We start from the raw sequence: 45,664 nt of genomic DNA on the forward strand, positions 1-45,664 counted from the left end.
CCCGCATTGAATCACAAACCCCTCACCAAAGGCGAGGGGTTTGTCAGCGGTCTGGCGTCGGGTTCCACCCGACGTTCCAGATTTTCAGCCCGCCGATCACCCTGGAACCAGTGTCATGTTCCTGCGTTCCCCGGGCATGCCCGTTGCGCGCCGTGCCGGGCAGGTCGCCCAGGCCACAACGGGAGTATGCACCTCATGCCTCGTAAAGTTTTGATCTTCATTGGTATTACCCTGGTCGCCGTCATTGGGCTGGGCGTCGCGGCATGGTTGGTCTGGCGGTCCGACATCCCCCGCACACTCCTGGCCGAAGCCGCTTCCGAGCGTCTCGGCCGGTCGGTTACGATAGGCGGTCTTGACGGTTCGATCGGGTGGGATCCGTATTTTACCCTGACGGATATCGCTATCGCCGGTATCGATAGCGATGAAGGACGGGAATTCCTGACGATTGAATCGCTGGAATTGCAACTCGACGGATCGGAGTTGTTGAAGCTGCAGGTCGCCTTTCATGTCATTCGGGTCATTAAGGCGGATCTCAACCTGCGCAGGCTGGAAGACGGTACGACGAACTGGGATTTTGCCGGAGCAGACGACAGCGAGGAGACGACGGAGCGGGATGAATTTCCGGTTATTCACGCCCTGATCATCGCAGACAGCCATATCCGCGTGGTTGACGACGCAAACGACGCCAGCTTTGACTTTCAGGTTGATGTGGCGAGCGGACAGGCGGAAACCGGCGCCCGGGGCATCAAGCTGACGGGAGAAGGCAGCATCAAGGATCGTTCCCTGACCGTTCAGTTTACAGGCGATTCCGTGCCGACCCTGCAGGACGAGGATGTGCCGTATCATTTGACGGCGTCTGTCGCAGCGGGTGACACAAGCCTTGAAGCCGATGTGACGCTGACGGCAGGCTTCAAGAGCTGGGATACGATAGCCGGTATTCATCTGAAAGGGCCGGATCTGGCTCAACTGTTCCCGATAACGGGCATTTCACTTCCCAATACGCCACCCTATGAACTGAAGGGCCGTCTCGCCCTGACCGACAAGCTGCTGCGTTTTACGGCGCTGCAAGGCCAGGTCGGGGACAGCGATGTTGCGGGTGACGTTGACATTAATCTTCGCGGCGAGCGTCCCGTGGTTGTGGCGGACCTCGCGTCGGACCGTCTTGATGTCGTTGACCTGCGGGCTATTATCGGGGCCGGTCCGGAGACGGCAGAGGGCGAGACTACGTCAGGAACGCAAGCGCAGGCCGCCAACGGCCGCGCCGCATCGGAGAGGGTTATCCCGGATGTTCCCATCGATCTGAGCCGGATGCGGGCGATAGACGCGATGCTTCAATACCGCGCCGGGCGCGTGCAGACCGAGAGTTTACCCATAGACGACCTGTCGGTTGCATTGTCGTTGCGGGAGGGCGTTCTCGAACTTCAGCCGCTCAAATTCGGTATGGGAAGCGGGACGCTGGAAGCCGACATTACCGTGGATGCCTCCGATGAGCCGGTTGCGACCAAGGTATCCATGGAAGTGACCCGGCTTCCGCTGGCGAAAGTACTGCAGACATTCGCGGACGACCTGGGCGATGCCGAAGACGCTGTTGGGGTCATGGGCGGCATTCTATCGCTGCAGGCTACAGGCAATTCCATGCATCGCGCGCTGGCCGGCGCCGACGGCGAGTTGCGCGTGGCCATGTCGGAAGGGCGGATTGGCGCTCTTCTGGTCGAAATCGCCGGCCTCGATATTGTCGAGGCCCTGGCAGTTGCCGTTACCGGTGAGGAAACGGCTGAAACCGTCCCCGTCCGCTGCGTCATCATGGATTTCGATATTGTGGATGGCGTGATGAAGGCCCGGACCCTGGCGGTAGATACCGAGGACACCCTCATCCTCGGTAAAGGGGAGATCGATCTGGAGACAGAGACTCTTGCATTGTCCCTGGAGCCACATCCGCGTGACGCAAGCGCCGCTACCGTGCGCTCTACATGGCTGGTTGAAGGGACATTCCGCAATCCGACCGTGCAGCCGGACAAGTCCGATATTGCCGCCCAGGTGGGCATTGCCGCGGCGCTTGGGGTATTGTTGACGCCCGTGGCGGCGTTATTGCCCTTCCTCGATCCGGGCGACGACCAGCCCAGTCCGTGCCGGCATCTGGGGGAAGACTCAGGCGCCGGCGCGCGATAACCGGCCACGATGCTTCCCGTAATGGCGCCCGATATACCGTAACGCTCTGGGCTACCTTTGGCCCCTGACGGCTCCCGCCGGAAAGAAGGTCAGTCCTTCGCGTCCTCGACGGCGCGCTTGGTGTCCTGAACGCCTTCGTCAATTGCCTCGCCGGCTTGTTCCGCCGGCCCTTGCTCCTCGCATCCGCCCAACATCATTGCGGGCGCGGCGATGACGCCGAATGCGAGCATGCCCGCTCTGAGTCTTTGAGAAAAAGAAATGGTCATGTTCGGTTCCTTTCGAGTTCCCGTGTCTTGTAATTGCGTTAACTGTCAGGGCCAAAAAAGGTTTCACAGCAAGGCCGTCGAAAGAAGGCGCGCCGTATTCCGAATCCGCCGCCGGATCGCGAAATTCTCGGGAACCTTCGCATGCGCTCGCCGTTGATTTGAAAACGCAGCCGATTTGACGTCAGGAGGATTGACGCGACGGTTGAGCGGCAATGTACGGCTTGCAACGGTCGGAAAAACACTAAAACCAAAGGAGTCTCGACATGAAATCCTTCAAGACGAGTTTAATTACCGCGGTAAGCGCCATGGCCATCATGGCCGCGCCGGCTTTCGCCGACAATGAAACGCGTGCGACAGGAAAGACCCCCAGCGCCGCAAGCGACACGAATGCTACCAATGCTACTGACGCTAACAGAGGGGCCGGCGCGTCTGACGCTACCAGGGGTGCTAACGCTACTGACGCCACCAGAGGCAGCAACGCTACCGGCGCCGCCCAGATGCGCGTAAAGGCCGACGATCTGGTCGGCAGGAATGTCACGAACGCGGGCGGCGAATCCATCGGCGATATTGAATCTGTGATTATCGACCAATCCGGCGAGGTTGCCGCGGTCATCGTCGGCGTCGGCGGATTCCTCGGTATAGGCGAACGCGAAGTCGCCCTCGACTGGAATGAACTGACGCTCAGCGGCGATGGCGGCGCTATTCGGACCCGCATGAACAAGGAACAAATGACGGCCCTGCCGGAGTACAGGTATGAACGTCCCGACCAGCGCCGCACTGCGTTTGTCGACCCTGCCTATCTCGACAGGCGCATGGAAACCGCGTCCAATACCGAATGGGTTGATGCGCGCGGGATGAAAGCGAGCAACCTGATCGGTTCAGAAGTGATAAATGCGCAGAATGAGACGATTGGCGAGGTCGAGGATCTTGTTGTCCTCGACGGTCGGACGATGCTGATCCTGTCTGTCGGTGAATTCCTGGGTATGGGCGGTCATTCCGTCTCCATGGACCTGGACAAGGCGAGAATCCACCAGCAGCGGGGCAGTACAGACGACCTGCGCGTATCCGTCAACATGAACAAGGAGCAGCTCAAGGCGCTTCCGAAGTACGACGAGACGACGTGGAACCAGCGTTGACATTGGCGCAGCCGGTGATCGCAACGCGATCGATGCCGGTTGGCAGCGGGAACGGCGGGGCACGATGTCCCGCCGTTTTTTTGTGTAGCGAGACGGCGGCGCAATCCTGCTTGTGAACGGGATCGGGGGCGATTCCGATGGCAGCGAGTACAGGCGCCGGTCCGTACAGGAACCGGATCCCCGCGATATCGCCCGGTTGCGGCAGGCGATAGTTCTCGCGGTACCGGAAGCTCATGACCGTATTATCCCGGGCGCCCGTATGGTCGAGACCGAGGATATGTCCGATTTCATGCATCGCAACATAGCGGAGATCGAACGATCCGCTGGCGCCGTCAAAGTCCGTTTTCCATGCGAGTTCAGGATTGAAGCAGATTGCCGCATGTCGAATCGGCGCAGGGGCCGGCGCCGCATGTCGGCTGGAGGCCCGCACCACATCCGCATAGGCGATACCCGACGGTTTTGCCTGAACGCCAATCAGGAAATCCACCGTATCGGGATCGGTTGCCTCCACGAACTGGATCGCCGCGGCAGTGCTCCAGGCGGAAAGAGCGGTGCGTATTTCGGAAGACGCATTCGCGAACGAAACATTGCCGCTGCCGAAATGCGCCGGAAAGGGCCGCATCTCCCGGCAATTGCGGCCGCCTGTCCGGGAAGTGCGGGTCTGCACAAAGGCATATCGCACCGTTGCCGGGAACCCGAACCGGTCCTCGCCCCATTTTACATGGCGACCGTCCAGCGACAGAAGCGCATAACCGTCGTTTTGAGCGGCGTCCCCGGCCAGGGCGGAGGAGGCCATTGAGGCGACGAACGCCAGCCCCAATATCCCCAATGCCGCCATTTTAAGAAAATAACGCCTAACAGGCATGCCCCCACCCCGCCGCAAACAATCCGCTTGATCAGACTTTCAGTCTCCTCCTCGTGTATAGGTGATTCGTTGAAAAACAATAAACGCCGATACTGTGTGTAATCCGGTCGGCATGAAAAAACCGTCCCGGGGATTGCCCGGGACGGTTTCCAAAAATGTCGCAGCCGTAATACGGCGGCGTGTTACGGAGTGCTACAGTTTGCGCTCCCAGGTACTGACCTGTTTCTCGGCCTCTTCTTTCGCGACGCCGTAACGTTCCTGAACCTTGCCAACCAGCTGATCGCGTTGACCTCCGATCTGGTCGACCTCGTCATCCGTCAGCTTGCCCCAGTTTTCGCGGGCCTTGCCGGAAAACTGCTTCCAATTCCCCTTGATCTGTTCCCAATTCATAGCCTTCTCCTGGTTGTGTGCGAGCACGTATCGGCTCATTTGACCAACGAAAATACCCGGGAGCGGGTTCCCGGTTTACGCCGACCTAACAGACTGATTTTTATCGAGTATATCGGCCAGCCTTTTGAATCTCTGTTCGATATCGTCCCTGTCGTTCGGTTCGTCGATTTCGGTCCTGAAGCTCCGATCGATCATTTGCGCCTGTCTGAAAATGGCGTTTTGCTGCTCTGCTTCCGTCGCAAACGGCGCAATCCGGATCAGCGCCTCCAGCAGGCGGATAACGACGGAAACATTACCCGGCGCGGTCTGGCGGATCTCGTTGAATGCAGAGGCCAGGAGGCCCCCGAATGTCAGCGGGTTCACGATGACGCGCACCGAGCCAGCATCGTCCAGCAGGGCAGGGGGCGGTGGTCGCCGCTTCAGGACCTCTGCCAATGCCGAACTGATGTTGTCGATACAGGCTATGGCCGTATAGGTATCGTTGATCCCCGGAGACAGGGCGCGCAATGCGATTTCGACAAGGGCATTCACCGCAAATTCCAGGTCCTGCACCATGGTGTGCGTCTGCCCCACAACCAGCGTATCGGCTACCGCACCGACAACATCCGCATTCGCGCGTGAGGCCGGGTGTACCAGAGCAATGGGTTCACCGGGCACGATGAAATGCCCCGCGCGGCATTCCAGCCACACTGTCACATTGTGCTCGACTCCCAGGACCATGAGCCGTTCATGGTCGATGGCCTGGATATACCCGTCCTGATTGCTGCGGACGGTGGCGGAATCGGCTGCCAGGTTTTCCCGCTCGGGGAGGGTGATGCTGTCCCGCTGCGCGTCGCCATCGTCACCGATTGCTTCGAATTGTGACTCGATCGCCTGGTCCAGCTCCCGGGCGACCTTCGCGATGATCGAATCCGCCTGAATGGAGCTGGCGATGTGATGGATGAAGTAAATCAGGATGCCGAAGCTGCCGATTGCCATGACCATCGCGGTGCCGATCGACAGATGCGGTACGATTTCTTCTTCATTCGCCTTGTGTATCGACCCGAGGGTGATCAGGGAAAAGACGAACGTTGCCAGGAATGTGCCCAGAACGATCTGGGTCACGCGGTCCTGCATGAAACTGGTCAACAACCGCGGACCGAATTGCGACGACGTCATGGTGAGCGCGATGAGCGTCAGCGAAAATACCAGACTCGTGACGGTAATCATGGAACCGGCTATCGTCGACATCAGCAGACGCGCCGCTTCCGGGCCGATCAGGAACAGGCCGCCCAGCTTTTCGAACAGCGCGGCGGGAAAATGCCGGTCGGCCATCAGGATGAGCTGCGAAAGTACGATTGCGCCAATCGTAATCACGGTGGGGACGAACCAGAAACCGGTCCGGATTTTGTAAATCAGGTAGCTGACTTTAGTTTTCATCGCGGTTCCGGTCTGGCGACAGGGCAAAGGCCTGTTATCGCCGGCGCCGCCGTGGCCCAGAGGCTGGTCCGGATCGTATTTTTATATTCGGGTCGAAACATACCGGCAGCGGGGGCCGCTGCCGGTATGGCCGGGAGACGTTATTATCCGACCAGCGACAGCCGGGTTTCCGACATACCGGGCTCGCTCAGTCGCTTCTGAACCGCTTCCCTGGCACGGAAGCAACGGGATTTGACGGTACCGACCGGAATGCCGAATTCCCGGGATACCTCCTCATAGGACTTCCCCTCGACGCCCACGCAATACAGGATTACGCGCTGCAGGTCCGGCAGGGCCATCATGGCCCTGCTGACGGCCCGGAGCATGACCGTGGCGGGCTGGGACGCCGATACGGACAGGTTGTCCAAGGCGGCGTCGGGGTCGGCGGGCTGTTTCCATTTGCCGTTTCGTCGCAGGTCGCTGACGTGAAGGTTATGCATGATCGTGAACAGCCAGGCCCGCAGGTTGGTGCCGGACTGGTACAGATGGGCTTTGGTCAGGCCCCGAACGACGCACTCCTGAACCAGGTCATCCGCAGCGGCGGCATTTCGGCAAAGCGCCAGCGCGTAACGTTGCAGGGAGGGAACATGTTCTTCGATCCGTTGTGCGACTTCGTTCATTTTTCGCTCCAATCAGTTTCGTGTTGGCCTCAAGGGGCGCATCGACGTCTTGATGGTGCGAATCTAGGCGGCGGATTTGACTGGCGAATGTCGCCAGCGAAACAATCGGGTAAATTTTGTAACAGCCGTCACCGGATTGTGGCGCATTAAAGGCGGACGCGGTTACAATGTGGCAGCGTAACGTCTGTTGCCTCTATTGCGCCCCTTTTCCGGCAGAAAATTGTTTCACTCGCTCGCGACGCGATCAAATTGAGCGTTTGCCGGTTTGTTGCAGGTGATTGATCGCCCATTGTACGCGATACCGCAGGGCGGCTGCATCGCTTGTGGCGTCCCTGCGCCCGGTAGCCTGGCGGGTCCGGCTCTGCCATCGTCGCAGGATTTCCAGCTTCGACGACCGGTCGAGCCGCGGATCCGAAACAACGTTTTCCGGCGAACCGAAAACACGCTTCGGATCGGTCAGGGCCTCATCGATACTGAACGGTCGCCAATTCATCAGGCTCTGTTTTCGTCACGTCTGGGGGGCGCCATAGCAACATAACGACATCGCCGCGGTGCCGGCGGCATGCATCGGGACAGATGCCGGGGATCCTGCTATAATCGAAAAATTAACGCCCACGCAGGGGGGCAGTTCCGCAAAAGTACGTCACCAGCTTGATTTAGCTGCGCAGGCGATAAAGGAGTCGTTGTTCGTTGTCGTTATCTCCGCCAGTTGTGATCAAACCGTTGCAATCAAACCACCACGATGTCGTACCATTTTGTCTTGGCGTCGTTCTGATTGCCGGTGTTTCCGTGTGCGATTACTGGCTTTCCGGCATGGTGGCGGTGGGAATAGGTCATGCGGCAGTTCCCTTGCTTGGCCTCGCTGCGCACAGGGCCACCGCCGCACTGGTCCTGGCGACGATGGCGACCATTGGCATCGCCGTCGTCGGCGCATTCGATGTCATGGAACGAGCGGGCGCCGGGGCACATATCAATCATGCCCTGGAAATTGTCCTGGTATGGGTCGTCGCCACACTGGTGTTTCGGTCCCATGGTGCCCGGGAAACCGAAAAGCGGGTGCATGAATTCCTCAATACGAAGGAGGTCTGGCAGGCTGTTTTCGACCAGACATTTCAGTTCATTGCCGCGCTGGATCTGAACGGAAAAATCGTTGAGGCAAACCAGACCCTCCGCGCCTATGCGGGTTTGTCAGAAAATGAAATACAGTCAATGTCCATCTGGCTGCTACCCATTTTTGAAAATGATTCCGCCGTACAGGAACGTCTGCAGACCGCCGTATTGAGGGCATCGGAAGGTAACTTCGTGCGGGAAGAATTTGTGGTGCACGGCGTCGGCGGCCAGCAAACCACAATCGATTTTTCGTTGAAATCGATCCGCGAGGAAGGCGGCCCGATCCGCCAGATTATCATGGAGGCCCGAGACGTTACCGAAGCGCGCATGCAGGATGAGATGCTGGTGCATGCGCAGAAAATGGAAGCCGTCGGCGCGTTGACCGCGGGGGTCGCGCATGATTTCAACAATCTGCTGACCGTGATTGTCGGCAATCTGGAGTTACTGGAAAGGCGGATTCAGGGCAATGAAAGCGCACAGAAGCGTCTAGACCGGGCCATCAGCGCCGCCTTCAGCGGCCAGGCGCTGACCCAGCAACTACTGGCATTCTCCCGCCGGCAACCGCTGAATCCGGTGGTTATCGACATTAATACCCTGCTGAACGGCATGAACCAGCTCTATGAGACGCTGGGCGACGATATCGACATTACCTTCGATCTGGCAGACGACCTGCCACCCACCGAACTGGATCCTATTCTGCTGGAAACGGCTTTGCTCAATATCGCTATCAATGCGCGTGACGCGATGCCGGAAGGCGGCAAATTGCACTTCCAGACGGCGCTCTCCGAATTCGAGGACGCGCGTCAGGGCGGGATAACGGAGATTCCGCCCGGTGAATATATATGTCTGAGCATCAGCGATACCGGGGAAGGGATTTCGCCCGACATTCTCTCCCAGGTATTCGATCCGTTCTTTACGACGAAACCGGAAGGCCATGGAACCGGCCTGGGACTCAGCATGGTATATGGGTTCGTCAAGCAATCCGGTGGCGACGTCAATATTTACTCCGAAACCGGTAAGGGGACCACGATTCGCATATTTCTGCCGACGACCGACAAGCCCCTGCCGGCGCGTGGGGAAACATGGCAAATTCCGGAACGCAGGGATAGCGAGGAAGACAAACTGGTTCTGCTCGTCGATGATAATGACGAGGTCAGGGAAGTTGTCCTGTCCGCCCTGCTGGACCTTGGCTGCCGGGTGGAAACGGCGGCCAGTGGCGATGCCGCCATAGAGTTGATCCGGGCGGGTAACGAATATGACCTGATTTTCACGGATATGGTCATGTCGGGCAATTCCGGCGGCACGGATGTCGCCCGCGCGGCCCGCGCGGCGCGGCCGAACGTGCCGATTATTTTCTGTTCCGGCTTTCCCCGCAAGATGCTGCAGGGCGAGGAGGCGGCGGTCGAGGGCGCATTTTTCCTGGCCAAGCCGTTTCACCAGGCGGTGCTGGTCGGCACCGTGCACCGGGCCCTCGCCAGGTCCGCCCGGCAGTCCGCAAAGGAATATCACGCACAGGTTTAGATATCTTTGGGTGATTGTGGGAGCCGGGGGAAAAAGGTAGAAGAAGAGACAGACTTTTGCAGTATGAGCTTATGTTAACCGTATTCATTCTCAATTGCAGGTTGTAGCACTGAAAATGACATCGAACAGTCCTTATATTATTGTCGTTGATGACGATGCCGATATCCGGGATATCGTTCAGGAGTATTTTTCTGAAGAAGGCTTTTCCGTCGCGGAGGCGAGCGATGGCGATGCCATGCGCAGTCTCATTGCCGATCGGATTCCGGATGTTATCCTGCTGGATTTGAAGTTGCCGGGCGAAGACGGCTTGACACTGGCGCGGGAACTTCGCCGGAATTATCCGGCCATCGGCCTCGTAATGATCAGCGGCAAGGAAGATGTCGTCGATCGCGTGGCCGGGCTGGAAGTGGGCGCCGACGACTACATTGTCAAACCGTTTCATCTTCGTGAATTGCTGGCGCGTGTTCGTAGCGTGTTACGGCGAAGTGAGACAACCCAGAATGGAAAACCCGCTTCGCCCTCGAAGGACGCCAATGGAAATTCAGGGACTGTGTCCGCGCCCCGGCGTGTGTACCGGTTTTCCGACTGGACCCTCGATGGCGACAGGCGGGTCCTGCTATCGGGCGATGGCGGGCCGGTTGAACTGACCAGCGGTGAATTCGATCTGCTGGCGGCGTTCATGGAACACCCCAACCGGGTCCTGAGCCGGGATCAACTGCTTGAATTCGCGCGAAAACGGGAATCGGAAGCATTCGACCGCAGCATCGATGTCCAGATCGGCAGGCTGCGCCGGAAGATAGAACGCGACCCGAAACGTCCGGCGCTGATCAAGACGATCCGGAATGTCGGCTATATGTTGAGCGCCGATGTCAAGGTCATGACCACCTGACAGGCCGGCCCGATGATCCGCAGCATTTGTTGTCCCCTCGAATAAAACGTCCTCTCGACCCAAAGGTTTCAGCAATCGGCAATGCGTTCGAGACGATGCCGGTCCAGGACCACGATCCTGCGCCCGTCAATCGCCAGCAGGGACTGCTTCTGGAAGCGGTCCAGCGAGGCGGTAACCCACTGGCGGGTGGCGCCGACCATGTTGGCGAGTTCCTCATGGGTGAGGGAACGGTCGATAAGGGTGCCTTTCGGTATCCGCGCGCCATCCAGTTCGCACAGGGTCAGCAACAGCTGCGCCAGCCGTTGCAGGACAGAGCGTGTTCCCAGCATCTGCACCAGGGCTGAATAACACTTGCCCTTGAACACCAGCCCTTCGACGAGCCCAGCGGCAAGGCCGGGCAATTCCGCCATCAACCGCCGTAATGACGCGCCCCGCAGATGGAGCAGCCGGCTGTCCGTCATGGCCGTGGCCGACCACATGTGATATCCGCCGCCGAAGATTTCCGGCCCGCCAACGAAATGCCCCGGCGTCCAGTAGGCCAGCGTCAATTCCCGCCCCGAAGGGCCATGATAGAAGGTTCGCACGCTCCCGCTTTCGATCACATAGATGCCGTCATGGGCGTCGCCCTGGGCGAAAACCTGTTGATGGGCGGATACGGCAATATCGTAGCCGACATCGCGGACACGTCGATACTCGTCGCCCGAAAGGCGCGCCAGAAAATTCGGACGCTCCGTAATGTCGACCAGTGTTTCGGTCAGATAGAGCGCCGATGCGGGATCGTCGGAGCTTTTGGGAAGCCCTGCGGGAGTATCTTTCATGGTTGTCTCCGCTGTTGGCGTGGCCGGCTGGCGGCGTAGGTGGCGACAGCCTCGATTTCGTGCTCGGAAAGTTTCGCGGCGACCGACCGCATTACACCTTCGGGGTCGTTTGTCCGGCTGGCGGTCTGGAAATCGCGCAGCTGTTTTGCGATATAATCCGGATGCTGGGCCGTGATGTGCGGATAGCGCCCCGGATCCGCGCCATCGACGTGGCAGCCTGCGCAGGCGGGCAGGTCCCGGGCGGGATCGCCGTGATGAAAGATCTTCGCGCCCGAGGGAAAATGCGTATCGGCGGCAGGGACGATGGGTTCCGGCGCCGCCTGACTGCTGAAATGCCGGGCGACGACAGCAATTTCCGACGCCGCCAGAAGCCCCGCATTGTCAGCCATGACGCTGTCGTCATTCTGGCGGCGCTTGGCGCGAAAGTCCTCGAGTTGCTTGACGAGATAGCGCTCCGGCTGGCCCGCCAGGCGGGGAAACTTCGGCATGCGGCTGATTCCGTCAAGACCATGGCACATGGCGCAGGTTTCCCATGGCTGCATGCCGCTGGTATCGATCATATCGGCCAGGATCACAGCCGGCCATGACGCCGCAACGACGATCGCGAGGAACAGGGGCTGCATCATCCTTCAGTTCATCTTGTGGCCGGAATGGCCGCCATGCGACATGCCGCTGGACTTCCTGACCATGGCTTTGAACGACAGCGTTCCGCCCTTGGCCATATGCAGGTTGATATCGACGGCATCGCCTTCCTTTAAAGCCGCATTCGGATGCATGAGCATCAGATGAAATCCGCCTGGCGCCATTTCGAGCATGCCGCCGGAAGGCAGGGTGATTTGATCCTGCCGGGTCATCGTCGCGACGCCGTCGACGATCCGGGAGTGGTGGATTTCCACATTCATGTATTGGGGACTGTCCGCGCCAACGACACTGGCCTCCGCAGCGGTGCTGTTGTGCAGCGTCAGATAGACGGCATGCATCTTCGCGCCGTTCGGGGCCAGGGGGACCCATGCATCGGACACCATCGGCATTTCCCCGGCGAATGCCGACAGGGAGGCAAATGCATACAGGCCGACAGCCATGGACAGATAACGCTTCGGACGGGACGATGGCATCTTGGTATCTCCTGTTTTCCTATGTTTCCGACTGCTCGAAAAACCGCAGCGCCTTTTCAAACTTCGTCGTTGTGTCGTCCGGGTCGAGCGGGGGCTGGAACTTTCCAAACAGGCGGCCCTTCGGGTCGATCAGGAAGATTTCCGCGCTGTGATCGACCCCGTAATCGCCGTCGCTGTCTTTGGGGCCGAGCCGGTAGAAAGCGCTGAGTTGTTTCGTGATCCGGTCAATCTCGCTTTTCGGGCCGGTCAGCCCCACGAAATCATCGCTGAAAAACGCGACATATTCCGCCAGCAGTGCCGGGGTGTCCCGGGCGGGGTCGACGGAAAGAAACACGAATTGCGGTTGTTGCGCCGGACCCAGCCTTTCCCGCATCCGGTTTTCGACCTCTGCCAGGTTGCCCAGCATGAAGGGGCAGACATCGGGACAATGCGTGAAACCGAGCGCCAGCAGCGTCCATTTTTCCCGGGCGGTCGCGGGGACGACGACGGATCCGTTTGCATCGGCCAGCGACACGGCATCAATCGGGACAGGCGCTGCAAGGGCGATATCGGCCAGTTCGTCCGGAATGCCGCCATCGCGCTGCAGGACGACACTTCCCGCAATGGCGACGCCGCCAATCAGAATCAGCGCAGCGACGAGCAGGAGGGTTTTCCCGGCGGCAGGCATCGTGGCCCCTAGTTCCTATTCTGCTGTTCGAACGCTTTCAGCGTTTCGGCCCGAATGGCATCGATGCAGCGCTTTTTGATCGCGATGAATTCTTCCTCGGTGGCGATTTCAACGTCTCTCGGCCGTTCCAGGGACACAGTGATATCGGCGATGATCCGCCCCGGGCTGGCGCTCATCACCAGGACCCGGTCCGCCAGAAAGATCGCCTCATCCACATCATGGGTAATGAACAGGACCGTGTTGCGGAACTGGGACCATATCTTGAGCAGGTTTTCCTGCATCATGACCCGTGTCTGGGCATCGAGGGCGCCGAACGGTTCGTCCATCAGCAGGACACTCGGATAATTGGCAAGCGCACGGGCGATGCCGACACGCTGTTTCATGCCGCCCGACAATTCCTCGGGATAACGGTTGGCAAAGGCGCTCAGGCCGACCATGGCAAGAAACGAATTGGCGGTGCGGACCGCTTCGGTATCGCTGTGTTTCGCAAGTCGCGGCCCGAAGGCGACGTTCTCCAGGACCGTCTTCCAGGGAAACAGGGAGTATTGCTGAAAGACCATCCCGCGGTCCGGCCCCGGTTCCCTGACCTCGTCATCGTCGATCAGGACACGCCCCGTCGTCGGTTCGATGAACCCCGCCACGGTATTCAGGAGGGTCGATTTACCGCAACCCGACGGGCCGAGGATGCAGACGAATTCGCCCGGCTCGATGGTCAGATGGGTTTTCTCGACCGCGCGGTTTTCGGATTTTCCCTTGCCGAAAACGATGCTGACATCGTCGATGACGATACGGCCCTTGGATATATCGCTGACGGGCTTTGCGGCGATGATCGTCTCAATGTTCGAAACGGGTTCCAGCATGACGTTTCCTGTTTCTATGCGGTCTGGGTTGAAAATGTTGCGGAGCCATCGCCGGCGGGAACGGTACGGCGCCGGGCCAGCAGGCAAACGGGGATGACAAGAAGGAGAAAACCGCCGACTGTCATGACGTCGCCAAGCGGCTCCAGCCATAGCGCGAGGGAGGTGCTCATCCCCATCATGGCAAGGCTGACGACCCATGTCGGGGTCGCGCAGCACACCACCCAGCTCAGTGTGGCGCTGCTCAGCCCGACAAGGGCTGCGCCGCCCGATACGGAGGCAGCGACCGCATTCGTCCTGGGACCCGCAGCGCAGGCGGATTTCTTCGGCCGCATCAAAAGGACAACGAAGCTGGCGACCAGCGCGGCGACGATCAGGATGATGAACAGCTTCGGCGGTATGACATTCATGGCCCATTCGGAGATGCCGTTGCCATAGTCGTAATTCATGTAGCCGATCTCCAGCAGCCATTCCTCGCTGACGATCCCGACCGCGTCCGACAGCGACGGCGTGCTGGTGAGGATGTGCCAGACATTCCGGGGCCAGTTGTAAACCGTCACATAGTTCGGAATGTTGCCGAACCGGACCAGCATCGTGGCGAGGAGCCCGAGATAGTAGACAACGACAAAGCCTGTCAGGGTGCCGCCCCATACCCAGGGGCGTTCCCGGACGGCCTGTTTCAGTCCGCTCGCAATTGCGTTCATCAGTGTTTCTCCAGTGCCTGCCACCGCAGGAACGGTTTTGTCGCCAGGCGCACCAGATAGGTTGAAAGCGTGCCAAGGCCGCCGATTACCAGCATGCCGACGACGATGTTGTCGTATTCGATCAGCGAATAGGCTGCCCAGGTGAAGTACCCGATGCCGTATTGCCCGCTGATGATTTCCCCGGCCAGCAGCGAAAACCAGGAGACGCCCATGCCGATGGAAAGGCCCGCCGCGATGCTCGGTAGCGACGATGGAATGACCACATGCCAGAAAATTTCCATGTTGCTGGCGCCCAGCGAGCGCGCCGCCCTGACCAGCACGGCGGGTGTCTGTTCCGCGCCAAGCGCGGTGTTCAGGACGATGGGGAAAAGTGCGCCGAGGAACGTAATGAAGATGATGCTGGATTCTTCCGTCGGCCACATGAGGATCGCCATCGGAATCCAGGCAACGGCGGGGATGGGCCGCAGGACCTCGATATAGGAAATGAAGAAATCTTCGGCCAGCTTCGAGCGGCCCATCAGCAGCCCGATGACGATGCCGATAACGACCGCGAAGCCATAGCCAATGAGGATACGTTTAATACTGACAACGATATGAATATAGAATTCCGACGTCTGGATATGTTCAAGGAAGGCAATGAAAACAGCCGCGGGATCGGGCACGTTTGCAAAATTCATGATGTAGTTGAAATTGTATTCGGTGAGGAGATGCCAGAAGGCGACGGCGATCACCAGCGCCCCGATGCGTATCGACCAGCGTTTGGCGGCCCGCGGGACCTGAAACGGTTCAGAAGCGGTGGCTTTGACGGCAACCGGATCGGCAGCTGCGCCTGTCGATAACACCGCCTGATCAGGTGTCGTTGCGTCAGGATGGACCTGGCTGATACGCGATGCGCTTTGTTGTGCAGACATTCGGTTCCCTTTTTCCTCTACCGCGAAGCGGCGGGAGATAGCCGTATCTCCCGCCGTAACAAGACTGGCAGCGACGTTTATCCGGTTGTCATGCCGACGGCTTCTTCAAACCCGATGACCTTGCCGCCGATCGTGCCGGCATAGGCATCGGCGTCCTGCTTACGCAGGAAGGCTGTCATGGCGCCGTCCTTGCCCTGAACATAGAACGCCATCTTGCCGAACAGCTTCAGCCCGGTCGCCTTGTCGTAGACGTAGGTCGCATTCAGTTTCTGCGCGACCGTTCGGAATTCCGCGACGGCTTTCAGGAATTCGCCAATGGTTGCATAGGTCTTGATGCCATCCTTGGCGTGCCAGATTTCCAGTGGAAGATCGGCATTCTCGACCTCCGGGTCATATATGTCCGCGAGGTCCTTTTCGTAGTCGAGCGACTTTTCCTTGTAGGCCGCCCGGATATAGGTATCGGTAATCCATTCGTTGAAATCGAGTGGCGGGACCTGCTGTTCGCGGGCGAGCACGCCGTGATTGAATTTCAACGCGTCGACCCATTTCTCCTTGATTGTCGGTTCGAGGGTCAGGTGGCCACCCTTGCTGAAATAAAGGTACTGGACCTCCTTTTCGACACCGGTCCATTTTTCCAGGTTTTCCGCGGCCCGCATCGGGTCTTCGCGAACCCAGTCGCCGGCATCAATCACCGCCTTGAGGAAGGCAATGACGACCTCGGGATATTCCCTGGCCAGTTCCTGGCGCACGACGACGCCGTGGAGGTAGGGAATAGTTGTTTCGCTGCCGTCATAGATTTTGCGGCCCGTACCCCGGAACTCCATCAATTCGGACCAGGGACAGAAATCGGCATGGGCGTCGATCTTGCTCGTGGCGATATTGGCGGCGCCGACAGCCGGGCTCTGGTTCTTTATGGTGATTTCCGAACTCGGAATTCCGGCATCCTGAAGCGCCTTCAGGGTCATGCCCCAGGCGGCGCTGCCGACGGGAACGGAAATTTCCTTGCCGCGCAGTTCCTCGAATTTGTAAATCGACGACGAAACCGGAACGACGACCGCGTTGCCCGACCCTTTCAGGTTATAGCCCGTACCGGCGACATAGAGCGTCCGGAGGCTTTCGGTTTCCTGGAACTTGGCGCCGTTCACGATGAGCGGATAATCGCCCATGACGCCGATGTTCAGTTTGTTCGCCAGCATCTGGTTGGTGATCGGTCCGCCCGAACTGTAATCCGCCCAACGGACATTGAACGTGGCATCCTTGTATTTTTCGGTCTTCGCCAGTTCGGCCAGCTGCTGGTCGAGCAGGCCAAGTTCCTTGACGATAATGCCTGCCGTATATGTGTCGGTACACATGCTCTGGTGCCCGACGCCTATGTTTATTTCCTCGGCGATAACTGCCACCGGCGCGAATTGCGCAAGCCCGACGGCACCCACCGCAGCGATCAAGATGCGTGATTTGTACATATCGCTACGCCTCCTTACCCGTGTCGGGTGATACGCCTTGTATTACCCTTGCCAATAAGGTCTGCGAGCGGCGTGCCAACCGATTGAAGCAACCCGAAAATCAAAGGCAAGCACATGGAATCTTTAAATAATAGGAACTGAGCAATGACATTGAGAATCTTGCGCGTGTACCGAACCTGCTCAAATTCTCGGCACATTTGCGAATGGGGTGTTAATTCTTGGTCAGACCCGGTGCGCCATATAAAGACAAGTGTCCCGGCGAGGGGGCCGGAAACGGGCATGATTGTACCGCCGCTCCGCCGTGTCCGATGGCCGAATGCGTTCCTGTTTGCCAAAATTCCAGCGTATGGAAACCCGGGTCAGCGCAGCTTTCTGATCGTATCCAGAATGGCCGGGGAGTCCCATTTCCGATCGCCGATGGCGCCGTAATGGATGCGTCCATCGGGTCCCACGACATAGGTCGTCGGCAGGCTCTGAATCTGCCAGGGGTCGAAGGTATCCGACTCGATATCCACCAGGACTGGAAATGTCACGGGCCGATGTTTCAGGAATCGCTGGATCTTCTCCGGCGTATCGCCAAGATTCACCGCGACAAGCACGATGCCTTCCTGACGCAGGGTCGACCAGGCCTTCTCGAATACCGGCATTTCCTTAAGGCAGGGCGCGCACCATGTCGCCCAGAAATTTACGACGACGACGCGGCCGCGATACGATCCGATATCGAATGTGTCTCCGTTCAGGAGCGACAGGCTGAGTGGCGGCGCCTGCGGCTTTTCCGGGAATTCGACGAGCGGAAGGCCTTCCGCCAGTGGCCGGTCCGCGATGGAAAATACGGTCAGCAGGACGACGATCGCCGATGCGGCTATCCTGAACCGGTTTACCAACGGGGCACCAGAACCTTGAAACGATAGGCGTTCGGTATGCCGTACAGGTATTCGAAATCCACCGGCTTGCCGGATTTCATATAGGCCACCCTCGTGACGTGAATGACCGGCCGGCCTGGCGCCAGGCCAAGCGCGCCGGCGATTTCGTCGTTGGCTTCCGCGACATCGATCAGGAAATCCGCATGGCCAAGGTCGTCATCCAGCAGGTCGCCCAGCAGTGCATAGACGTCGTTCGCCGACAGGTCGCATTCGGACAGTTTCCGGCCGAGCGGCAGGGGAAAATAGCTGATGTCGAAGGATAACGGGTTTTGATTCAGGTACCGGATTCGCTTCAGTTCGAAAACGACCGTACCGATATCGAGGTCGAGTGCATCGGCCACGGAGGCGTCAGCGGCGACCTCGCGCGCCGAGACGACTGCCGAGCGTACGATATGGCTGGACTGTTCGACGGCTTCGGCGAGGCCCTGCAGCCGCCCGAGGTCCTGCACGACGGCGGGTCGTGTGACAAAGTATCCTTCACCCCGACGGCTCACGATCAGGCCGTCGTCCTGCAAGCCGGTGAGAGCGCGGCGAACGGTGACCCTGCTGGCGCCGAACAGGTCCATCAGATCATGTTCCGACGGTAGTTTTTCCGAGACTCCATAAGCGCCGCCAATAATACGGTCGCGCAGGCTGTTTCGGATCTGAAGATACAGCGGCTGCTTCTTCGGTTCGGTGGCCGGTTCGACCTGCGTGCGCAGGGCTCCGGATACAGGAGTCATCGGTATCCCTCCAACCGCAAGCGACGCCCCGAAATGTTATGGGGGCACTACGCCGCTGCGATCCTTCCAATTGCCCAGCGAACATTCTTGCGAACATCCGGATCCGGGTCTTCCAGGGCTTTCTCCAGATACGGCAGTGCAACGGAATCGGCGATTTCGCCAAGCGCCGCGGCGGCATCCTTGCGCAGGTTGCTGATCGAATGTTCCAGGGCAGGAGCGATGAGCGGAACCGCACGCGCGACGCCAAGCTTGCCGAGGCTCCGGATGGCCTGGACCCTGACCTGCCAGTACGCATCGTCCAGAACACCGATCAGGCCGTCGATTCCTTCGGTACAGCCGATCTTGCCGATGGTTTCGGCCGCGATCTCCCGGACCCGCCATTCGCTATCCGCGAGCCCCTTCACAAGCGCTTCCGCAATGATGGGAAGGCGCGAATAAGCCAGTGCGCCAAGCGCGGCGCGCCGCACCTCCGTGTCCTGGTCGCGCGACGCCACGATAAGTGCGTGCAGCGATTCTTCCAGTTGCAGATATCCGAGAACGCCAACCGCCTGAATGCGCACTCCCGCCACGGGGTCGGTCAGGGCATTCAGGGCGGGCATCAGCGAATCCGGATGCCGCAATTCCTTCATCGCCAGCAGTGCTTTCTCCCGAACGAAGGCCTTTTCGTGAACGGTGAGGGGCAGCAGGGGGACGGCTGCCTCAACGTCTTTCAGCTCCGCAAGGCTGTACGCGGCCGCCTCCGCGACTTCCCGGGAGGGGTCCTGCAAGGCGCCCGCCAGACCGGCCGACACGACGGCGCCGTCGAAATTTTCCAGTACGCGCGCGGCCTGCAGACGTACTTCATCGCTGGGGTCGGACAGGGCGGCGACGATATGCGGGACGACATCGGTGTCCGCCGTCTCCGCCATATCCATTACCGCAACCTGGCGGATCTTGGGGTCGGAATCGCCCAGTTTGTCGAGGATGTCGTCGATATCTTCAGATGAATCGAAAGGTTCGAATACGCTCATATGCCTTTACCTCAGAAGATAGGGGATGCTGACGGTCACGGCGCCTGTGGGGCAATCGGCTTCGCAGGGCATGCAGTACCAGCATTCGTCATACTTCATGTAGGCCTTGCCGGATTCCTCGCTGATCCGCAGCACGTCCAGCGGGCAGACATCGACGCAGACGGTGCAGCCTTTTTCCGCAATGCATTTCGATTCATCGACCGTCACGGGGACGGTGGTTGGCGTATTGGCGATTGGCATCGTTTTCTCCTGAAACTCTATGGAACGGTTCGGGCGACCTGTGCGGTCGTCAGTCCCCGGCCTCGGCTCTGACCCGCTGGTTGTCATAGGCGCCCATTTCCTCGTCATCGATCTCGATGACATACGGCTCAACCGGGCGCTTGAAGCTGGTCATCCTGCCGTTTTCATCCTTTTTCAGCTGCGTATGGCAGAACCAATTCTCGTTATCCTTTTCCGGGTAGTCCGCGTAATGATGATAGAGTCCCCAGCGGCTTTCCGTGCGGAACAGGGAGGCGTGGGCCGCCATATCCGCGCAATCGAGAATCGACCGAGCTTCCAGCGACCGCATCAGCTCATGTGAATCCCGGACGACCATGTGTTCCAGGTCGGCGCGGACTTCGGCAAAGCGATCCTGCGCCAACTGCATCTTCCGCGTGACTTTCGGCGGTTGCAGGTAATCGTTTACCAGGCGGCGGGTCTTGTATTCGATCTGGTTCGGCGGGATGCCGTCCTCGCGTTTCGTCGGGGCCAGAACACGTGTCATTTCGGCCTCGACCTGTCCGTCGTCGAAGGCCGCGAAGTCATGCTCCGCGACGAAATCCACCGCATCCTCGCCGGCAAAGGCGCCATTGGTGAACGCGCCCAGCATGTAGTTATGCGGCACGCTCGCCATATCGCCGGCGGCATACAGGCCCGCGACCGATGTCCGGGCATTTTCATCGACCCAGACGCCCGAGGCGCTGTGCCCGGAACAGAAGCCGATCTCCGAGATATGCATCTCGATCATTTCGCGGTTGTAGTCGGTGTTGCGGTTTTCATGGAACCGGCCGCGCGTCGGGCGCTCCACATTGTGAAGGGTTTTGGCGATTTCCTTGACCGTATCCTCGTGCAGATGATCCAGCTTCAGGAAGACCGGGCCCTTGCCGGATTGCAGTTCATTATAGAATTCCTGCATCATCTGGCCGGACCAGTAGTCGCATTCGATGAAGCGCATGCCCTCGTTGTTCGCGGTGTAGCCGCCGAACGGCCCGGCGACATAGGCGCAGGCCGGCCCGTTATAATCCTTGATCAGCGGATTGATCTGATAGCATTCGAGGTTCGTGAGCTCGGCGCCGGCATGATAGGCCATGGCGTAACCGTCGCCGCTGTTTGCGGCGTTTTCATAGGTCCCGAAAAGATAGCCGGAGGTGGGCAGGCCGAGTCGTCCCGCCGCGCCCATGCACAGGATGACGGCCTTCGCCCGGATGACGAGGAATTCGCTGGTGCGCGTGTTCACGGCGATGGCGCCGGCGATGCGCCCATCCGCGCCGTTCAGCAGCCTTGTCGCCATGAAGCGGTTGGAAATCAGGATCTGCTTGCGGCGCAACTGGCGGTAAAGCGCTTTCTTGACCGTGTCGCCGTTCGGCATCGGCAGGACATAGGTGCCGACGTGATGCACCTTTTTCACGTCATACTCGCCCGTTTCGTCCTTCTGGAACCGGATACCGAAGGAATCGAGTTCGTTGATGATGTCGAAGCAGTTCTCGGCGTAGCGCAGCACCGCCTTCTGATCCACAATTCCGTCATTCGCGACGGTGATTTCCTTCGTATACTGCTCCGGCGTCGCATGGCCCGGAATGACGGTGTTGTTCAGCCCGTCCATACCCATCGAAATGGCGCCGCTGCGCTTTACATTCGCTTTTTCAAGCAGCACGACCTTGGCGTTGGGGTTCTTGCACTTCGCCTTGTATGCCGCCATCGGCCCGGCGGTTCCCCCGCCGATTACAAGGATGTCGGCGTCGACATGGTGCAGGCCCGATTGAATGTCATCCATTTTCTTTACTCCATACCGGCGAAATATTTTTGCCGCTCCAGTACCTGAATGGCAGTTGCGGCGCTTTGGCGTCAGCAATTACTTGCCATCGGACATTTTTCGTTCGTTGCGATTTCGCGGAGCCAGGCCCAGGGATAAATCCCGCGATGTTCCCCGTCGGAAAAGACAAGGTTCAGGGCGTATGTGCCAACCAGCCGGGCATCCATGATCGTAATGTCGCCGGGAATCTCGGCGTCGGCGCCATCGATGCGCGCGCGAACCGCGCCGGAAGAGCGGCAGTTGCGGCGTAGTACCGCGGCGCTGAGGCAATGCGTTACACCGCCCTGCCAGCTGACCGTCAGCGCGCGCCGGTCATCCAGCACCATGATCTTGAGCGGCGGGCCGGAAACGGGGCGTTCGTCGGGGAATATCTGTTCCATGCGCCAAGACTGGCAGGCGCTGGAAAGGGATCCGAGCAATTAATTGCGCAACGCAGCATTTCCGTTCGCAGTGCCCATATTTTGCGATTTCCGGCGCGCAAAAAAATGGCCGATCCTGCGGCAGGAATATTTAAAGTACTGTTATAATTTAGTTAATGTAAATACGTGGCGGAGCGCCGCCACAACACATACATTCGGTCTCTGCAATGGCGCCCGGGAATCCCGGCACGTTTTACACTGTTGGCGATGCCCGGCGTATGTTACAGGGGGATCCGCACTCGCAGTGCATTACCGTCCCAGGGAAAACACGATCCGACAATGCGCGCATACCCGGACTCCCCCCCTCAGGCGCAGCCGCCGAAAACGTATGCCCATGCAGTGGCGCGCTGGTGTATTCGACCATTGATTGGCACAGCCGTTACTCCAAATCACCTCACGACATTACGTTTGGTGACGGGTGTGGCCGCGGCATTGGCTTTAGCTGCGGGAACCCGCGACTGGGCAATCGTGGGCGGGACGGTCTTTCTTGTCTCGGCGATGCTCGACAGGGCGGACGGCGAGCTCGCGCGCCTCAGCGACCGGTCGAGCCCAGGCGGACATTGGTATGACCTGTATTCGGACATGGCGGTGAATGTGGCCGTATTCATCGGCATCGGTTTCGGACTCGTCGATTCGCCGCTTGGCGTGTGGGCGCCTGCCATGGGCGTTGTTTCCGGACTTTCCATCGGCGCCATTTTCCTGATCGTGTTTCAACTTCACGATCAGGGCAGCCACCCCAACGCGGTTTTCAGATATCCCAAGGGTTTCGATTTTGACGACGCCCTCTTTATCGTCGTCCCATGCGCCTGGTTCGGCGGTCTCCTGCCGCTCCTGATTGCGGGCGCCATCGGCGCACCGGCCTTCCTGGCGTTCTCAATCATAAAATGGCGAAAAGGCCGTACCCGTCCCTAAAGCCACCCCTGCGCCCGGTACCAGGCAATCGAATCACGAACGGATTCTCTAATGCAGCGGGGTTGAAGGCCGAGTTCCGCCAGATCCGGCGCCGTATCGAAAAACATGTTGCGTCGCGTCAGTCTTACGCCTGTGACCGTCGCCATGGGCATTGAATGACTGATATAATCCGCCCAAAACTCGCTGATGTAGGCCGTCCCCAGGGCAACGGCATATGGCACCCGCCAGCGCGGCACGGCGCGCCCCACTTCTTCGCCGACCAGCCGCAACCATTCGGACAGGTACAGGTTTGTATCGCCCAAGACGTATCGCGCACCCTTGCGACCCTTTTCCATGGCAAGAACCATGCCCCAGGCGACGTCGCGCGCATCCATGAAGTTCAGCCGGCATTCCAGAAACGCCGGCATTTCGCCGCGGCAGAATGCCACGGTCATGCGCGTGGGCGGCGTCCGCTTCCAGTCCCCCGGGCCCACCGGAAGCGTCGGCGTCACGATGACAATCTGCGCCCCGTCCGCGACCATTGCATGCACGGCTCTCTCCGCCCGGAACTTGCTGACGCAGTAGGGGCCCGGCATGTCGCTTTCATCGAGATCCAGCCGGTTATGTGCGTTTTCCTTCGACGGCGGCGGCGCGAGAATGCTTTCGGTGCTGGTATAGAGAATCTCCGTAATCCCCGCGTCAACCGCGGCGCGCATGACATTCACGGTGCCTTGATGGTTTACGGCATCGAATGACCGCCGGTCCCGGTGCCACAGGTTGGGGTCGGCGGCAAGGTGGTAGACCCGATCGCATCCTCGCACGGTCGGTCGCACGGCCGTCGCGTCCCGGATATCCGCTTCGACCACGTCGATCCGGTCGATGGGCAGATGATCCAAACATGCGCCGGGCTTCTCCAGCACGCGAACGTCCTGGCCCTCGGCAAGCAGGAGGGAAATGAGGTGCGCGCCCAGAAACCCGCCACCGCCTGTAACGAGATTCATCGCAAAACCCCCGCCGGCAATGCTTCCGCGAGCCTTGAGAAGTTCTCCCGCCCGATAGGGTGTGTTCCCGAGGCAATCTCCCTGACCATCGAACAGGCTGCCCGGTTGATCGGACATGGAAAGTCCCTTGCGATCCTGATCAGGTGACCATTATAGGCGTCGACCTCCGTCCGGCCCGTCGCGATATCCGGCGCCATCGAGCAATAGGTTCCCTTCAGTGACGGACGAAAAAACAGCGCCATCGCGTATGGCAACAAGGGTGTACTGAGTATTCGGGATACGGTCTTCGGATGAAAGGGACCAATTCGGGCGAGTTCAACCCTGCAATGATGCAGAATGGCGTAGTTTTCGCGCAGTAACGCAAAGAACAGCCGCGTGGCCAGCGAATCCGTCAGCAATTCGCCGTTATCGACCCCCGCCGCGGCGGCCAGCGGCGATATTGCCGCGTTGTACATCAGCTTGGCCGATTTGTAGGGCAATATGTTATCGACATACCGCACCCTGAACAGTTTTCCCCCCGCCAATGCATCGGCCAGCAGCGCCAGATCGCCCGTTTCTTTCGCTGACGCCGATCGGCGCGTGCCGATGTGCAACTCGCCGGGCCGTGTAATCCGCGTAACCGGGCTGCTTCGATCGCATTCGGAAACGAATGACGATATCCCTTCGCCGGCGTGATTCAATTTTTCGAGTTCGGGGTCGACTCCATTCTGAACCGGCACGAGGCAAGCGTCCGTCGTGAGCCGTTCAATGACAATGGGATTGTCGTAGGTCTTGGTGCAGATGAGGATGTAACCTGACGCTGGCGGGTTCCATTCATCGAACGCAACGAAGGGCGCCCGGACGGTGCCGTGCCCGACAACCGTCAAACCCTCGCTTGTGCCCCTCGCCACCTTTTCCGGATTGGCGTCGACGAGCGTAACGTCGTGCCCGGCCTGCAATAGCGACCACGCAAGGCTTACACCTATCCCGCCAGCCCCGACTATATGGATCGGCGGCATCAACCCTGTCTTTCTGGCGGTGCTGTGTTTCGACTTCATGGGACAAATTTATCCGCATTCTTCATTAAACCAGTCAGCCAATACACCTGGACCCCCACGGCAAAAACCGGAAGCATGAGCCATGTGATATGGAACGCCTCCAGTACAAGGACCAATAGCCAGAAATCCGCGCGGAACAACCCGCGAAAGACATAAATGATCCTTTCCTGAAAATTCTCCGGAAGCGCAGCTTCGCCCGGGATCCTTGGTTGTTCCTCACCTCTGCTGGCGCGAAGCCATTCGCGGCACCACTGTGCAAAAGTATTTATCGTCGTCCCCACCGCTGCCGCCGCACCCAACCACAACCATATGGAGCTTCCGGAAACACTGAACGCGCCATAGCCCAGTCCCAGGAAGAATGCCGAATGCACTATCCAATCGACAACGTCGTCCAAAACAGCACCGAACCGGCTTGATTTCCCCGTCAGTCGCGCGACCTCGCCGTCGCAATAGTCCATAAGCGAACAAATCGCCCAAAATAGAGCGCCGGTTATCCCCCAAAAATGAGTCCCTACAGAAAAGCAGCCAGCGCTTGCCAGCCCGGCCACCAAGCCGAGGAACGTCACCTGATTGGGCGTGAATCCAGCACGGGCCAGCACGGGGCTTACCGCATGAGATATCCGCCGAATGACCGGAAAAACCTGTTGTTGCGCCATTTAGGTCAGCCCTATTGCGTTACTTGCCGCAAAAATAGTCTCACCTCCTTGTAGGTAATCTTCGGCTCCTCCAGCGCCTATGTTACTTCTTCATGATCTTGCGCCTGTAGCTTAGAATCAACCATCGTTGCAGCAATAATTTTCCACGCCTGTTCACATGAAGCCTGTCCTTGGCCGTGTGTCAGGGAAATGTCATACGGCTGCCGGCCCTCCGGGTGGCGCAGATTGCCCGGCCCGCGCCATTCAGGCACGATCACCGGACGGACAGGTCCTTCCGCACGGAACCCTGCGCCGCAAAACGGTTTTTACAGGCAGGGAGACGCATTGAATGTCCTACGATCTGATTATCCGCAACGGGTTCGTCGTGGACGGAACCGGCACGCCCGGCATTGCCGCCGATATTGCCGTCCGCGATGGCGTAATCGCGGAAATCGGCCAGGTCAGCGGCGCGGCAACGACGGAAATCGACGCCGCGGGGCGGGTCGTGTGCCCGGGATTCGTCGATATCCATACCCATTACGATGCCCAGATCTGCTGGGACCCGATCCTGGGCTCCTCGGCGGAGCATGGCGTCACGACCGTCGTCGTCGGCAATTGCGGCATCGGCGTCGCCCCCAGCCTGCCGGAGCACCGCGAAATCAACGCGCTGGATCTGGTGAGCCTGGAGGGCATGTCAATCGACGTGCTGGCGGCCGGGGTCACCTGGGAATGGGAATCCTTCGAAAGCTACATGAGCTATGCGGAATCGCGCGAGCCCGGCATCAATATCAGTTTCCTGATGCCATTGGCGGCGCTGCGCCGCTATGTCATGGGCGACGCCGCCGTCGAACGCGCCGCGACGGAAACGGAAACCGGCCGGATCGCGGCGCTGCTCGAATCCGCCATGCGGGCCGGGGCGAACGGGTTCAGCACCACCACCATCGCACGCCAGAAGGGCTGGCAGGGCCAGCCGCTGGCCTGCACCCTGGCGAGCCTGGACGAATTGCGCTGTTACGCCCGGGTGCTGAAGAAGGTCGGCCGGGGTGTGATCCAGACGAACTGCGCCGACCGGCTGGGCAATCTGAGCGACAGCGAATTCGCCCTGCTGGACATGTTCCTGACCGAGAGCGGCCGGCCCGTCAGCTGGTCCGGCGCCGTCAGCAGCAGCAGCGACCGACCCGAAGCCTTCGCCGCCTATCTGAAGAAGATCGAACCGCTGGTCGCGAGAGGCGGCAAGCCGCAGGGCACCTCGCGGCCGTTGACAATCGAGGTCGGGCTGCGCAATCCGTTCTTCATGACCGACCTGGATGCCGGCGGCAAAGTGCTGGGACAGTCCTTCGACGAACAGATGAAGCACTACAGCGACCCCGCCTACCGCCGCGCGGTGCTGGCGGAATGGGAAGCCGGCGGCAAGTTCTTTTCCGCCGCCTGGAGTGAAAGCCAGGTGCTTCGCGTCAAGAGCCCGGCGATGCATAAGTATCTGCGGCGGACCGTCGCCGAAATCGCCGCCGAGCGCGGCGATGCGCCGATAGATACATTCTTCGATCTCGCCATCGAGGACGGGCTGGAACTGAAATATCTCGGCGGTATCGCCAATGCCGAACCCGACCGGGTCGAGGCGCAGGTGCAGGACGACCGCATCCTGATCGGCATGTCCGATGGCGGCGCGCATGTCGATATGCTGCTGGAATCGGGCTACACGACCTACATCCTGGGGCACTGGGTGCGCGACCGGCAGGCCATGAGCCTCGAACGCGCCATCCACCGCATCACCGCGGAACCCGCGACGCTGTTCGGCATCACGGGCCGGGGGCGGCTCGCGCCCGGCATGGCGGCGGACATCACGATATTCGACCGCGACAGCGTCGGCTCCGCGATGAAGGCAACAGAGGTCCGCCGCGACCTACCCGCGGGGGGCGAACGACTCTACACGCCGCCGCGCGGTATAGACTATGTCATCGTCAACGGCGCGGTCCTGTACGATCACGGACACTGCACCGGCGCTCGCGCGGGTCGCGTGTTACGGCAATAAAACAGGTCGCTTTTGATCGGACGCCAACTTCAAGCGTCCGGCGGTCCCGGCCTTGTTCATGGCGGATCAATTAAGACAGCACTTCTTGAACTTCTTGCCGGAACCGCATGGACAGGGGGCGTTGCGGCCCGGATTCGGTTGTTTCCCGTCCACGGACGCCACATGCGGCTTTGTCTGCGCGAGTCGTACACGATGCAGAATTTTGACATGCGCCGCGATCAGGTCGGGCGCGAGGTCTTCCAGTTCCTCATCGATCTCCAGGGGCTCGATATCGTTTGGATTGGTTGCCAGTTCCGTGAGCCGACTGAGCACGAATAACGCCTGCTGGAGGTCGGCGTCTTCGATTCCAACGCAGGCAATCCAGGCATCGGGGCGCAGGCGCATGGCTTCCATGAATCCTTCGATCCATGTTTCCCATAGAATGGTGCCGTCGAAATCGATGTCGAAGATGGGATGGTAGCGCCCCCTGTCCAACTGGCGGATGATGTCATTGTAATGGCCCAGTATCAGGTTGCTGACGGTTTTCAGTTCTTCCACGCCGTCGAATTCGGGGCCTTCATCGTCACCCCAGATAACGGGCATCCATTCGCCAGGCATAATCAGGTCGGGACAGACAATCACCCCCGCCAGGAACCCGTCCAGCTCGCTCAGCAGCATGGCGTCGTCGCCGGCGGAGTCGCTCAGCAGAAAGTCGTCCAGTTGCCGGAGCTTCTTCGACAGGCCCTTACTCATCCGTTCCTCCCGTTCCGTATCCTGGGCAGGCGTTCGCCGCTACCGCAAATTTCATGATCGGCAATGCGGGCGATTGTTTCGGCCTGTATCCAGCCCTTGCAGGTCCCGGCATGATCCTGCGGCGGCGCGGCCGGGCGCGGGCAGCCTGACCGGCGTGTCGTCCGTGTCGTGCATAATGGATTTCTATCAGATCGGAGACCACCCTGAAATCCCCGCCCGTTGAAAAAGCCGTGTGACACAATGACGGCGAGCCTATATCCCTATTGCCATGAAAGCTGGCAACAAGACCTCCGGTGCGCGGTTGCGGGTCGTGCTGGAGCCGAACATCGCCATCGGACCGGGCAAGGCCGACATCCTTGAGGGAATCCGGCAGACGGGCTCGATCGCGGCTGCCGGGCGGCGGATGGGCATGAGCTACAAGCGCGCCTGGCTGCTGGTCGAATCGATGAATGCCTGCTTCAAGCGCCCGCTGGTCGAAACCCGTCGCGGCGGGCAGGCCCGCGGTGGCGCCATCCTGACACCCGACGGCGAAGCGGTACTGGCCTGCTATCGCCGGATGGAGGCGCTGACCGCCCGGGCCATCGCGGACGAGATGGCGCAGCTTCGCGTGCTGATGGCCGACATGTCCGGATAGAAATAACGATTGCCGGCGCCCGTCTCCGCCGATATGTTTAAATGAACATGTCGGCGGAGAGTCCCATGAGAAGTATCCCCGCAGTGCTGGTGCGGTCCGTCGGCGCAGCACTGGCAGTCGCCCTGCTGAGCCTGTCAGTCGTCCCGGCGCCCGCGCACGCAGATGAAGCGCTTGTTGTGGTCGCGACGAACTTCAAGGAAGTCGCGGGCGAACTGAAGACCATGTTCGAGGCGGAAACGGAACATACGGTCAATATCACGACAGGCTCCACCGGCAAGCTCTACGCCCAGATCAAGAATGGCGCACCGTTCCACGTTTTCATGGCGGCCGACCGGGAACGGCCGAAGCGGCTCGAGGACGAAGGGGATGGCGTGCCCGGAACCCGCCTCACATATGCCATTGGCCGGATCGTCCTGTGGAGCCCCGATGCCGGCCGGATATCCGGCAATGGCGTCGAAGCGCTCAAGGCCGGCGATTTCGACCACCTTGCCATCGCCAACCCCGAACTCGCGCCCTACGGCCTCGCGGCGAAGCAGACGCTGCGGTATTACGGCCTCTGGGATACGGTATCCGCCAGGATCGTCATGGGCCAGAACATCGGCCAGGCGCACTCGATGGTGGCGACGGGTAACGCGCAAATGGGCTTCGTCGCCAAATCCCATGTGGCCAGCCCCGGCAACAGGCAGCCGGGCAGTTCCTGGGACGTGCCGGGAGAAGCATACGACCCGATCCGGCAGGACGCGGTGCTGCTGAAAGCAGGCGCGGAGAACGCGGCGGCGCGGGCGTTTCTCGATTTCCTCCGGTCGCCCTGGGCGCGAGAGGTCATCGGGCGGTTCGGGTATGGCGTGGAACAGCCATGATTCTCCCCGATCTCGGGCCGCTCTGGCTTACCCTTCATCTGGCCCTCGTAACGACGGCGATCCTTGTCGTGATCGGGACGCCGCTTGCGTGGTGGCTCGCGCATACCCGGTCGCGCGCGAAATCCGCGGTCGAAGCCGTTACCGCCCTGCCGCTGGTGCTGCCGCCGACAGTGCTCGGCTTCTACCTGCTCGTCTTTCTCAGTCCGACATCGCCGATCGGCAGCCTCTGGGTCAGCCTGACCGGCGGCACGCTGACCTTCTCGTTCACGGGTCTGGTGGTCGCATCTGTCTTTTACTCGTTGCCGTTCACCGTGCAGCCGCTTCAGGGCGCGTTCGAAACCATCGGTCGGGGGCCGCTCGAAGCCGGGGCGACCCTGCGCGCGTCGCCGCTCGATACCTTCTTCACCATCGCCGCCCCGATGGCGGCGCGGGGCTATCTGACGGCGACGGTGCTGACCTTCGCGCACACCATCGGCGAATTCGGCGTGGTCCTGATGGTGGGCGGGAACATCACCGGCAAGACCAAGGTGATTTCAATCGCCATCTACGAACATGTCGAGACGATCAACTACGCCGATGCGCATATCCTGTCGGCCGGACTCCTCGTCTTTTCCTTTCTCGTGCTCCTGTTCGTCTACACCGCGAACCGCCGTTTTCCGATCCATTTGGGGTAAGCGATGATTGATCTGACCGTTGACGCGCGCAATGCCTATCCGGATTTCGAACTCGATATCTCTCACCGCTTCGGGCTCGACGGCATTACCGCATTGTTCGGCCCCAGCGGTTGCGGGAAAACCACGCTGCTCCGCATCATCGCCGGCCTTGAGAAAAACGCCGAGGGCCGCATCGCCTTCGGCGACGAGGCGTGGCTTGATACCGGGGACGCTATCTTCGTACCGCCGCACCGGCGGGGCGTCGGTTACGTCTTTCAGGACGCGCGCCTGTTCCCCCACCTGTCGGTTGCGGGCAATCTGCGCTATGCGGCCCGCCGCTCTGCCGGGATCGATCGTCGCATCGAATTCGACGATGTCGTTACCGCACTGGATCTGGGCGCGCTGCTCCCCCGGCGCGTTGGCGCGCTGTCGGGCGGCGAACGGCAAAGGGCGGCGATCGGACGAACGCTCCTGACCCGGCCCCGCCTCCTGCTGATGGACGAACCGCTTGCCGCGCTCGATATCCAGCGCAAGGCGGAAATCCTGCCTTATATCGAACGGCTTCCAGGGGCGTTCGGCGTACCGGTCATCTATGTGACGCATGCCATTGACGAGGTCGCAGGTCTGGCGCGTCGCATGGTGGTGCTTGCCAACGGAAAAAAGGTCGCCGAAGGACCGGTGGCGGCCGTGCTGGAACGTCTCGATCTCCAGCCAGCGACCGGGCGCTTCGAGGCCGGGGTGGTCCTCACCGCCCGTATCGTCGGACATGACAACCGGTTCCACCTGACGCGCCTCGACCATCATGGGCAGGCCATCGACATACCCATGGTGGAGCTGCCCATCGGCAGCGCGGTACGCCTGCGCGTCCGGGCCCGCGATGTATCCCTGGCGACCGAGCGTCCAGGCAAGGTTTCCGTCCGCAACATCCTTTCCGGCACTATCAGCCAGATTGAGGAAGAGGCGGATACAGCCTTTGCCGAGACGCTGGTGGATGTCGGTGGCGCGAATCTGCGCGCCCGGATCACACGTGCTGCTGTTGCCGATCTCTGTCTCTCGCCGGGAACGCCAGTATTTGCACTGGTGAAGTCCATAGCCTTCGACCGACGGGCCCTGGTAAGCGCGGGGGAGACGTCGCATCCCGAACCCGCTGAGACCGGGCGTGTTTAAGGCAATGGCTGGCTCGCCAATGCTCGCCGTGCCTGGCCCCTCTGGCGATCCCGCCGACACGTGAATCCACTTTACCTGATGACGACAACTTCTGGTGGCGCGGGGTTATTGTCGGGCTTTTGAGCGTCCACCCGATGACACATCGTCTGTGCCGTCGTTTCCGGCAGTACGCGCGCGCGGTGGCGCGGCTCCCTGGAATGGTTCGGCGCCGTGGTTGAACTGTGCGTTCACGCGACAGTCGCCACACATCTTCAGCCTGTCCGCCGCGGCCGGATCACGGAATATCGGATGGCTTCCGGCGAGCTGCGCAACGACGCGTTCGATCGAGGCGCGGGTACCGAACGGCGTACCGCATCGAACACATTCGAACGGCTCCTCTTCTTTCAATACGCTCGGTCGACGGGTATCCTCGCCGAACCGCAGACGCGGGGCGAGCGTGATGGCTCCTTCGGGGCAGGTCGCATGGCAAAGCCCGCATTGCACGCAGCAATCTTCGACGAACGTAAGCTGTGGCATTTCGGGATTGTCCCCCAGCGCGCCTGTTGGACAGGTCGGCACGCAGGCAAGACAAAGCGTGCAGGCGTGCTGGTCTACCGAAATTGCTCCGAATGGCGCGCCGTCCGGGAGGTCTATCGCGTCGGTTGAACGTGGCGCCGCATCATGCAAGGCGCCCAGCGCCAGCCTGATCACATCGCGGGGTTGGCCCGCTGGCCTGAAACCTGCGGCTGCCGGATTGGCGTCCGGCACATCGTCATATAACCACTCCTCCAGGGCTATCGGATCAATGTCTTCCCACAGCCGCACCCGTCCTGCGCCGTAGCCCAGTCCTTCGGTTACCGCGCATGCCAAAGACACCGATTTCCGAAGCGCCTCGTTTCCGGCAGCGGCGGCTGGGTCTGCTACGAGGATGACACGGGTTGCGCCGAAAGCGAGGGCCGGCAAGGTGAGGTCGAGACCCGCCTGGCCGGGCTCGTCCACGATGAAGGGCAGCACGTGAGCCGGCAGCCCCCGGCTGCAATGAGACATCAGCCGGATCGCCTCCGCACCACGTTTTTTATCATGGATAAGAACCACCGGCGCTTTGCCGCCGGCATCACGATAGGCAAGAAGGAGGCTTCGCATTCGTTCACCCTGTCTTTCGGCAGCTGCCTCAAAATAGGTCGCAGCACCGGTCGGACATACGGAATGACAGAGTGCGCAGCCGTCGCAGATTCCCGCGTCGATAGCGACAACGTCCTTGTCCGGACTGATGGCCGAGAGCGGACAGGCATCGAGGCAACGCGTGCAGCCTTGCAGTCCATTGCGCGCATGTGCGCAGCGATCGGGTCGATAATTAACATAGACGGGTTTTTCGAATTCCCCCACCAGGCCCACGGCGTCGAATAATGCCCTTTCGACGGCGGCCGGATTTCCCGGATCGGGACGCAAATAGCCATGACGCCTTTCGCCACCCGGGAGTAGAGGCGTACCGCCGCTCAGGTCGACGACAATATCGCAACTGGCGGTAGCACCATCATGCGTTGCCCCAAAGCCAAGACCGCCGCGTGAGGACGGCGATACAGCGGCATAGCCGTCTACCCTGAGGTCGAACCGGCCAAGGTACCCGCTCAGTGTGACAACGCGTCCTGAAAAAATGGGGAACGCCACGCTGTCCGTGCTGACGATACTGTCGCCGGACCCGCGGGTATCCAGAAGCAATGTTACGTCAAGCCGTTGCGCAAGGCGTGCCGCCGCGTCCAACGCTGTCTGATCCCGCCCGTAGACAAGACACCGTCCCTCAGAGGTTAATGTCATCGTATCGGTAGTTACCGGGTCATCCACCGCCGCGGCGAGGAGCGCTGCAATCTTGGGCAAAGCGTCTCCGGCACGTTCCGACCAGCCGGCGCTTTCGCGTATGTCGACAAATTGTATCGGATCGTCACGGTGGGCTTCAGCAGCCATCTTGCGGAAAAGCGCTTCCTGGTGACGGCACGCAACAACAATTGGATCGCCGTTTTCCGCGAAGGCCCGGGCCGCGATTTCTCTTTCCGAGCCGCAGAGCGCTGTATGAATGATGTCGCCATCTTTTTTCCCAAAATGCCGCGAAAGGCCCGGTCCATCAATGTCCATCGTGCCTTCGCAGTCACAGATCAGGTAACGCTTACCGTTAAATTTCATGAGCCCTCCTGTTGAAGAAACGCCTGGAGGACAATTAGGTTCGGGTCCTCGCGCAGTTTACATTCACACCGCCGCCACCATGTTAATAAGGAGCGGGCGGCAAAAAGGATGAAGGGACGAAAAATGGCTTCCCTTTGGGTCGGCATTTTAGTTGAAAAGCGTGCGGCAATTAGTGCATGGCAGAATTGGTCGTGGGCGGTGCGAGCGGTAATTCCGGTAAAGACGGATATTGCCAGGGAAGAATGGCAAGTCCTGATCAGGGAAGAAGAATATGCGCTGTTCCATACCGGGCATCTGCCGGTCGAACTGCATCGCGCAGAGACGGCGGCCTATAAGCAAAATCTTGGCATGGAGAATCCTGTCGTTTATGTCGCGGTTCGGCCACATCCTGTGGCGACCGGGGAGGGAGCGATCATGCCGTACCTTGTTACTGTTTCTCCCGACGAAGCGATGGCCTGTACAGAAGGCGACGATGCCGTATTTCCCGTAGCGATGCCTGGTTTCATCCGCGTCTGGCTTGATCGCTTTATTGAATTAAATCATCGGGAAGCGCATTTCGAAAAGCGGAAGCGCAAGGGCGGCGGGGCCGGGGAGCACGGCACAGCGCCGACATATGCCGGCCCGTCTGTCGCGCGAGCGGGCTGGGAGATCCCGGATCGTCATGGCTGAACGCGATCGGTTGCTTTTGCGATGGTCACGGCGCAAAAAAGAAGCTGTTGCGGACGAGGCGGCGGCGCCGCCACCGGCCCCAAAGGCGGAAACCAAGACGGAAACCGAGGTCGAGCCGGACGAGCCTTCGGCCCTTCCCGACATCGCATCGCTCGGGCGCGACTCCGACTATTCGGCTTTTATGCGACACGGAGTCGACGACGTATTGCGCAAGAATGCTCTGCGGAAGCTGTGGCGCGCCGATCCTTCTTTTTCGGAACTTGATGGACTTGTCGAATATGGCGAAGATTACACAGCGAAAGGAGCGATGGGGAGAGTCGTGCGCACAGCCTGGCGCTTCGGCCTCGGCATGACGGACGCCCTGAAGGCCGATGGAACCGACAGCGATAACGGTTCCGAGGAGCCTTCTGGCGACGACATACAAGCTGAGCAGAACGATAAGGCCGAATCCGGGCGCGCCGGAAGCGGGACCGTGTGATGGAACAGTGATGTCGGAACCGGATCGCGACAACCAGGCGCGCAGTCGATACTACATGCTGCTCGGTCGTCTTCTGGCCAGGCCGCCTGACCGAATGCTGCTCGATATGCTGCGCGGCTTCGATGGGGACCGCGGCCCCGTCGGGGCGGCACTGGATGAAGTCGCGCTGGCGTCGGCGGAGACTGACGAATGCGAGGCGCGACGTGCGTATGAGACGATCTTCATCGGCGTCAGCCGCGGCGAACTGATTCCCTACGCATCCTATTATCTGACGGGCTTTGTCGCTGAGCGGCCCTTGGCCAAGCTTCGTAGCGACATGGCGTTACTCGGGATTGCGCGTGCGGAAGGGGTACATGAATCCGAAGATCACATCGCAGCACTGTGCGAGATGATGGCTGGTATGCTGACAGGTGCATTCGGTACGCGCAAGGATCTGCGTACGGAATCCGATTTCTTCGAGGCGCATCTGGCACACTGGGCGCCTCGCTTTTTCGAGGATTTATCCCGAACCAGGCATTCGAAATTCTATGCTGCGGTCGGCGGGTTGGGTTCCCGCTTTATGGATGTGGAAAACGCATTGCTGCGCTGGCAGCGTGGACGATCCCTATAGGCGCACATTCTCTGTGGAATTGAACCGGGCGCTGTCGATTTCCACGGCATTCAGCGCGAAACCGGCCGCAATAGCGACTCCGATCGCAACACAGGTACCGGCAAGAAACATTTTCATGGGTTCTTCCCCCGACTGTCGATTTCATTCTGTACCCACAGCGAATGGTGTTCCTCGGCCCAATTGCGGTCGACGTCGCCGGACCACATCGCGTCTATTGCGCCGACCATGCCTACAGTACCGATGTAGATATGGCCGATAATCACCGCGGTCATTATCAGGCCAAGCGCGGCGTGGACGATCAGGGCCCACTGCATGCCCTCGATACCGAACCAGAAGAACGGGAACATCAAGGTAAGCCCGCTCAGGATGAGCAATCCACCGCCGATAAAAACGCTCCAGAAGATCAGCTTCTGGCCGGCATTGAATTTTTCGGCGGGCGGGTTTTCGCTCTTGTCGCTCATGAATCCGCCGCCGCGCTTCAACCACTGCCAATCGACCTTCTTCGGTAGATTGCGACCCGTCCACATCACGACCATGCAGAGGAGCCCCAGGGCGAAGGCGACAGAGAAGGCCACGTGGGTGTAGAGGCTCGCCTGAGCGAGCCACCTGTAAGCGACAGCGCCCATCCAGGGTTTCAGGAGCATCTGGCCGTAGAGCAGAACCAGACCCGTTAGCGCCAGCATGACGAAACTTGACGCGGTGAACCAGTGGTTGGCGCGCTCGAGCGGCTCGAAGCGGCGGACCGTTTTTCCGCTGAATCCCTCCTTGAGGGGGATCCTGCCCCGGATCAGAAGGAACAGCGCCAGCAGCAGTGAGAACCCGAAGATCACCCAGCCGCCGCCATAGGTGATTTCGTGGTTATGGAGCCGCCGCCAGTCGCGTCCCTGCGGCTGCTGCAGCATACTGGCGCGGGGATCGGCGAGTGTGGGCGAGATACCGTTGATGAACCCTCTGTCGCGCAGCATCTGCCAGTCCCGGTCTTCATCCGCAAGCCACTGTCGGGTCAGTTCGGCTGGCGCGATGCCGGAACTGCGGGCTTCCAAATCTGTACCGAATACAGGATTGCTGCGCGCGCCATCGGGCGAGGGGCCCGATTCGCCGCGATAACGCTGTAGCCGCGTTCGTTCCCGAAACACCTGTTGCGCCGGTTCGTCGGACGGCAGCATATCCTGCGGCCCCCCATCGGTAACACCGCCGGTCGGTACGATCACAGGCTGATGCCCAAAGGTTCCGGCGATGGTCAGTCCGAGCAGGGCCCCGACGACAATAACGGTAATCGCGGCGCCAATCCGTACCATGTCAGCCTCTCTGTTTCAGTTGTCGTTCCACTCTTGGCCCGTGCCGGCCGCTCGCGACCCGTAATAGGCGGTCGACCATCCCCAGGCACCGGAGCCATAGCCACGGTTGGAGACGCGCTCTTTATAGATTTCACCGACTTCGTCGCCGTCGCCGGCGAGCAGCGCGCGTGTGGAGCACATCTCGGCGCAAAGCGGCAGCTTGCCCTCGGCGATCCGGTTGCGGCCGTATTTTTCGTACTCGGCCTCGGAGCCGTTATCTTCCGGTCCACCGGCGCAGTAAGTGCACTTGTCCATTTTTCCGCGGCTGCCGAATGTCGTCGCCTGTGGATACTGCGGTGCGCCAAACGGACAGGCATAATAGCAGTACCCGCAACCGATACAGATATCCTTGGAATGGAGGACAATTCCGATTTCGGTTTGATAGATGCAATCGACCGGACACACCGCGATGCAAGGCGCGTCCGTGCAGTGCATGCAGGAAATTGAAATCGATTTCTCCGCCGGTGTGCCGTCATTCAGTGTGACGAGGCGCCGCCGGTTCATGCCCCACGGCACCTCGTGCTCGTTCTTGCACGCCGTGGTGCAGGCATTGCATTCGATGCACCGCTCGGCATCGCAGAGAAATTTCATGCGGGCCATGACGGCTCTCCTATCCAGTACTGATGCGGCACAGGGTTCCCTTTGATTCCTGCATAAAGGTCACGACATCGTAGCCGTACGTCATGGCCGTATTCGCGGCCTCGCCCATGACATATGGCGCCGCGCCGGGCGGATAGCGGGCGCTGATATCCTCGCCCATCCAGTACCCTCCGAAATGGAACGGCATGAATACCGTGCCGGAACCGACACGTTCGGTGATCATGGCTGCGACACGGACGCGCGCGCCTTCAGGCGTATGCACCCAGATCATGTCGTCTTGCACGATGTCGTGTCTGGCGGCCTCGCGCGGATTGATTTCCGCGAACATCTGCTGCTGCAGCTCGGCAAGCCATTTGTTCGCACGTGTTTCGTCGCCGCCGCCTTCATACTCAACCAGACGTCCGGTTATCAGGATAAGCGGGAATTCGCGGCTTACGTCACGCTCCTGAATTGACTGGAAGAGCACGGGCAGCCGATAATCGCGGCGATCGCTATAGGTCCCGTATTTCGGCAGAAGATCGCGACGCCGTGTATAAAGCGGCTCGCGGTGGACGGGCACCGGATCGGGAAACGTCCAGATTGACGCACGGGCGCGCCCGTTGCCGTAAGGCGCACAGCCATGGGCGATGGCAACCCGCTGGATTCCGCCGGAAATGTCCGTTTTCCAGTTCACCCTGTCGAGCGTATCGTCCTCCGCAACTCGGCGGATCGTTGCCATTTCCTCGGCGGTTAGGTCGCTTTCCCACCCCAGCCGGCGAAGCATTCCATATGAAAATTCCGGGTATCCGTCCTGGATATCGGAACCTTCCGGCCAGCTGTCCTCGGCCAGAAGAGTGTCGCCTTCATGCTCGACGCCCCAGCGAGCGCGATACGGAACGCCGCCCTCAGCCACCGGCTTGCTGATGTCGTAGAGCAACGGCGTGCCGGGATGTTTCATCTCCGGCGTACCCCAGCATGGCCACGGGAGGCCGTAATATTCGCCCTCCACCGGGCCGCTCATGCCGCGTGTCGTGGTGCTGTCGAACTTGTCCTGATGCTGCATGTGCAGTTTTAGCCGCTCCGGCGACTGCCCGCTGTATCCGACGGTCCACATGCCGCGATTTATCTCGCGCAGAATGTCCTCCGGCACAGGTTTGTCCTGCTCGACGTTGATATTCCGGCACAGCTCTTGCTCGAAGCCGAATTTCTTTGCGAACAAATAAGTGATTTCATAATCGGACTTCGCTTCGAAAACCGGATCGACGACTTTTTCCCGCCATTGAAGCGCCCGTTGCGAGTTCGTGACCGACCCCGCGCATTCCATCGTGCTGCCAGCAGGTAGCAGGTACGTTCCGTCCCTCCGGTCCGACAGGACCGAAGTCAGTGTGGCCACCGGATCCCAGACGACGAGAAGGTCGAGCTTGTCCAGGCCTTTCTTCAGATCGGGCTGGCGGGTCATGGAATTCGGCGCATGACCCGCGAAGACCATGGCGCGGATGCGGTCAGGCTGATCCAGGTCCTGCACGTCTTCGAGAACGCCGTCGAACCAGCGCGAGACCGGTATTCCCTTGGTTTCCATAAATTCCTGGTTGAAGAAGCGTCCCTTCAGCCACTCGTAGTTCACATTCCAGACGCGCGACCAATGCTTCCAGGCTCCTGTGCTCAACCCGTAGTAGCCGGGCAGATCGTGGCACAGCAGGCCCAGGTCCGTTGCGCCCTGCACATTGTCATGACCACGAAAAATATTCACGCCGCCGCCCGACTGGCCCATGTTGCCTAGCGCAAACTGCAGGATGGCGGCGGCTCGGGTATTGTTGTTGCCGATATGCGACTGGGTAAGGCCCATGCACCATACCAACGCACCAGGCCGGTTTTCGTGCAGCATGCGGGCGATGCGGCGTACCTGTGACGGTCGGACGCCGGTTATGTGTTCGACTTCGTCCGGCGTGTATTCGGCAACGACCGCGCGCACCTGATCCATGCCATAGATCCGCTTCTCTATGTGGGCCCGATCCTCCCAGCCATTTTCGAAAATGTGCCAGAGAATACCCCAGATGAAGGCGACGTCGGTACCAGCCCGGACCCTGACATATTCGTTGGCATGCGCTGCGGTGCGGGTAAATCGGGGATCGACGACGATAATCTTCGCGCCCTTTTCCTTGGCATGGAGTACATGCAGCATGGAGACAGGATGAGCTTCCGCCGGATTGCCGCCGATGATGAAAATGCACTTCGAATTGTGCATATCGTTGAAACTGTTTGTCATCGCGCCATAGCCGAACGTGTTCGCGATACCGGCAACCGTCGTTGAATGGCAAATCCGGGCCTGGTGGTCGACATTGTTCGAACCCCAGAAGGCCACGAACTTGCGGAATAGATAGGCTTGTTCGTTGGTGAATTTCGCGGAGCCGAGCCAGTAAACGGAATCCGGACCCGATTCCGCGCGAATCTCCAGCATTTTGTCGCCGATCTCATCAATCGCCTGGCTCCACGGAATACGCTGCCAGGTGCCGCCGACGAGTTTCATCGGATACTTGAGGCGACGCTCTCCGATAACGAGTTCGCGCGTGGAGGCGCCTTTGGCGCAGTGCGTACCCATGTTTACCGGGCTTTCAAACGCCGGCTCCTGCCCTATCCACACGCCGTTCTGCACTTCTGCCCAGATACTGCAGCCGACGGCGCAGAACGGGCAAACCGTCTTTTTCCGCTCGATTTGACTGTCACTGTATGATTCTTGAGCGTCAGCCCTTTTCACCATGGTGAATTCGAGAGCCGCTGCGGCTGGAATTGACGCCGCCGCCACGCCCGATCGCTTCAGGAAAACGCGCCGGGAGACCCGTGCCGGAGGCCCCTTTTTCGTGTCGGTCGACCAATTCAGGCCGGATCGGGATTTCGGTGCAGTGCTCGTTTTCAAAGGCATTAAGTTCGGTTTCCTCCGCCCGACAAAGCAACCGCTTCAATCAGAAGCGCGAGAGGCGATAAAATTCACGAATGTGGTCCGTTTCCCGATAAATCGGCTGATAGGGATCAGACCTTCCGGTGACGTCCTTCGGCGCAACGTCAGTCCCCAGGGTAGAGGCGACCAGCCCGCCAGTCGTCGCTGTAGCGGCGGACCACGAAATGAAGGAGCGCCTGTTCAACAGCGGCTTCCCTCCTGAACTGTGCTGTCTGCTCCGTGACATGTACTTCCCACTCCTGATGGCGTGCATGGGACGGTCGGCTCTTCAATAGAACGGATGGCAGTTTGTTAGGTTCCAGCTTTTAAAAAATTTGCATGCGTGCGTCAGGCATAGGTGCCCTTGCTATCCGGAAATTCCGAATGAGCGGAACCACGTTCGATTGATCGAGTTTATGCTTCGACAGTCGCGATCAGGAGCGGAGGCGGACATGGCAACCAGGAAAAACCGCAAGCATGTCCATGACCATGTCGCCGCCACCAATCCGAACCTGTCCGCGAGCGAACAAAAGGCGGTCGAAGAACGGAGCCGGTTGCCGCCGGTGATGGTCTACGAGATCGTCAGGGAAGAGGGGCTGCGGGAGGTCGGACGGCCCGTCGCAGCGTTGTGGTGGTCGGGAGTCGCCGCCGGCATGACCATCGGTCTCTCGGTCTTAGGCGAAGCGATACTGACCGTACACCTGCCTCAGACCGATTGGTCTCCATTGGTCGCCAAGTTCGGCTATACGGCTGGATTCCTCATCGTCATCCTGTCGCGCCATCAACTGTTCACGGAAAGCACAATCACGCCAATCCTGCCGCTGATGGTCCGGCGAACCTGGTCGTTTGCTTACGCTGTCGCGCGGCTTTGGCTCGTTGTGTCGCTCGCCAACCTTACAGGTGCGCTGATATTCGCGGTGTTCTGGACGCTTACGGATATTACCGACGCGGAGACATTATCCGCAATGCACGAACTGGGCCGGCACACGATGGCGAACGACCCGGTTACAATGTTTATCCGGGCAATCGGGGCCGGGTTCCTCATGGCATCGCTGGTTTGGGTTCTGCCCAGCGCGAAAGAGGCGGCTTTCTGGGCTGTTGTCACCGTAATCTACCTCATCGCCCTCGCGGATTTCGTGCATATCGTATCGGGCGGCGTCGAGGTATTGTTGCTTGTGGTCGCCGGAGAGGTCAGCGTTTTCGATTTTCTCCTTGCCTTCGGCGTACCTGCATTCGTCGGAAACGTAATCGGCGGCACCGCGCTTTTCAGTGTGATCGTGTATGCCGAGGTGCGCCGCGAGTTGAATGTCGGTGACGAAACTTGAGCGGAGCACCAGAAATTCTCTTAGATGTGGAAGCCGGTCCTTTACCGATCAAGGGACCACCCCTCACCCTCGGTGGCGCGCATTTGCCCGGCTGCGGCCGTTGCAGTTGCAGTAAGCTGCACAGACCAATTCGGAGGATCATCAGAGCATGAATAGCTTTATCGAGATCAGACGTTTCGATTCACCTGACGAGCGGCTCGACATGAAGATGCACGGCGGCATCTCTATCGTGAAGATGGCTGACGGCACCACCGGGATGCGCGCGATCTTTGAGCCGGGCTGGACCTGGGAGGCCGACGAAAAGCCGCTTCTCGGCAACCCCGATGCGTGCCCGATGCACCATGTTGGCTACTGCGTCTCGGGGACGCTCGCCGTCCAGATGATCGATACGGGGAACGAGACGCGCATCCGGCAGGGCGATTTTTTCGACATCCCGCCACGCCACCATGCCCATGTCGAGGGGTCGGAACGTGTCGAACTGGTTCTCTTCGCACCACCCGACGCGCATTGAGCCGCGGACGAACTTTGATCCGATCTGGAGCAAGCCGATGACAGCGCCGCCGGAGCGCAGCCGAGAGCGCCGCCCTTCCTGGAGCTGAGGGATATTAGCCTCGACCGCGTCAGCATCCGCGGTGCCACGTCAGCACTGCCCGAAAGCGTCGGAGTTGAGCGCGAACGCCGCGCTGCGACCATCAAGAAAGTGCCTGAAGCCCCGATTCCTGCCGAAGCAAGTCCCTCCCCGCGGTGTCATCATCAGCGCAACCTCAGCCGAGCGGGCCATATTTACTCGCGACGCCCTGGCGCGACGCCTTGAGGAAGTCGGTCTGTTCATGACCATGACCGCAGGCGGGGACAAGATGTCCGTTCAGAAGGACGCGGACCGGGTCAGATTCATCCTGCTCGAGCGGACGAAAAGGGTAAAATACAACCCGACGCCCGAGGAGGTCGCTCGGGAGGAAAGACGAAAGGAAAATCAAGTACGCTCCTGTCTGCGCAACGACTGGGACAGCAACTCATTTGGCAGTCGACCCGGGCACGCTTTGGCGCCGGCGACAATGCGAAGAAAAGTAGTGAATGGTTGAGATCGCGTTGCCCTTGATCGGAGGTCTCATTCTCCTCGTTATCGGGGGCGAGTTACTCGTACGGGGCGCTGTGCAGGTCGCGACGCGGTTCGGCGTTTCGCCCCTGGTCATCGGGCTCACCCTCGTCGGCTTCGGGACATCCACCCCGGAACTCGTGACCTCGGTTCAGGCTGCCCTGAGCGGGTCCCCGGGAATCGCTTACGGCAACATCGTCGGCTCGAACATCGCGAACATTCTGCTCATCCTCGGGGCATCGGCCGTGTTGACGCCCATTTTGGTCACGTCAAACGCGTTGAAGCGGGATTGCGCGGTTATGGTCGCCGTCACGCTCGTGTTTGCCGCAACGGCAGCTCTCATGCCGCTTGGCGCCTTGATCGGTGTCCTGTTCGTCGCAGCCCTTGCGCTCTATGTCTTCGCCGCCTTTCGGCAGGAGCGGCAACTTGCGACAGGCGATCACGGCGCCGTCTATGAGAAGACGATGGCTGCACAAGCGGTGGATCCTGCCCTCATTCCCGTCGAAAGCCCGACGCGCCCGGTTTTCATGTCGCTGTTCGTGGCCATCGCCGGATTAGCCCTCGTCGTTCTCGGTGGCTACTTTCTGGTCGGCGGCGCGGTCGCGCTCGCCCGGTCGCTCGGCGTCTCGGAGACGATCATAGGCCTGACGATCGTGGCGGTCGGGACCTCCATGCCGGAACTGGTCACGTCGATCATGGCGGCAATCCGCAAGCAGACCGATGTCGCTTTTGGCAACATCGTCGGGTCCAACATCTACAACATCCTCGGGATCGGAGGCGTTACGGCAACGATTGCCCCGACCCGGGTGCCGCCCGAGATCGTCCGCTTTGATAACCTGGTGATGATCGCGGCTTCGATCCTGCTTGTGGCCTTTGCCTATACCGGCAGACGTATCAGCCGGTGGGAGGGCGGATTGCTGGTGGCGCTCTATATCGGCTACGTGGCGTGGCTCTGGCCTTATAGTACATCAGGTGTGAATGGAACCAGTCGCGGTTCCATTCACACCTGTGAACATGCCATATTTTCAATAGGATAGATCAGATTCACATGTCTGGTTGGATCGCCAGAGGCGATTCCAATCAAGCACGATCTGACCTAGCCGACGGGACCGCAACTGCGGTCCATCCACGAGGCGAGCCGTCAAGGCTGGCTCCGGAGTTGCGGACGGATATGACCGTCTCATCTTTCCACCCCGGCTACCAAACAGCGCAACTTGAAGGATGCAAAGGTGCCAACGAGCAGTCGCGCGCGGACGGCTGCAACGGAAAATGACGGCGACCAGTCGCCCAATGCGCTCCTATTTCCATATGAAGCCGGGATAGGCGAAACGGGAAAGGCCGATGCCGACGAGTATCGCCAGCACCGCAGCGATCACCGCTCGGATGGCCGCGCTGTTATTCTGAGCTCTGGTGCCCGACAACGTTGCTTCTCCCCGAAAAGTCCCGGGAGAAGCGTAGGGTAGTCAGGAAATCGTTCAAAATGATTATATCAGATAGCCGTAATCTGAAATATAGATATCTGGCCTTGCTCTGCGGCGACCTGGCTGGGTTTCCAGGCCTCGCGCGCCGCGTCGAGAAAATGGGTGAGAGCGCTTGACGCATAGGTATCGTGGCGTCGGATAAAAGCGGTCTGCACCCTGTTCTCGCTACCGCCCAGCGAGTGAACGGCGACACGCCCTTCAGGGCAGGCCGATCCAACGAGACGCCGGGGGAACAGGGTGAGGCCGAGGCCGGCCGAGACAGTGCTGAATATCGATTCGAGCGTGCCGAATTCCAGGAGCCGAAAACCGACGACGCCTCGGCGGGCAAGAGCTGCCTCCAGAATCAACCTGTAGGAGCACCCCGCGCGCAGCACGATGATCTTCAGGTTGGGTTTGGAGAGATAGACGTCCAGATCCTTCACGTCCGGCGCCGTCAGCACCACCAACTCTTCGTCGAAAAACACCTCCTCGGCCAATGCAGAGTGATTGACGGGGCCGCAGACGAAGGCGCCGTCGAGTTGCCGTTCCAGAACCTGATCGATAAGTTCGCAGGTCGTCCCGGTCCGCAGGGTCAGATCGACATCGGGATAGGTGCTCGTGTAACCCGCCATCACTGGGGAAAGACGCATCGCCGCTGTCGTTTCCAGCGTTCCCACTGTCAGAGGTCCCGCAGGGGTCCCATTGTCGATCGCCGCCTGGCGGGCGTCGGTAAGCACACGGGCGACTGCCGCCGCATAGGGCAAGAGGCGCTTACCGGCCGGCGTGGGGCTGACTCCCCGGTTGCTCCTGAGCAGGAGCTGGACGCCCAGTTCCTGTTCCAGCGCCTGGATTCGCGTGGTCACATTCGATTGCACGGTATGCAGCTCTTCGCTGGCCCGGCTCATGCTGCCCAGCCTGACGACCGTCTCGAAGATTCTCAGATCAGCCGCATCCATTCCCGTACCCTTTCCCAGTCTGCGCGCGACCTCCCTCAAGCTATCTAACGGCTAACGTATATCAGCGTGCCCGAACAGTAAATTAGCGTGCAATAGTGAGCCACCCCGAGGAGAGGTGCCGAATGACCGAACGACAAATTACAGCAAAGCCTTCAAGACAGAGGCGGTTCGCCTACTGGAGCTTGGTGAGATGCCGGCAGCGCCCCTGCCGGATTTGGTGGGGACTCGTTGTCGGGGGTTGGGAGCAACTGCCCCTACAATGCCAGCGGCGTCTTGCCGGAGATCCGGGTGAGCTGGATGCCGAGCCACCCATCGA

At 60.0% G+C, this 45,664-nt stretch carries 47 protein-coding genes; 17 read left to right on the top strand and 30 right to left on the bottom strand.

Features of this window, described 5'->3' with window-relative positions:
* Positions 1–195: 195 nt before the first annotated feature.
* Positions 196–2,169, top strand: a complete 1,974-nt coding sequence (locus WD767_05070; GenBank protein ID MEX2615445.1) for an AsmA family protein — start codon at positions 196–198, stop codon at positions 2,167–2,169.
* Positions 2,170–2,258: 89 nt separating this feature from the next.
* Here the strand turns inward: WD767_05070 and WD767_05075 are convergent, their stop codons facing one another.
* Entirely contained in the window at positions 2,259–2,435 is a 177-nt protein-coding gene (locus WD767_05075) for a hypothetical protein (GenBank protein MEX2615446.1), read from the bottom strand.
* Between the two features lie 263 nt (positions 2,436–2,698).
* Between WD767_05075 and WD767_05080 the strand changes: the two genes are divergently transcribed.
* A complete protein-coding gene (locus tag WD767_05080) occupies positions 2,699–3,571 on the top strand; it encodes a PRC-barrel domain-containing protein (protein MEX2615447.1) in 873 nt (290 codons plus the stop codon).
* Here WD767_05080 and WD767_05085 read toward each other — a convergent pair.
* From WD767_05085 to WD767_05105, 5 genes are all read right to left on the bottom strand, one after another.
* Complete coding sequence (locus WD767_05085; GenBank protein MEX2615448.1) at positions 3,525–4,436, bottom strand: matrixin family metalloprotease; 912 nt, start codon at positions 4,434–4,436, stop codon at positions 3,525–3,527. The two genes, WD767_05080 and WD767_05085, sit on opposite strands and share 47 nt — an antisense overlap.
* Before the next feature lie 192 nt (positions 4,437–4,628).
* Positions 4,629–4,826: a CsbD family protein gene (locus WD767_05090; GenBank protein ID MEX2615449.1), complete on the bottom strand. Its 198-nt coding sequence runs from the start codon at positions 4,824–4,826 to the stop codon at positions 4,629–4,631.
* Positions 4,827–4,901: 75 nt separating this feature from the next.
* Positions 4,902–6,245: a DUF2254 domain-containing protein gene (locus WD767_05095; protein MEX2615450.1), complete on the bottom strand. Its 1,344-nt coding sequence runs from the start codon at positions 6,243–6,245 to the stop codon at positions 4,902–4,904.
* Between the two features lie 143 nt (positions 6,246–6,388).
* The gene (locus WD767_05100; GenBank protein ID MEX2615451.1) at positions 6,389–6,904 is read right to left on the bottom strand and encodes an RNA polymerase sigma factor; all 516 of its coding nucleotides are present in this window, start codon (positions 6,902–6,904) and stop codon (positions 6,389–6,391) included.
* A 244-nt stretch (positions 6,905–7,148) separates the two neighbouring features.
* Positions 7,149–7,397 carry a hypothetical protein gene (locus WD767_05105; GenBank protein ID MEX2615452.1) on the bottom strand — a complete coding sequence of 83 codons (249 nt, stop codon included), beginning with the start codon at positions 7,395–7,397 and terminating at the stop codon, positions 7,149–7,151.
* Positions 7,398–7,753: 356 nt separating this feature from the next.
* Between WD767_05105 and WD767_05110 the strand changes: the two genes are divergently transcribed.
* Together WD767_05110 and WD767_05115 are read left to right on the top strand one after the other, a co-directional pair.
* The gene (locus tag WD767_05110) at positions 7,754–9,535 is read left to right on the top strand and encodes an ATP-binding protein (protein MEX2615453.1); all 1,782 of its coding nucleotides are present in this window, start codon (positions 7,754–7,756) and stop codon (positions 9,533–9,535) included.
* 115 nt (positions 9,536–9,650) lie between these two features.
* Positions 9,651–10,424, top strand: coding sequence for a response regulator (locus tag WD767_05115; GenBank protein MEX2615454.1), 774 nt, complete (start codon positions 9,651–9,653; stop codon positions 10,422–10,424).
* A gap of 68 nt (positions 10,425–10,492) precedes the next feature.
* Here WD767_05115 and WD767_05120 read toward each other — a convergent pair whose 3' ends face one another.
* The 14 genes from WD767_05120 to WD767_05185 all read right to left on the bottom strand — a co-directional run bounded on the left by WD767_05120 (position 10,493) and on the right by WD767_05185 (position 22,065).
* The gene (locus WD767_05120; protein ID MEX2615455.1) at positions 10,493–11,242 is read right to left on the bottom strand and encodes a Crp/Fnr family transcriptional regulator; all 750 of its coding nucleotides are present in this window, start codon (positions 11,240–11,242) and stop codon (positions 10,493–10,495) included.
* Positions 11,239–11,868: a c-type cytochrome gene (locus WD767_05125; protein ID MEX2615456.1), complete on the bottom strand. Its 630-nt coding sequence runs from the start codon at positions 11,866–11,868 to the stop codon at positions 11,239–11,241. Before WD767_05125 ends, WD767_05120 begins: the two co-directional genes overlap by 4 nt.
* Positions 11,869–11,871: 3 nt before the next feature.
* The gene (locus tag WD767_05130) at positions 11,872–12,357 is read right to left on the bottom strand and encodes a copper chaperone PCu(A)C (GenBank protein MEX2615457.1); all 486 of its coding nucleotides are present in this window, start codon (positions 12,355–12,357) and stop codon (positions 11,872–11,874) included.
* Between the two features lie 19 nt (positions 12,358–12,376).
* Complete coding sequence (locus WD767_05135) at positions 12,377–13,024, bottom strand: SCO family protein (protein MEX2615458.1); 648 nt, start codon at positions 13,022–13,024, stop codon at positions 12,377–12,379.
* 8 nt (positions 13,025–13,032) lie between these two features.
* The gene (locus WD767_05140) at positions 13,033–13,884 is read right to left on the bottom strand and encodes an ABC transporter ATP-binding protein (protein MEX2615459.1); all 852 of its coding nucleotides are present in this window, start codon (positions 13,882–13,884) and stop codon (positions 13,033–13,035) included.
* A 14-nt stretch (positions 13,885–13,898) separates the two neighbouring features.
* Positions 13,899–14,585: a hypothetical protein gene (locus WD767_05145; protein MEX2615460.1), complete on the bottom strand. Its 687-nt coding sequence runs from the start codon at positions 14,583–14,585 to the stop codon at positions 13,899–13,901.
* A complete protein-coding gene (locus WD767_05150; GenBank protein ID MEX2615461.1) occupies positions 14,585–15,496 on the bottom strand; it encodes an ABC transporter permease in 912 nt (303 codons plus the stop codon). Before WD767_05150 ends, WD767_05145 begins: the two co-directional genes overlap by 1 nt.
* 77 nt (positions 15,497–15,573) lie before the next feature.
* Complete coding sequence (locus WD767_05155; GenBank protein ID MEX2615462.1) at positions 15,574–16,848, bottom strand: ABC transporter substrate-binding protein; 1,275 nt, start codon at positions 16,846–16,848, stop codon at positions 15,574–15,576.
* A 470-nt stretch (positions 16,849–17,318) separates the two neighbouring features.
* The gene (locus WD767_05160; GenBank protein ID MEX2615463.1) at positions 17,319–17,843 is read right to left on the bottom strand and encodes a TlpA disulfide reductase family protein; all 525 of its coding nucleotides are present in this window, start codon (positions 17,841–17,843) and stop codon (positions 17,319–17,321) included.
* Positions 17,837–18,604, bottom strand: coding sequence for a GntR family transcriptional regulator (locus tag WD767_05165; protein MEX2615464.1), 768 nt, complete (start codon positions 18,602–18,604; stop codon positions 17,837–17,839). The genes WD767_05160 and WD767_05165 overlap by 7 nt, the downstream gene beginning before the upstream one ends.
* A 47-nt stretch (positions 18,605–18,651) precedes the next feature.
* Entirely contained in the window at positions 18,652–19,614 is a 963-nt protein-coding gene (locus tag WD767_05170; GenBank protein MEX2615465.1) for a HEAT repeat domain-containing protein, read from the bottom strand.
* Positions 19,615–19,620: 6 nt separating this feature from the next.
* Positions 19,621–19,854 (bottom strand): ferredoxin family protein, encoded by a 234-nt coding sequence (locus WD767_05175; GenBank protein ID MEX2615466.1) that lies wholly within the window; start codon positions 19,852–19,854, stop codon positions 19,621–19,623.
* A gap of 49 nt (positions 19,855–19,903) precedes the next feature.
* Positions 19,904–21,646, bottom strand: coding sequence for a fumarate reductase/succinate dehydrogenase flavoprotein subunit (locus WD767_05180; protein ID MEX2615467.1), 1,743 nt, complete (start codon positions 21,644–21,646; stop codon positions 19,904–19,906).
* A gap of 71 nt (positions 21,647–21,717) precedes the next feature.
* Complete coding sequence (locus tag WD767_05185) at positions 21,718–22,065, bottom strand: DUF971 domain-containing protein (protein MEX2615468.1); 348 nt, start codon at positions 22,063–22,065, stop codon at positions 21,718–21,720.
* Positions 22,066–22,383: 318 nt separating this feature from the next.
* On the opposite strand from WD767_05185, the gene WD767_05190 reads away from it, so the two are divergent.
* Positions 22,384–23,016 (top strand): CDP-alcohol phosphatidyltransferase family protein, encoded by a 633-nt coding sequence (locus WD767_05190; GenBank protein ID MEX2615469.1) that lies wholly within the window; start codon positions 22,384–22,386, stop codon positions 23,014–23,016.
* Here WD767_05190 and WD767_05195 read toward each other — a convergent pair.
* Genes WD767_05195 through WD767_05205 form a run of 3 tightly spaced genes read right to left on the bottom strand, consistent with a single transcriptional unit; the run spans position 23,013 to position 25,689 of the window.
* A complete protein-coding gene (locus tag WD767_05195) occupies positions 23,013–23,996 on the bottom strand; it encodes an NAD-dependent epimerase/dehydratase family protein (GenBank protein ID MEX2615470.1) in 984 nt (327 codons plus the stop codon). The genes WD767_05190 and WD767_05195 overlap by 4 nt on opposite strands.
* Positions 23,993–25,033: an FAD-dependent oxidoreductase gene (locus WD767_05200; GenBank protein MEX2615471.1), complete on the bottom strand. Its 1,041-nt coding sequence runs from the start codon at positions 25,031–25,033 to the stop codon at positions 23,993–23,995. Before WD767_05200 ends, WD767_05195 begins: the two co-directional genes overlap by 4 nt.
* Entirely contained in the window at positions 25,030–25,689 is a 660-nt protein-coding gene (locus WD767_05205) for a CDP-alcohol phosphatidyltransferase family protein (protein MEX2615472.1), read from the bottom strand. Before WD767_05205 ends, WD767_05200 begins: the two co-directional genes overlap by 4 nt.
* A gap of 328 nt (positions 25,690–26,017) precedes the next feature.
* Here WD767_05205 and WD767_05210 point away from each other — a divergent pair, with 328 nt between their 5' ends.
* Positions 26,018–27,700, top strand: coding sequence for an amidohydrolase family protein (locus WD767_05210; GenBank protein MEX2615473.1), 1,683 nt, complete (start codon positions 26,018–26,020; stop codon positions 27,698–27,700).
* Positions 27,701–27,766: 66 nt separating this feature from the next.
* Here the strand turns inward: WD767_05210 and WD767_05215 are convergent, their stop codons facing one another.
* Positions 27,767–28,432, bottom strand: a complete 666-nt coding sequence (locus tag WD767_05215; protein ID MEX2615474.1) for a UPF0149 family protein — start codon at positions 28,430–28,432, stop codon at positions 27,767–27,769.
* A gap of 268 nt (positions 28,433–28,700) precedes the next feature.
* Here WD767_05215 and WD767_05220 point away from each other — a divergent pair, with 268 nt between their 5' ends.
* The 4 genes from WD767_05220 to modC all read left to right on the top strand — a co-directional run bounded on the left by WD767_05220 (position 28,701) and on the right by modC (position 31,746).
* The gene (locus tag WD767_05220) at positions 28,701–29,066 is read left to right on the top strand and encodes a ModE family transcriptional regulator (GenBank protein ID MEX2615475.1); all 366 of its coding nucleotides are present in this window, start codon (positions 28,701–28,703) and stop codon (positions 29,064–29,066) included.
* A gap of 65 nt (positions 29,067–29,131) precedes the next feature.
* The gene (gene modA / locus WD767_05225) at positions 29,132–29,926 is read left to right on the top strand and encodes a molybdate ABC transporter substrate-binding protein (protein MEX2615476.1); all 795 of its coding nucleotides are present in this window, start codon (positions 29,132–29,134) and stop codon (positions 29,924–29,926) included.
* Positions 29,923–30,600 (top strand): molybdate ABC transporter permease subunit, encoded by a 678-nt coding sequence (gene modB, locus WD767_05230; protein ID MEX2615477.1) that lies wholly within the window; start codon positions 29,923–29,925, stop codon positions 30,598–30,600. Before modA ends, modB begins: the two co-directional genes overlap by 4 nt.
* A 3-nt stretch (positions 30,601–30,603) precedes the next feature.
* Entirely contained in the window at positions 30,604–31,746 is a 1,143-nt protein-coding gene (gene modC / locus WD767_05235) for a molybdenum ABC transporter ATP-binding protein (GenBank protein MEX2615478.1), read from the top strand.
* Between the two features lie 105 nt (positions 31,747–31,851).
* Here the strand turns inward: modC and WD767_05240 are convergent, their stop codons facing one another.
* Positions 31,852–33,903 carry a 4Fe-4S binding protein gene (locus tag WD767_05240; protein ID MEX2615479.1) on the bottom strand — a complete coding sequence of 684 codons (2,052 nt, stop codon included), beginning with the start codon at positions 33,901–33,903 and terminating at the stop codon, positions 31,852–31,854.
* Between the two features lie 108 nt (positions 33,904–34,011).
* On the opposite strand from WD767_05240, the gene WD767_05245 reads away from it, so the two are divergent.
* The 3 genes from WD767_05245 to WD767_05255 are packed head-to-tail and all read left to right on the top strand — an operon-like array spanning position 34,012 to position 35,660.
* Entirely contained in the window at positions 34,012–34,572 is a 561-nt protein-coding gene (locus WD767_05245; GenBank protein MEX2615480.1) for a DUF3305 domain-containing protein, read from the top strand.
* Complete coding sequence (locus tag WD767_05250; protein ID MEX2615481.1) at positions 34,565–35,050, top strand: DUF3306 domain-containing protein; 486 nt, start codon at positions 34,565–34,567, stop codon at positions 35,048–35,050. Before WD767_05245 ends, WD767_05250 begins: the two co-directional genes overlap by 8 nt.
* Positions 35,051–35,060: 10 nt before the next feature.
* A complete protein-coding gene (locus WD767_05255; protein ID MEX2615482.1) occupies positions 35,061–35,660 on the top strand; it encodes a molecular chaperone TorD family protein in 600 nt (199 codons plus the stop codon).
* Here the strand turns inward: WD767_05255 and WD767_05260 are convergent.
* The 4 genes from WD767_05260 to WD767_05275 are packed head-to-tail and all read right to left on the bottom strand — an operon-like array spanning position 35,655 to position 40,496.
* Positions 35,655–35,777, bottom strand: coding sequence for a hypothetical protein (locus tag WD767_05260; GenBank protein MEX2615483.1), 123 nt, complete (start codon positions 35,775–35,777; stop codon positions 35,655–35,657). The two genes, WD767_05255 and WD767_05260, sit on opposite strands and share 6 nt — an antisense overlap.
* Entirely contained in the window at positions 35,774–36,958 is a 1,185-nt protein-coding gene (locus tag WD767_05265) for a formate dehydrogenase subunit gamma (GenBank protein ID MEX2615484.1), read from the bottom strand. The genes WD767_05260 and WD767_05265 overlap by 4 nt, the downstream gene beginning before the upstream one ends.
* Positions 36,959–36,973: 15 nt before the next feature.
* A complete protein-coding gene (gene fdh3B, locus WD767_05270; protein MEX2615485.1) occupies positions 36,974–37,597 on the bottom strand; it encodes a formate dehydrogenase FDH3 subunit beta in 624 nt (207 codons plus the stop codon).
* A 10-nt stretch (positions 37,598–37,607) separates the two neighbouring features.
* Complete coding sequence (locus WD767_05275) at positions 37,608–40,496, bottom strand: molybdopterin-dependent oxidoreductase (GenBank protein MEX2615486.1); 2,889 nt, start codon at positions 40,494–40,496, stop codon at positions 37,608–37,610.
* 467 nt (positions 40,497–40,963) lie between these two features.
* Between WD767_05275 and WD767_05280 the strand changes: the two genes are divergently transcribed.
* The 4 genes from WD767_05280 to WD767_05295 all read left to right on the top strand — a co-directional run bounded on the left by WD767_05280 (position 40,964) and on the right by WD767_05295 (position 43,969).
* A complete protein-coding gene (locus WD767_05280) occupies positions 40,964–41,836 on the top strand; it encodes a formate/nitrite transporter family protein (protein ID MEX2615487.1) in 873 nt (290 codons plus the stop codon).
* Between the two features lie 148 nt (positions 41,837–41,984).
* Entirely contained in the window at positions 41,985–42,347 is a 363-nt protein-coding gene (locus tag WD767_05285) for a cupin domain-containing protein (GenBank protein ID MEX2615488.1), read from the top strand.
* A gap of 154 nt (positions 42,348–42,501) precedes the next feature.
* On the top strand, positions 42,502–42,918 hold the full coding sequence (locus WD767_05290; protein ID MEX2615489.1) for a hypothetical protein: 417 nt from the start codon (positions 42,502–42,504) through the stop codon (positions 42,916–42,918).
* Positions 42,911–43,969: a calcium/sodium antiporter gene (locus tag WD767_05295; protein MEX2615490.1), complete on the top strand. Its 1,059-nt coding sequence runs from the start codon at positions 42,911–42,913 to the stop codon at positions 43,967–43,969. Before WD767_05290 ends, WD767_05295 begins: the two co-directional genes overlap by 8 nt.
* Positions 43,970–44,421: 452 nt before the next feature.
* On the opposite strand, the gene WD767_05300 is transcribed toward WD767_05295, so the two are convergent.
* Positions 44,422–45,348: a LysR substrate-binding domain-containing protein gene (locus WD767_05300; GenBank protein MEX2615491.1), complete on the bottom strand. Its 927-nt coding sequence runs from the start codon at positions 45,346–45,348 to the stop codon at positions 44,422–44,424.
* Positions 45,349–45,664 lie beyond the last annotated feature (316 nt).

The sequence above is a fragment of the Alphaproteobacteria bacterium genome (assembly GCA_040905865.1).
Classification (GTDB): domain Bacteria; phylum Pseudomonadota; class Alphaproteobacteria; order UBA8366.

Bases quoted from the DNA above. Each gene is read 5' to 3' on its own strand.
- WD767_05085 (MEX2615448.1), bottom strand. From the start codon at position 4,436: ATGCCTGTTAGGCGTTATTTTCTTAAAATGGCGGCATTGGGGATATTG.
- WD767_05140 (MEX2615459.1), bottom strand. From the start codon at position 13,884: ATGCTGGAACCCGTTTCGAACATTGAGACGATCATCGCCGCAAAGCCC.
- WD767_05115 (MEX2615454.1), top strand. From the start codon at position 9,651: ATGACATCGAACAGTCCTTATATTATTGTCGTTGATGACGATGCCGAT.
- WD767_05265 (MEX2615484.1), bottom strand. From the start codon at position 36,958: ATGGTACGGATTGGCGCCGCGATTACCGTTATTGTCGTCGGGGCCCTG.
- WD767_05205 (MEX2615472.1), bottom strand. From the start codon at position 25,689: ATGGCGCAACAACAGGTTTTTCCGGTCATTCGGCGGATATCTCATGCG.
- WD767_05070 (MEX2615445.1), top strand. From the start codon at position 196: ATGCCTCGTAAAGTTTTGATCTTCATTGGTATTACCCTGGTCGCCGTC.
- WD767_05285 (MEX2615488.1), top strand. From the start codon at position 41,985: ATGAATAGCTTTATCGAGATCAGACGTTTCGATTCACCTGACGAGCGG.
- WD767_05100 (MEX2615451.1), bottom strand. From the start codon at position 6,904: ATGAACGAAGTCGCACAACGGATCGAAGAACATGTTCCCTCCCTGCAA.
- modA (MEX2615476.1), top strand. From the start codon at position 29,132: ATGAGAAGTATCCCCGCAGTGCTGGTGCGGTCCGTCGGCGCAGCACTG.
- WD767_05150 (MEX2615461.1), bottom strand. From the start codon at position 15,496: ATGTCTGCACAACAAAGCGCATCGCGTATCAGCCAGGTCCATCCTGAC.
- WD767_05260 (MEX2615483.1), bottom strand. From the start codon at position 35,777: ATGAAAATGTTTCTTGCCGGTACCTGTGTTGCGATCGGAGTCGCTATT.
- WD767_05090 (MEX2615449.1), bottom strand. From the start codon at position 4,826: ATGAATTGGGAACAGATCAAGGGGAATTGGAAGCAGTTTTCCGGCAAG.
- WD767_05250 (MEX2615481.1), top strand. From the start codon at position 34,565: ATGGCTGAACGCGATCGGTTGCTTTTGCGATGGTCACGGCGCAAAAAA.
- WD767_05185 (MEX2615468.1), bottom strand. From the start codon at position 22,065: ATGGAACAGATATTCCCCGACGAACGCCCCGTTTCCGGCCCGCCGCTC.
- WD767_05075 (MEX2615446.1), bottom strand. From the start codon at position 2,435: ATGACCATTTCTTTTTCTCAAAGACTCAGAGCGGGCATGCTCGCATTC.
- modC (MEX2615478.1), top strand. From the start codon at position 30,604: ATGATTGATCTGACCGTTGACGCGCGCAATGCCTATCCGGATTTCGAA.
- WD767_05200 (MEX2615471.1), bottom strand. From the start codon at position 25,033: ATGAAGTCGAAACACAGCACCGCCAGAAAGACAGGGTTGATGCCGCCG.
- fdh3B (MEX2615485.1), bottom strand. From the start codon at position 37,597: ATGGCCCGCATGAAATTTCTCTGCGATGCCGAGCGGTGCATCGAATGC.
- WD767_05105 (MEX2615452.1), bottom strand. From the start codon at position 7,397: ATGAATTGGCGACCGTTCAGTATCGATGAGGCCCTGACCGATCCGAAG.
- WD767_05245 (MEX2615480.1), top strand. From the start codon at position 34,012: ATGAAGGGACGAAAAATGGCTTCCCTTTGGGTCGGCATTTTAGTTGAA.
- WD767_05210 (MEX2615473.1), top strand. From the start codon at position 26,018: ATGTCCTACGATCTGATTATCCGCAACGGGTTCGTCGTGGACGGAACC.
- WD767_05295 (MEX2615490.1), top strand. From the start codon at position 42,911: ATGGTTGAGATCGCGTTGCCCTTGATCGGAGGTCTCATTCTCCTCGTT.
- WD767_05220 (MEX2615475.1), top strand. From the start codon at position 28,701: ATGAAAGCTGGCAACAAGACCTCCGGTGCGCGGTTGCGGGTCGTGCTG.
- WD767_05195 (MEX2615470.1), bottom strand. From the start codon at position 23,996: ATGAATCTCGTTACAGGCGGTGGCGGGTTTCTGGGCGCGCACCTCATT.
- WD767_05165 (MEX2615464.1), bottom strand. From the start codon at position 18,604: ATGACTCCTGTATCCGGAGCCCTGCGCACGCAGGTCGAACCGGCCACC.
- WD767_05180 (MEX2615467.1), bottom strand. From the start codon at position 21,646: ATGGATGACATTCAATCGGGCCTGCACCATGTCGACGCCGACATCCTT.
- WD767_05300 (MEX2615491.1), bottom strand. From the start codon at position 45,348: ATGGATGCGGCTGATCTGAGAATCTTCGAGACGGTCGTCAGGCTGGGC.
- WD767_05145 (MEX2615460.1), bottom strand. From the start codon at position 14,585: ATGAACGCAATTGCGAGCGGACTGAAACAGGCCGTCCGGGAACGCCCC.
- WD767_05135 (MEX2615458.1), bottom strand. From the start codon at position 13,024: ATGCCTGCCGCCGGGAAAACCCTCCTGCTCGTCGCTGCGCTGATTCTG.
- WD767_05170 (MEX2615465.1), bottom strand. From the start codon at position 19,614: ATGAGCGTATTCGAACCTTTCGATTCATCTGAAGATATCGACGACATC.
- WD767_05280 (MEX2615487.1), top strand. From the start codon at position 40,964: ATGGCAACCAGGAAAAACCGCAAGCATGTCCATGACCATGTCGCCGCC.
- WD767_05080 (MEX2615447.1), top strand. From the start codon at position 2,699: ATGAAATCCTTCAAGACGAGTTTAATTACCGCGGTAAGCGCCATGGCC.
- WD767_05125 (MEX2615456.1), bottom strand. From the start codon at position 11,868: ATGATGCAGCCCCTGTTCCTCGCGATCGTCGTTGCGGCGTCATGGCCG.
- WD767_05275 (MEX2615486.1), bottom strand. From the start codon at position 40,496: ATGCCTTTGAAAACGAGCACTGCACCGAAATCCCGATCCGGCCTGAAT.
- WD767_05190 (MEX2615469.1), top strand. From the start codon at position 22,384: ATGCGCGCATACCCGGACTCCCCCCCTCAGGCGCAGCCGCCGAAAACG.
- modB (MEX2615477.1), top strand. From the start codon at position 29,923: ATGATTCTCCCCGATCTCGGGCCGCTCTGGCTTACCCTTCATCTGGCC.
- WD767_05240 (MEX2615479.1), bottom strand. From the start codon at position 33,903: ATGAAATTTAACGGTAAGCGTTACCTGATCTGTGACTGCGAAGGCACG.
- WD767_05255 (MEX2615482.1), top strand. From the start codon at position 35,061: ATGTCGGAACCGGATCGCGACAACCAGGCGCGCAGTCGATACTACATG.
- WD767_05175 (MEX2615466.1), bottom strand. From the start codon at position 19,854: ATGCCAATCGCCAATACGCCAACCACCGTCCCCGTGACGGTCGATGAA.
- WD767_05155 (MEX2615462.1), bottom strand. From the start codon at position 16,848: ATGTGTACCGACACATATACGGCAGGCATTATCGTCAAGGAACTTGGC.
- WD767_05120 (MEX2615455.1), bottom strand. From the start codon at position 11,242: ATGAAAGATACTCCCGCAGGGCTTCCCAAAAGCTCCGACGATCCCGCA.
- WD767_05215 (MEX2615474.1), bottom strand. From the start codon at position 28,432: ATGAGTAAGGGCCTGTCGAAGAAGCTCCGGCAACTGGACGACTTTCTG.
- WD767_05095 (MEX2615450.1), bottom strand. From the start codon at position 6,245: ATGAAAACTAAAGTCAGCTACCTGATTTACAAAATCCGGACCGGTTTC.
- WD767_05130 (MEX2615457.1), bottom strand. From the start codon at position 12,357: ATGCCATCGTCCCGTCCGAAGCGTTATCTGTCCATGGCTGTCGGCCTG.